We start from the raw sequence: 56,593 nt of genomic DNA, 5'->3' as shown, positions 1-56,593 counted from the left end.
AGGCTACTAAACACGAAGAAAGGTATTATTATGCAGCAATCACAAACTGACTGGAAAAAAATTGATGCAATGGAAGATAAAGATATTAATTTATCTGAATTATCTGAGGCGTCTCATGAACAATTTGCTAAAGCTATTGTTCGAAAAAATTTGAAACCAGTGCAAGGAAAAACTCAAATTACCTTAAGGCTTGATACAGATGTACTAAATTGGTTTAAAGCACAAGGTCAAGGTTATCAAACGAACATTAATGCTTTATTAAAGGTATATAAAGATGCAAACCAAAATCAAAGTCTCACAAAAAAATCCCGCTGACCTTTGGTCGCGCAGGTTGATTTTATATCATAATTAAGTGGTTTGTCAGGGTTCATCGAATATCTGCTAGCGGTGTCTGATTTTGGCGTTTAATTTGTATCTGACCCGAGTTATGAAGGCGGTGATTATAAGCTCTAAGACGTCGTCGGAGCTGAAGCTGTTTTTCAGGTAGGCGGTAAGGTAGAAATTCTTTATTTTGTTGATGGCAAGTCGACTACAACCACGATTGAGCGGATAAAAAACCAGTGTAACTACTCAGACAAGCTGAGTAGTTACAGCAAAATAAACACTGTAGGATCAGACATCTTGATTCGCTATCCTGAAAGAAATCCATTAAAACTTAAACTAGGCAATATAATTAAAGGGTTAGGGAATTATTGTCAAATGATTGATATTTTCAGCTAAAGAAATGAAAACGGTACTCATTTAGGTTAAACTAAGCCCTCATATCATACGAGGTATTCAATTAATGCAGCAACTCATGCTCCCAATAATTCCTCAGGGTACGACTATTATAAATGGTCAGGTCAGTGTTGATAACCGAAATGATGAGTGGTTTTATTTCCTCGGCGGTATCCCGATCTATTCTCACCAGGCTGACAATAAGAGATTATTTAGACTTCACACCTCTCAACTCATCAATACCGGCTCCTGTCGTTCAATCGATATTATTACAACCTTTGGTGTCTCTAAAAGTAGTGTTATGCGCTCATTAAGGCAACTACGAGAAAAAGGGGCTGATTCGTTTTTTGAACCTCGCCCGACTCGCAAGGGAGGACCACTCTTTACGCTTGAGGTTTTGCAGCAAGCTCAGGAATATCTGGATCAAGGTATGACGCCTAACGAAGCCGCTAAAGAATTAGGCATCCGGGCAGATACCTTTCGCAAGGCGATCAGTGATGGACGTTTAAAAAAAAGTCTGCCGTATCAATAGACCCCAATGATGGCAGTACCAAATCAGCCCGTGATATTATTGATGCCAGTGCAGCCGAGTCACTCGGTACGGCCTGCACTCGAGTAGAAGAGCGAATCCAGGCGGCTTTGGGTGAGCAGGAAAAGGGAGCCTCAATCGAATTCGAATCCTGTTTAGATGTTCCTAAAGGCGGTGTGTTATGTGCATTGCCCGCGTTACTTAGCAATGGCTTATTAAATGACATTGAGCACCACCTTGGCAAACTGACAGGTTATTATCAAACCTTTCATATCCTATTGCTACTCGCCTTTATGGGACTATGTCGCATCAAAAATGCCGAACAACTTCGCGAGCATGCACCGGGTGAATTCGGCAAACTACTTGGCCTGGATCGGGTTCCCGAAGTGCGCTGTTTAAGAACCAAAGTAAAAGGACTGTCTGATCCAGAATCAGTTGAAAGCTGGGCGGCCGACCTCAGTCGACAATGGATGGAAAATGAACCAGAGGCAGCAGGAACACTCTACATAGATGGTCATGTCCGTGTCTATCATGGACACTTGACTAAACTTCCCAAACGGCATGTTTCACGCGAAAAACTCTGCTTACGGGGTATCACCGACTACTGGGTTAATGATGGTACGGGGCGTCCCTTCTTTGTCGTTGAAAAAACGGTGGATCCGGGCTTACTAAAAACGCTGGAAGAAGATATCGTCCCCCGATTACTCAAAGACATTCCGAATCAACCGAGTGCACAAGCATTACAGCAAAACAAACAAGCCTGTCGTTTTATCCTGGTGTTTGATAGAGAAGGCTATAGCCCCGCATTCTTTAGAAAGATGTGGGACAAGCATCGTGTCGCTTGCATGACCTATCATAAATTTCCCACCGAAAATTGGCCACTGGACAATTTTTCCAGTCAGGAGATCACACTACCGAGTGGTGAAAAAGTCATCATGAAACTCGCCGAACGAGGCAGTCTGGTTGGAACCAAAAAACAGGCGATGTGGATGAGAGAAGTGCGCAAGTTGACTGATTCTGGTCACCAAACCAGTATTATTACCACAGCCTATGAACTAGAGTTGACGGCTGTTTCTGGGCGAATGTTTAGCCGGTGGTGCCAAGAGAACTTTTTTAGATATATGAAGCACCACTATGGGATAGATATGCTACAGGAGTATGGAATAGAGCCACTATCCGATACCCAAAAGGTGGTCAACCCTGATAGGCGCCAACAGGAAGGACAGCGTAATTCGATACAATCCAAACTCAATTACCGTCTATCTCGATTTGCAGCGATGGAACTTCATCCGGTGATTAAAAAAGATGAAACGGAAGATGTGAAATACAAGAAATGGGAAAGAAAACGAGCAGAATTACTCGAAGAAATAGAGCATTATGAAAATGAACTAAAAACCATCAAGGAAAAACTAAGCCAAACGCCCAAACACATTACCTGGCAAGAGTTGAGAGACGAAGATAAGTTCGAACAGCTTCTGCCAGGGAAAAAGCGGCTGATAGATACTGTCAACATGATCGCTTATCGGGCAGAAACAGCAATGGCCGCTTTGCTAACCTCACCGACAATCGACTTTCCGATGGCAAGGCAACTATTACAAACGCTGTTTGTGACAGAAGCAGATATATTACCCGATGAAGTAAAAAAACAACTTCGGATACGTGTGCATAGTACTTCCCGACCTGCAAGTAATAAAGCAATAGAAAAGTTATTTGAACAACTCAATCAAACGGAACTCAATTATCCAGGAACCGATCTGCGCTTAATTTATGAGCTGACTTCATCCGCAAAAAATTAGGAAATGGTCTCAAATTAGTTTCGTCTGAATCAAGATGTCTGAGGATGGGCAAAGAGCTTCATCCGTGCCCATCAACGAAAACCATTCAAATCGAAGGCTCAGGCTAGCTCCTCTAAATGCCTATATTTAAGGGTATTTTTTATTAAGATGAGCGTCGGAACGGACCGAAAAAAATAATTGGATATTAATTTCTGAATGTTATGTATACCCATTTATTTTTTTTCAGATATACGGGAAGCCGAAGGCTAGCGAAAGGACAGGGCAGTTAGAATTCGCAATTCGGGACATGTCCCACGTTTTTTTTCTTGAGCATAACCAGGATAAGAACGCTTATGAGAAACGGCAGAATGGTGAAATTCCAAGGGGTCGGCCAACTTGATCTTTTTTATGGATGTTAGTACTGATAATCGGTACCATTCATAAATTTAGCGAAAACACAAAAAAACTGGAACTTATTTTTCATCGTCCCGTTAGTGGAAATATAAAGTGGAATGATATTGAGTCTTTGTTTATTGAATTAGGTGCAGAAATTAGTGAACGTGAAAGTTCCCGTATTGGTGTTCGTTTGTTTAATACTCGGAAAGTATTTCATCGCCCACATCCATCACTAAATACAGATAAAGGAGCTGTAGCCAGTATTCGTGAATGGTTGAGAGAAAATAAGGTCGTACCAAAATGAACATAATGGAAATTAATAACTATCGTGCCTTAATTCAATATGATCCTGAAATTGAAATGTTTCGAGGGGAGTTTATGGGGCTAAATGGTAGTGCTGATTTTTATGCCAGTGATATTGAAGGATTAAAAGAAGAAGGGGCAATTTCCCTTAAGGTTTTTCTTCAAATGTGCAAAGAAGAAGGCGCATGATTACTAGAATTGCACTTAGCCCATCTTTCGATTTCAGTGACAACAAGTTGTTTAAAAACAACCAGATACGCACAATCTGTCCTTGGTGTTGGCACTACAGATTTTTTATTTTGAATTAAAGCTAAATCAATGTTTTGTTAACACCCCCTGGCTGCATTGAGATTTCCAGTGCTTTATAAATGACGGATTGTCGTGGCTCTGCATTCGTTGCTTTCCTTAGATGAATGGCTTTTCCATCTTCCCGCCGTAAAACAACGGTAATGCGTTGCTGGTTTTCCATTGTCCGCCGAATCGTCTGCCAGCTATCATTAATATGTTCAGCTTTGAGTTGATAACGAAGCGTCTGGACGAGATGATAGGCAATGAGAGTGATAAAGATATGCCCATTAACCCGTTCTTCTTTTCGATGGTAGATAGGGCGTAGCCCGAGTTCACTTTTTAGACTGCGAAAAACACTTTCTAGATCGGTTAGCATGGTGTAGGTGCGCCAGAGCGTTTCTTCATTCCAGTCGGTCAGGTTGGTGCGTAAGCAATAGACTCCAGGGTGGGTTGCCGCGAGTTGGCTTTTTCCATACGCTTCCAGCTGATTGAGTTGGCCTTGCCTCCATCATCATCAGGTACGACCGTTACTTCATAGTGCTGTGCTGCACGCGCGTATTTTTCCTTTATGCGTCCCAGCCGTTCTAACACTTTTTCATGTTTTTTTGTGGTTCCTTTCTTGCTCAATCCAGCATGCAGGCTGTTGAGTGCGGTTTCATATTTTTCTGAAAAACTATCCTGCATGGCTTGTTCTTTCTTTTCCCTGAGTTGCGAGTGGCAGTACAGTTCAACTTCTCCGGTCTCTTCTACAGTCACTTTTTGAACTTTTACGCGTTGCCCCGGAATATCTTTGATCAGAGTTGCCTTTTCTTCATCAAAATCCCGCTTGCGTTTGCGTGAGACAACAATATAGTGGTAGCCATGCTCAATGAGGTACTGGATGTTTTCTTCACTGGCAATACCTGCATCAAGTATCACAGTGGATCCTGTGCGCCCTTCCAGTCCTTCAAGCATAGTTTGCAGGGTTTGTGGTTCACTTGCATTACCTGGGAAGATCTGGCTTTTACGTGGAAAGCCACTGCCATCAAGCACCAGCCCTAATGTAACCAGGGGACAGTCACTGCGCTTTTCCTTGGAGCGGCCTCTTTTTGCTGTTGGGTTTGTTTTGGCTTCGCCTTCAAAGAAGGTATTTGTCAGATCATAAAGCGTGATAGTTTCACTGAAGCTGAACAGATCCCGTTCTTGCTGGTATAAATGGGTTTCAATGGCTTTCCGGTGTTTCCATAATTGGTCAGATACCTGATACAGACGATCCAGTCCCATGTCTTCGAAGTCATAGTCGATTAACTCACCGAGGCCGCTGGTTGTCTGCAGCCAGCCGTGTGTGGCTAACTCACTTGCAGGGCAGGCCATGCGAGCAATGATAGTACCGAGGGAGGCGGCAAGCTGGTGCTGGTTAAAACCCAGAGATTTCAATTTATCATCCAGGGTTAACTGCCTTACAGCGTGTAACGCTATTTGCTCGACTCCCACACGGCGCGGCCGTACAAGCTCTAAACTGCCGATATCCACGGTCTCAAATTGAACGCTATCGTCAAGGGTTGTACTTCGGGATGTGATGATTTGAGTGGCGTAATATTGTGCCCGTGTTTCGAGTGATTCCTCTAGGTCAATAGTGAGCCAGTCAGTCTGTGCTGTCAGTAATTGATTGATACGGCTTGATAGTGATTTCCACTGGGACTTGGGCACATCAAAGTAACGGCCAAGGTTAAGCAAAGTGTGTTGTTTGACTTTGCCATCAATTCGCTCGGATTCGACTAGCCGAAACGTTTTGTAGGTCTCGCCAGTTGCCTTGGTTCGGGTCGTTGTGCATCGGATATACATACTTGAATTTTTCCATAAAAATCAAGTGAATGCAACTCTTTTTATTGTATTATGGCACTACACTTTGCTTGAAAATGCAAATGTTTGTAATGCCTAGGTTTTTATTTTTTTATCCTATTAAAATTGACATTTTAGTGGCTTTTGAGCGAAAAAAGACTGAACATGGGCTAAGAGTTGAATCCGCAATGTATAACAAGCCACTTTACTCGGAAAATTTATTCGCTGCGCTCTAAAATTGTCGGTGAGCTTCGCGTTAGAAGGCAGTTAAGACAAAGCAGTGTAAACTATAATTGACATAAAATTTACTGTAACCTATAGTTCACACATGATAGAAATTCGCAAAACAGATGTATTTTCTAAAGGGTTCGATGGTTTAAAAGACCGTCTTGGTAAAGCTCGAATTCAGGCGCGCATTGATCGCTTAGAATTAGGCCACTTTGGTGATACATCAACTGTTGGAGAAGGTATTGGCGAATTACGTATTTTTTGTAGCCCTGGTTACAGGGTCTATTATGTAAAACGTGGCGAAGTATGTGTTGTTCTTTTATCTGGCGGTGATAAAGGCACCCAGAATTCAGATATTGTAAAGGCAAAAAAACTAGCCAGGCAACTAGAGGACTGAGTTATGAGCATTAAGACCACAAAATGGGACTCAGCAGAGTACCTAAAAACAGAAGAAGATATGAAACTGTACCTTGAAGCATGTATTGAAGAGGCAGGAGACGATCCTTCTTTTATCGTTCATGCATTGGGTGTAGTCGCACGAGCTAAAAACATGAGCCAGTTGGCGAGAGATACCGGTTTAACTAGAGAAGGGCTTTATAAAGCCCTATCTCCTGAAGGCAATCCAACCTTTGATACAGTGGCAAAAGTTGCAAAGGCTTTAGGCTTTAAACTTTCTATTGATATAGCCGCATAAACCTTCTAACAAAAAAATGCACTCGGAAAGTCAAAAAGCTACGCTCCTAGTAGCTCGTAGCTATACTTTTGCCGTCCGGTGATTTTGGCCGTTAGGCGGTATAAAAAAGGTAATTTATGTTAACAGTGTGTGAAGTATAACTAAAGGTTGATCAATCATGCTCTTTTTTGATAAAGTCTGTATTCCAGCAAGCTACTTCGAATAGCCTTAACAGTGCGAAGTATAGCGAACTGACGAAACTTATCTTTTAATGAATTTTAACTTTGAGAGAACCTTATGAAACCTGTACTATTTGTATCCTTAATAATGGCACTAGCCATTACTTTAACCGCCTGTGATAACAGCAGTAACACCGATAAAGTTGCTGAGATCTCAGCGGAGCTAAAAGAAGCTGGCACAAAGATTTCTGAATCAGCTGAAAATTTTAGCGCTTCTGTTGCAACTGAAGTAGAACAAGTGAGTCAGTCGGCAGAAGAAGCGACTTCAGATGCTGCTGAGGTAATCGAAGACAATTTGGAATCGATTCAAGAGAATGTCGAGAACAATCCATGAGGCTATTCAGATAGGTCGTTGTTTATTTCCTGATACTGACTACTTGATTTTAACAGTGGAAACTTAAAAAGGCTTTGGGTTCAAGGTTATAACACCAAAGGGTTTTTATCAAATATGGAGAAAAATGACCACGGGCATATCAACAAAAACAACTACATAGAAAATTTTAAATGCTATTGAAGAGTCTAGAAAAGACTAATAAAAAAATCCAGCTAACCGATATTGGCGTAATTCGGCTTTCAAATGTAATTTTATAGCAAAACTCTATGGTTTATCCTAGAAAAATCAGTTGAGTGCGAGTTTATAGTGCAAGATATTGAATTAATATAACACTTTCAAAAAATTTTAGCTTCACCCCTTAGGTTAAGCGGACATTTTTTGCAAGTGCGGTGGAATCAAGAGCTTGTGCTTGAAAACGTGAGCAACTGATTTTTCTAGGTTTATTAAAGTTCATCGTATATCTGCCAACGGTATCTGATTTTGGCGCTTCTAATGTAAAGTAAGCAATATATGAAAACTATTCTCTGTTACGGTGACTCAAATACATGGGGATATATTCCTGGTAATAATGGGCGTTATCCACGAGAAAAGCGCTGGCCTTCTGTGCTTCAAAGAATGATTGGAGCGGGTTTCTATGTTATTGAAGAAGGTTTGTGTGGACGATATACGGTTCACGATGAGCCATTTCGTGTTGGTAGAAATGGCGCGGCTCTGCTCCAGCCTATTCTCGAAACTCACGCTCCTGTTAATTTATTAATACTATTTCTGGGTACAAATGACCTACTGCATCATGTTGATATTACAGCTTTGGATGCTGCGCGCGGCATAGAGGTACTGGCAAAGATTGCACAGTCAAGCGAAACAGGGCCTTTAGGTAACCCTCCAAAAATACTGATTATATCTCCTCCGCGAATTCGAAAACTTTCTACTGAACTATCACAGCTATGCCATGGAGAGCCTTCGAAATCTGTAGACTTTACTCAATTTTTTCGAGAGATTGCAAATGAGCGAAGTCTATTTTTTCTGGATGCGGCTGAGATACTTGAACCAAGTCCTCTAGACGGGGTACATTTGGATGAAGATGCACATTTGGTATTAGGGAGATGGAAAGAAATAATCATCCAAACGAAGTAAGCTTGTGTCTCAATAATTTATAATAATGAATTCTGAATTTATTCTCACACTAGGCAGATAAGCTTGTTGATATTAACAGATAGCATTATAGGTTGGATTATAAATACAGCCCATCGTTTAAAAGGCTCGGTACGTCGTATATTCATGGCTGAAACGGTGGAGCTACTAGGCTCAGGTGGTGCAAGTATTGCTGAAGAAAAACTAGGATGGAATAGAGGCACTATCCGAAAAGGACAATATGAACTTGAAACTCAGCCCATAGAAGATAATTTTTCAGCGAGAGGGCGTAATAAAAGTGAAGAGCATTTTCCTCATCTACTTGATGACATAAAAAAAATTGCTGAACCGGAGTGTCAAACGGATCCCTCTTTTAATTCCTGTCGATTATATACCCGGCTAACGGCTAAAGAAGTTAGAAAACGTTTACTGGAGATTGATTATTACGATGAAAAAACATTACCTTGCTCAAAAACTATCAATACAAAATTAAATGACCTGAGTTACCATCCAAAAAAGGTACAAAAAACAAAGCCTCATAAGAAAATCAAGGAAACGGATGCAATTTTTGAACAAGTTCATTCAGTCAATGGAATGGCAGATATCAACCCAAAAGAGATTCGTATATCAATTGATGCCAAAGCAAGAATGAATATAGGAAATTTTTCACGGGGAGGACGAAATCGGGTTTTAACAAAAGCAGAGGATCATGATTTAGATGTTAAGGAAAAGTTAACTCCTTTTGGTTTTTATCTGCCTGAACATGATGATTTTTTCCTTTTCTTTACAGCAGGCTATGCCAGCAGTGATTTCATCGTTGACCGATTGGAAGAAATTTGGCCAGAAATTCAAGAAAAATATGGAGTAGATATTCTGACAATTAACGCTGACAATGGTATGGAGAACAGTAGCTCCAGAACTCAGTTTATAAAAAGGCTTGTGGAGTTTGCTGAAAAAAGCAACATAAAGATAAAACTGGCCTACTACCCTCCTTATCATAGTAAATATAACCCAATTGAACGAGTATGGGGAGCCTATGAAAATCATATTAGTGGCGACATAATGGATACAGTTGAAACAACTTTAAAATTTGCCAAAAGTATGACCTACAATGGCAAAGCACCTATTGTTAAATTAACAGAAAAAATATATGAAACAGGAGTAAAGGTAGGTAAAAAAGCAATGAAGACGTATTATCAGTTTGTTGACCGAATGCCATCGTTGGAGAAATGGTTTTTGACCATTTCTCCTGGTTGTTCTGGATGATTATTTCTTTCCATCTCCCTTAGGGAATGCAATTAGCCGTATAGTACTCAAGATTTTTGAATGAAAAATAACCCAACAAGGGAAGGTTGTGATCGCGAAGCGAAGCAAAGCACAATATCAACTGATTGTTGGACAAGCCCGGTGCTCTTACTGCCTGGAAGGAATTTATGGAACAATCAGCCAGGCACGCGGGTGGTTTTGGTGTGAGCTATATAATAAGGAACGCGCACGGAATAAGTTGAGCGTCTGGCGCAGGATTTTTATTCGTATTCAAAGCCTGCCCCGCGCTTGATACGGGGACGTAGAAGACGGATAAAAAGACAAGCGAGTTGCTTAAGACATTTCCAAAGTCCGAGTGTAAACCACCAGAGTTTAAAGAATCTAGATATTTAGAGATTATCGTATAGACGATGATAAAATATATACTTTACATTAGGTGTAGTGAAAGAAAGCTGCGTAAATACAATACCTACTTAATGCTAGAAAAAATAGTTGAACCTACCCTCCTTTTGCTTTCTATTTAAAGACTTACTGTTAGCGCTGGGTCGATAGTAGGCAATTAAAATATAATTCTAGAAAAATAAGTTGCTCACGGTTTCTAGCGCAACCTATTTATCCATAACCCTCAGCTATAATTCGTGATTCTTGCATGTTTTTAGCAGAAACCTAGTGGGTAAGCCACAAATTCCCGATTAAATATTTCGGGAATGACGAGGTTTAGCACTCCGTTATCTATGTTCAGTTGGATAAGCTAACCGAACACCTTACTCTCATATTTTTTACAACGAACACACCAAGGCTAATAGCTATGATTATTGTCACAGGCGGCGCTGGATTTATTGGCAGCAATATCGTTAAAACCCTCAATCAACAAGGGCGCACGGATATTATTATTGTTGATGACTTAACAGATGGTACCAAGTTTCGTAATATTGTTGATTGTGATATTGCTGATTACTGGGATAAAGACGACTTTCTTAACAGAGTACAAACGAATACTGGCTTACCCGATAAGATAGAGATTATTTTTCATGAAGGTGCCTGTTCCTCTACCACGGAGTGGGACGGGAAATATATGATGCAAAATAATTATGAGTTTTCCAAAAGCTTATTACATTTCTGCCTGGATCACACTATCGCGTTTATCTATGCTTCTTCGGCGGCAACTTATGGCGATACTAAACAGTTTACCGAAAGTCGTGAATTTGAGGGGCCGTTAAATGTTTATGGTTATTCAAAATGGCAGTTTGATCAATATGTGCGTAGCCTTAATCTGGATAACAATAGCCAGGTAGTGGGCTTGCGTTATTTTAATGTCTATGGTCCAAGAGAACAGCATAAAGGTAGCATGGCCAGCGTGGCCTTTCATTTACATAATCAACTTTTAAAAGGTGAAGACCCTAAGTTATTCGAAGGTTGTGATGGTTATGAGGATGGTGGGCAGTTGCGTGATTTTATCTATGTTGACGATGTTGTTGCAGTCAACCTCTGGTTATTTGCGCACCCTGACGTGAATGGTATTTATAATGTCGGCACCGGCAAAGCCCAGTCCTTTAAAGATGTCGCTGAAGCTGTGATTGATTTTCATCAGAAGGGTGAGATTGAATATATCCTTTTCCCTGAGCATTTAAAAGGTAGTTATCAGAGCTATACTCAAGCGGATATGAGTAAACTATTATCAGCGGGTTATGATGCGCCGTTCAAAACCGTACAGCAAGGTGTTGCCTTGTACCTAGCCTGGTTGAGTCAGTAGCGTAAAATTTCTGCAACGGCTTGTTACGTTTCTAATCCAGACATTTCGGCAAAGTTGATGACTTTCATTCTAATTGCCAGGTAGATCAGCTTTATATCACTGCTTATCTCTAGTTTATTTTTGATCAGGTAGTGACAGTTTGCTACCGTTTTAGGGCTGAGCTTGAGTATTTTTGCTATGTCTTCTTTTGAGTGTGATTCGGCTAACATACGAAAAATTTCAAATTCACGGGGCGATAAAGATTGTAGAGCTCGATGCTGATGTCCTGATTTTTCCAGGGCAAGTGCTTGTGCTATATCAGCGCTGAGAAAATGTCGTCCGGCATACACTTCGTAAATACCCTGCAGTAAACTCTCCGGTGTACTACTTTTGGTTACATAGCCCAGTGCACCGGATTTAAGAGCCTGTAAGGTAAAGAGAGGGTTTTGGTGCATACTGAAAACCAGGATTTTTGCCTGTGGGTCGCGTTGTTTAATGCGTGTGATGGTTTCCAGTCCGCCCTGCTCAGGCAAGGAAATATCCATAATAACGACAGCGGGGTTCACGGCTTTAAAACGTTGATAAGCTTCTGCGCCATCAGCTGCTTCGGCAATGACTTCCAGTCGTGGCTGTTTTCTTAGTAGTGAGCGGTAACCTTCACGAATCATCGCATGGTCATCAACCAGCATTAGGGTAATGGTTGTTTCTATCGGCATAATCATGACTTAGAATTATCAAGCAAGGGGAAACTAATCAGCATATTAAGGCCACCGGATGGGCTGTTATGCAGCTTAAATTGCCCACCCACGGCGTGAACCCGCTCACGAATACCTAGCAAACCAATGCCTGCTGTAGATGAAAATGGCAGTTCTACATCACGACCATTATCTTCTATGTTGAGTAGTAGAGATTCATTTTTGCTAGTCAGCTCAACTAGCGCGCTTGATGCACCTGAATGTTTAGCAATATTAGTCAGGCCTTCCTGAATAATACGAAACAGGGTAGTCGGCAATGGCTTAACAAGTTGTGAACAATCAGCATGAATGACAAGACGGTAATGAATTTTATTATTAGCGACTGAATTCCATTCACTTATCAGGCTGTTGAGACTGGCTTCCAGTCCCAATTCATCTATTTCAGCCGATCTTAAGTGGTGTAAAAGGTCGCGTACGGTCTGCATAACATGCCCATTAATACGGCTTATATTTTTAGCCTCCGCGACTAAAGCCGGGCATTCTATTGCAGCTGTTTGAGCAATCGAACTTGCCAGTGCATTGACTGCGGCTAGGCATTGTCCTAATTCATCATGTAGCTCTCTGGCTAAATATCGGCGTTCCTCATCTTGCAAACTTATTAGTTTATAACTTAGATGCTGGCGTTCAACTAATAACTGTTGCTGAGTATTCACTAATTCATTAATTGCCGTAGCCGTTTGTTGCCATTCAACAATGTCAAAATCCGGTAAACGAATATTTAAATCTCCCTGTTGCATTTTTGTTAAGCCGGAAACGATGTCTTCTGCAGGCCGTAAGGTTTGACGGATTGATAAATACACCAATAAACAGACCCCCACTATAGTAAACACTGAAAGCGTTAGTAAAACACGCAGGCTTTCCCATGCATGGCTTAATTCTTTTTCCACGCTAGGGTTCAGGCTAATGATGCCTTGCTCCTTAGATTTAAAAATTACTGGCCTACTTATTTCAAGGCCCGGGTGAAATAAGGTTTTGTAAAGTGTCTCAAATATATCCGGCCATTGCCTGTCTGACCAGGCTGGGCCGCGACAAATATTGCGCGTAACGCTATTGTCTGCAGAGCTAAAATGGATACATACGCCTACAACCTCCCGGGTTTCTTGCCATAAGGCTAAATCCGGGAATTTATCAGCATGCTCTAACCCTACATTAATCCGTAGTAATTGCATTTGTAACTGTTTGACAATAGAGTCTAGCGTGGATTGCGATTCTAGCTTTGTTTGCCGATCTGCCTGATAAAGCACATAAGCTGATGTGCTTAGCAAACAAAAGAATGCGACAAGTATAATACGCAACAGTAAATGAAATTTAAGGTTCATACGCCAACTATCGATGAATTTTTTTAGTTTATTTGTAACTACTCAGAGTATCTGAGTAGTTACAAAAGTAGATTGTACATGTCCAGCCAGCCACCAGAAAAGCAGGTATGTGATAAAAAATATCATGATAGAACAAGCGTTTTGTAGGATGGGCAAAGGAGGTACGACATGCCCATCGTGTTCTCGTTGATGGGCACGGATGAAGCCCTTTGCCCATCCTGCAGTGTTTATTTTGCTGTAACTACTCAGCATGTCTGAGTAGTTACGTTTATTTTATGCTGGGAGAAAATGGATTGAAAGCGTTCTTGCTACAGCGGGCAAATTGCCCGGTTATCATGGGCGTATTTCAGCTTACTGCTAAGCGTTGATAAGTTATACTTTGCGCGGTCACGGATGTGGAAAATATAGTGAGCTGATTTTTGTCGGTAGCAAGGCGCTGAAACTGGCGCATAGCCAGCTACGTAACGGTTTCATCAACGTAGCTAGCGGCAAAAACTCAGCCGCTAGAAATCCGCATCCGTAACCGCGCGAAGTATGTGCTAAGAAGCACAAATAATGACTTATTTGTCATATTGAAACTTAATTTTTATTAGAGGATAGCAGCTATGAGCCCATACGCTTTCAATGATCAAAATATTCATTGGCACAAACTTGGTGATTTCGAGAATTTTGTTTATTCAGTGCTTGATATTGATGTCGAAAACAAAATCGTTGATGTGATTTTTAAGTTTGAAGCACATAAAAAGATCATTTTACACCGACACAAAGCCCTTAATAAATCACTGGTGATACAGGGAGAACATCGTATATATGAAACAAATGGTGAACTAAAAGAGCGACGTCCAGTGGGGAGTTACACCTCGAGTCCAGCTAGTCCTGAACCGCATAGCGAATGCGGAGGAGATGAGGGCGCTGTGGTTTTTTTTAGTATACGCGGCGAAACGGGCGTTTTATACGAAGTACTCGATGCCGAAGAAAATCTTCTAGGCACACTAGGTTTTCAGGACTTTATTGATTTATTTGCGGCACAAAAATAAGCACAATCGCTGATGTATGGAGATGAATATGCATAAAATAAGCAAAACGGTTACCCTCAGCATTTGCCTGCTATTGGTATTACACGTTGGAACGGTAGATGCCGCCGAGCGCATTGCCGTGCTTTCTTTTGAACTGAACGATATAACTTCTTTGCCAAATACACCCGCAGAGCAGTTAAGAACAGCGACTTTCAAACCTCTGTTGGAGCAAGCCATTCAGCAAAAGGGTGGTTATCAAATTATGCATATCAATCTCGAACAACAGCGGGCCGAAAATGCAGGTTTTGGTTATTTGTTCCGCTTTCATGATGTAGCTGCCAGGCTGGGTAAAACTATAGGTGCTGACTGGTTAGTTGTTGGACAGCATAGCAAACCGAGTTTTTTGTTCTCTTACTTAATGGTCAATCTTATCCATGTGGAAACAGGACAATTATTGGCGAGATTTAATATAGAACCTAAATCCTGCAAGCCCATATTTTGACTCTCATTAACCTGTCTAGCTAAGTGGTTATTAGGTTTTTACTGCCGCTTTGCCAGCCCTCTTTGTCCAACCGATCAAAATATCCAGATTTAAATCATAAATAGAGGAAATTTTTTGTATCGTATGGATATCCCCCGAGCCCAAGGCAATAAACACCCTGCCAACGTGCCATGACCTTTTAATCAAAGTGACTTAACTTCGGTTAATGTTAAGCGAGTAACCCCACCTTAACCCAATCATCCCATTCCTGTGGATAGAGCGGACCTGCAGGTGTTCTGACTCTCAGCTGATTATTGCCTGTGAGTAATTTTCCAGCCACCCGAATCAGATAAGTACGAAGTGTATCCGGCTCCCATTGGCACAACGTTTTGTTGCCACTCAATTGAGCCATCCAGCGCACGGTATTGTAGGCAAGAACGGCGCAATGAAATAATGCGGCATTAGCCAGAAATTGATTCGTTCTGATTTTACCTAAACCCATTTGTGATTTTGCTTCTTCAATCCATGTTTCGCACGTCGCTCGTTCACCATACTTCTTATGTGTTTGCCAAGGCGATAGAGGTTCAGTTGTTACATAACAAAAATAGTCATATTCTGCCGTATCCCAAAGCTCGGACTGAGGTCCTGTCACTTGTTTAGGTTGCTTTATCCTGACCGCGACAAACTGACGAGAGCGAGACCAGCCACCACAACGATATTGAAACTCGCTCTGCTCCCAACCGGGTCGGCCTTGTATGGCTGTCCAGGCCTGTTTGGCCAGCAATGCGTTCAAATTCTTAAGTTTAACCTTTATTAGATACCCATGCCCTCTGGTATCGAGAAATTCAAGCAAATCACCGACAAAATAACCACTGTCACCGCGAAAAATAATGCGCATCCGATTGGGCAAGTGTGCAAGTAACTGTTTGGTAAATTCTACAACACCATTGCTTGTAAAGGCATTGCCTGTCCGGAACCAGGCTTGTAAAATTTCTTTTGTTTCCGCTAGAAAAGCGAGTTGTGGATGGTATGAACGGGCACCTTTCTTTTTGGGGTTGAAGCCTTTGGCACTTCCTTCTTGTCGACCACAAACGGTGTCCACAGTTGAATCGACATCGACCCACTGGACGGATTGTATGCCAGTTTTCGATTTTCCGGAACGAAGCAATCGCCGCCAGTGTTGACCACGCAAAGTATGCGTGAGCGTTTCAAACTGGCTTATCTGCCTATCACTTACTTCTTTAAAGATCCGTAAAATTGTGGTTTCAACAGGAATCTTTATCCAGCCAGCTACTTTGCGCAGTACGCTATCTGCCCATACGGTCGTCACCTTTGCCATTGATGTTGCTCCCCCCATCATGCCAACCAACGTCAATAGAACCACATCAGATAAGTGATGGTCTGCATTTTCACCCCGCCGATGTGGAACGCTTTGTTTTACGGTTTTTTCAAAACCTATCCTGTCTAAATATTTCACGACGGGAATCAGTCCCGCCTGGCTTGTCAATCCATGTGCTGTAGATGTCATTTTTACCGTTCGGGTACGGTTTCTTACGTGAGATGAGGATTTTGATACTTTAGAGGGCTTCATTAAAACAATGAGATAGTGAAATCAGGGAAATGATATTATATCATTGTTTAATAAGGAGTTTTGTGGATTATTATGTATAATGCTTGCAGGATTTAGGTGTTAATTTCAGCTCTGCTTCATGGTATTTCTGACTACTGATGGTAGCAATTTCATCAGGCAATTTTGGTCCTGGTGCCGTTTTATCCCAGTCCAGCGTTTCTAAATAATCGCGAATAAATTGTTTGTCAAAGCTAGGTGGGCTGATCCCCAGGCGATATTGATCTGCGGGCCAGAATCGTGAAGAGTCAGGTGTGAGGGCTTCATCTATTAAATAGAGCTTACCCGCATCATCCAGGCCAAATTCAAATTTTGTATCGGCGATAATAATGCCGCGTTGTTTAGCATACTCAGCAGCAGAGGTATAAAGCTGTATGCTTATATCTCTTACTTGTGCTGCCAGGTCGATACCTAGTAAAGCAACCGTGTCAGCAAAAGAAATATTTTCATCATGATCGCCAACAGCGGCTTTACTCGATGGCGTATAGATAGCTTCAGGTAATTGCTGGGCCTGTTGTAGCCCAGTTGCTAATTGTATACCACAGACACTACCGGTTTGCTGGTAGTCTTTCCAGCCGGAACCAATTAAATAGCCGCGCACAATGGCTTCGACAGGGAGTGGCTGGAGTTTTTTAACGATAATCGCGCGGCCTTCAATTTGTGCGCGTTCATTTGCATCGGGCACAACGTCTGCTAATTTAAGGTCTGCAAGATGATTGGGAATAATATGCTGCATTTTATTAAACCAGAAGTTCGATACCGAGGTCAGTACGCGGCCTTTGCCAGGAATAGGATCGGGCAAAACAACATCAAATGCCGATAGGCGGTCAGTCGTCACGATCAGTAAATGCTGGTCATCGATATCATAAATATCGCGTACCTTACCTCGGGCGCGTAATTTAAGATTCGAGATTGAAGATTCAAATAAAGCCGTGGGTGCGTTCATAGTATTTACTTGGAAGGAATAAAAGAATACGCACTATTTTATATGATTAATCGGCCGACTGACTAAAATATAGCTAGACTTTCTTTGATATTCAGACTTTCAAGCGGCAAGAGTGGATACGGTGTCATATATGCGTTTCTTTTTCCAGCCAGCAAATTGGCCATCATCAAAAGGCAAGTCATTGTCAATTGCATGTTCGTAATAACTTCTAAACAGGCGTGCTGTTCTGAATGCATGTAATTCATCATCGGCAGTAATTGATTCTACATTGCCCACTTGAAAGGTTTTATTTTTAGATTTGCCGTCACACACCCAAAAAACGGTATAGCAAAGATACTTCTTATCTTTCCTGCGGTCGAACTTAATTGTTCTGGATACTCCGGTTAAACCTGTTGTGGTTTTATTTTTTGGCGGCTTTAAAAAACGTGTTTTACTGCCTTTTAAAACGACTAACATTTGATCTCGCCAGGCAATAGCGGCTTTTATGGACTTATATTTGCTGCCCCATAGCTTATGCGAAAAATATCGGCTAGTCTCTTTACCACGGCGTACTATTCGTACCTGAAACCCGAAGGCATCTGGCTCTGTAATATGTTTATGCTTTATCATAGTAAATTACCTACTGTAATTTTGTACTTTTCGATAAATCAATTTGTAGTGTTTCCATGTTAAATTTAGTTATCTCTACGGTATTTATCGGTTAATAGACAGTAATCCATTACCGTCATAAAATTGTCACATGGCAATTATCTATTGATTTCAGGCAAAAATAAGAAAATGATTCGAGTTTTGTGAGCTATGCCCCGAATTTTTTTCTGTTTTGTGAAATACCTAGCATTATAGTGTAGAATTCCATAACCCCACGTATGAGTGGGAATAACTTTAGAGTAAATTCACTACATCAAACTTAGGAGAGATACATGAGTGTATTAGTAGGTAAGCAAGCACCAGATTTTACGGTTCCTGCCGTTTTAGGTAATGGCGAAATTGTTGACTCTTTCAGCTTTTCTGACGCGACAAAGGGTAAGTATGCGGTTTTGGTGTTTTATCCATTAGACTTCACTTTCGTTTGCCCTAGCGAATTAATCGCACTGGATCATAGAATGGATGAGTTCACTAGCCGTGGTGTTGAAGTGATTGCTGTTTCAATTGATTCACATTTCACACATAACGCATGGCGTAACACTCCGATCAATGATGGTGGTATTGGCCAGGTGCGTTATACAATGGCAGCTGATATGGCACATTCAATCGTTAAAGATTACGATGTGGAATGTGAAGCACCTGCCGTCGCTTATCGCGGCAGTTTTTTAATTGATACGGCAGGTCTGGTTCGTCATCAAGTGGTTAACGATTTACCTTTAGGTCGTAATATTGATGAAATGTTACGTATGATTGATGCTTTACAATTCCATGAAGAGCACGGCGAAGTTTGCCCTGCAGGCTGGAAAAAAGGTGATGCGGGTATGGATGCATCTCCAGCGGGTGTTGCTTCATACTTAAGCGAAAATTCTGACAAACTATAAGTCGGTCTATAGCAGGTAATAAAGCGGGCTATGCATATAGCCCGCTTTTTTTATGCCTATAAGATAGGCATAATAAGTTTTCAGCTGTCCTGCATTAAACCTAGAAAAATCAGTTGCTCACGTTTTCTAGCACAAGCTCTTGATTCCACCGGACTTGCAAAAAATGTCCGCTTAACCTATGGGTGAAGCTAAAATTTTTTGAAAGTATTATATTAATTCCATATCTTGCACTATAAATTCGCGCTCAACTGATTTTTCTAGGTTAAAAGCTATTCGTTTTAGATAGCATTTTTAATAACTGCAGGCGCGTAAAATAAACCCCGACACAGGCGATGAGGATAGAAATGAGTGTTTCACCTATCACTGTCATAGATAGGGCAAAGCCTAAAACAAATCCAATAAATCCTATTAAAGCCCATTTAAAACCATTTTCTCCATTGCGTTTGCCGGTTTGGTAAAAAATGATCACGGTAGCGATGGCAGCTAGCTTAATTAAAATTAACATTATCTATTCCTGTTTTGTTGGTCATAATATTTGCTGATTACCTGCAAGCTCCAGCCTCGCTATAAACCTAGAAAAATATCTAGATATTCATAGCATGCAAGCGTAGCCGGCATGAAATATACGCAATGTGGGACACGGCATCCGTGAGCACCCCTTATTCCGTATGCTCCATAACGGTCTACAAAGAATTTCTTGATTACCCACAACTCTCAGCTAGACTCCGTCATTTCAGTTACCATTTTAAAACGGGACAAAGCAATGTAGGCTGGGTTAGCTTATCTAGCGAAGCGCAGATAACGTAACCCAGCCTACGGTGTCCCGTCTTAAGTGCGTAGCCGTCATTCCTGGATGCTTTTAGCAGGGATCTCGTAGGTTAAGCATAGATTCCCGATAAAAGACTTCGGGAATGACGAGTTTTTTAATATACTGTTTTTAATATTTTATTCTCTTATGGCTGAGAGTTGTACGTAATCAGGAAGAATTTTAAAAACTGGTTGAATTTATACGTAAACAATTAACATTTTATTATGTATTACCTAATAAAGTGGGCCTGAATTGAAATCTCTAAGACTAATATCAGCTTGCTACACTTTATATTAAACAAGTAGTTTATAATGACATTCCGAACTTGCATAGCACTGTTTATCAAAAGTAACTAGTCTCGGTGCCAGCATAAACTAACCCGTAGGCTATATACAAATATTATACTTCGCGCGGTCACGGATGCGGTTGTATAGTGGGCTGATTTTTGTCGAAAACAAAGCCTGCCCCGTACTTGATACGGGGATGCTGAAACTGGTGCATAGCATAGCTAGCTACGTAACGGTCTCAGCAACGTAGCTATGGGCATAAACTCAGCCACTAGAAACCCGCATCCGTGACCGTGCGAAGTATATTAAGCCTTATCGTCATTTCAGGAGAAGAGATCAATGGGAAAGTTAATTAAAATTGTTTTAATACTTGTATCCTCAGTATTTGTTTTTATTATTGCCGCAGCAATAATCATTCCTCTTGTTGTGGATTTAAATGATTATAAAGCGGAAATGGAAGAAGCCGTACTGGACAAAACCGGACGCAGCTTAAAAATTGAAGGTGATTTGGACTTATCGGTTTTCCCCTGGCTAGGTGTTTCTACAGGGAAAATATCATTAAGTAATGCCCCTGGGTTTACTGAAAATCCTTTTGCCGTAATTGGTGAAGCAGATATTAAAGTTAAGTTAATGCCCTTGTTATCCAAGCAAGTGGAAGTTAGTACCATCGTTTTAAAAGGCCTTGAATTACATCTAGAAAAGAATAAGCAGGGCGTTAGTAACTGGGATGACCTAGCCGCAACAAATGAGCCAGATGAACCGCTACCCACTGAAAAATCAGCTCAGATTAATCAAGCGACCGAAAAACAAATTAGCGAACAGCAAGAAACAACCGAAACCGCACCTTTAGATCTAGCGGCTATAAAAATTAGCGGATTAGTTATAGAAGATTCAAGCGTCAGTTGGGACGATCAGCAATCAGCTCAGCATCTAAAGATTAAAGATTTTAACTTTACTTCTGGCGCAGTGGTCTTTAATAAGCCCATAGCCATCAAAGTAGCTTTTTTGCTGGAAAATACAGATCCGGCAGTGACAGCGCAGCTAACGTTATCTACCAGCCTGGTCATTGATGAAGCATTACAAAAAATTCAATTAGATAATCTTAAGCTGGATTCGGAAACCCGAGGAGAATCAGTTCCAGGCGGTATATTTGCAGCACAGATTTTATCTACCATTGCAGTCGATCTACAAGCACAGACTTTGGCTTTAACTAATCTGCAGTTGAATACTGACACCGTTAACTTAACAGGAAATATTAGCACTACACAGCTAAAGACTGATCCGCATTACACTGGCAAGATACAACTTGCACCTTTTAGCCCGAAAGCTCTAATGCAACAACTCGCCATAAACGTACCAGAAACGGCTGATAAAAACGTGTTACAAAAGCTTGTCATGAGCTTTGATGTACAGGGTACAAAAGACTCCGTAGCGCTAGAAGATTTAAATATTACTTTAGATGACACGAATATTACGGGTCATATACACATTAAACAATTTGCTCAGCCCGCCATCACTTTCCAGCTTGCGATAGATGATATTGATGTGGATCGTTATAGTTCAACCAAAAAGCAATCGCAACCGGAAAAATCGCCTGTAGCAACAGCAAAGGCTGTTGTAAACGAAGCCACTTTATTGCCTATGGATACCCTGCGAACGCTTAATATAAATGGCGATTTAAAAATTTCAAAGCTAAAAGTGGCGAAGTTAACAATGGCAGGTGTTAATTTAAATCTTCAGGCAAAGGATGGTGTTTTAAAAACCAGGCAGTCCATTAATCAACTATATAAAGGAAACTATAAGGGACAAATCAGCATTAATGCCCAAGGTAAGTCGCCTAGAATTTCATTAAATGAAAAAATTTCCAACGTTCAGATAGGGCCGCTATTGACTGACTTACAACCTGAAAGCAAAGCTAAACTCAAAGGCCAGGCGAATATTTCCGCGCGTTTAAACACCATAGGTAATACCCTGCCTGCCATTAAATCTGGTTTGGGCGGTACGCTAAATTTTTCATTGGTTGATGGTGCGGTTAGAGGTTTTAATCTGCAGAAAATAATAGATGTAGGCAGGCTTGCGATTAAGGGCAAGGAAATGCAACAAAATTATACGGATGAGCAAACGTTATTTAGCGTTATAAAGGGCTCGGCTACGATCAACAAAGGCTTAATTACTAACCCTGATTTTCTCGCAGAATCTTCAACAGTTGAAGTAAAAGGCGGTGGAACGGCAAACTTAGTTACTGAAGCACTGGATTACAACGTCGTGACTAAAGCCAAAAAAGGTGGCAAGGATATTACCGACCGCCCAGTTGCGATTAAAGTTCAGGGCACTTTTTCTGAACCAAACTATACCATTGATTTAAGCTCGATAGAATCAATGATGACCGATGAAGAAAAGCAAAAAGTGAATAAATTTATTGATAAGCGTGAAAAAGATATCGACAAAGCCCTGGGTGAAGGTACTGGTAAGGCCGTTAATAAATTATTAAAAAGTTTTTTCTAAAGTCAGAAGCTGCATTTGTAGAACACAGAGTCATATAATAAATGAGGCCAATTACATTTCAACAAAACTTACTCAACTGGTTTGACCAGTTCGGACGTAAAGATTTACCCTGGCAGCACCCTGTAACTGCTTATAGAGTCTGGATCTCTGAAATTATGTTACAGCAGACTCAAGTTGTCACTGTGATTCCTTATTATAACAATTTTATTCAGCAGTACCCTGATGTTAAGGCTTTAGCAAATGCACCGTTAGATGAAGTGCTTAGTCTATGGGCAGGTTTAGGTTATTATGCACGAGCTAGAAACCTGCATAAAACAGCTGTTATCATCAACAAGCTAAATCGCTTTCCAGATTCTTTAGAAGAATTAATTGCTTTGCCTGGCATAGGAGTATCAACAGCAGGTGCAATATTAAGTATCGCTTTTAACAACAGCCAGCCCATTCTTGATGGCAATGTGCGTCGGGTATTAGCCCGCTTTCACGTTATTCAAGGCTGGACTGGTAGCACAAAAGTTAATAAACAATTATGGAAAATAAGTAAGCAATATACCCCTGAAATACGCGTTGCAGATTATACTCAAGCGATCATGGATTTAGGCGCAACACTTTGTACGCGCGCTAAACCTAGGTGTAATGAATGCCCTTTGCAATCGGAGTGCATGGCTCTAGCGCAACAAAGAGTAGATGAATTACCCACTCCGAAGCCAAGAAAGAAAATACCGGTAAAACAACGTGTATTTATTATTGCAATCAATGCTGATCAGCAAATTTTACTAGAAAAAAGGGCGCCGACGGGTATTTGGGGAGGCTTATGGAGCGTGCCTGAAATTGAAAACCAGACAGAACTTGATGCATGGCTGCTAAAGCAAGCTATTGTGGTTACAAAGCAACAATCTTTACCAACAAGGCGACACACTTTTTCGCATTACCATCTGGATTATCAACCAATCGTATTGAATGTAGAAAACCTTATTAATAATGTGCTAGAAGCTGAAACAACACTCTGGTATAAACATCGGCACTGCAAAAATATAGCGCTACCTGCGCCTGTAAAACAATTATTTGACGAATTAAGCAAGGACTAAAATGACCAGATATGTAAACTGTGTGAAACTAGGTACATCGGAAGAAGGTTTGACTTCATTACCCTTTCCGGGGCCAAAAGGACAATACATCTATGATAATATTTCCCAGAAATCCTGGAAGGAATGGGTTGGTATGCAAACCATGCTTATTAATGAAAACCGCCTTGCCAGCTTTGAAGCTAAAGCGAAAAAAATGATTGAAGAAGAAAGAGAAAAATTTTTATTCGGTTCAGGTTTTGAGATGCCTGAAGGTTATGTGCCACCTAAAAGCTAGCTAACATTACTGCCGATAGCTACGTTGCTGAAACTGATACGTAGCTATCGACAAAAATCAGCTCACTATATAACCGCATCCGTGACCGCGCGAAGTATATCAAATAGGTTACTGTTATCTATTTGTGTTATTTATTGTATAACTACTCAGTGAAATTGATAGCCGAATGAAATTATAAAGCAAATTCAGGCAACTCTCCCTCAAACACAAGAGTCATTGCCAAAGTTGCACTGACACCTTGTTTACGGCACGTTGCTAACCTCTGACGCGACAAAATATTTTTGCACCATCGGTACTCCGAAAGCAGCCCGATATTTTCTGTTGAACTTTGGTCATCCGAATCGAATTTTCAGCAGCATTATTGGTAAATGGCACGCAGGTCTGTGTCATGAAGCGTAATACATCCTCTTCAAAATCAATAAGCCTTTCCAGTAAATTTCTCGCCTTACTGCGTTTTGTTCGTCCCCGTTTCACTTCTTTTGGCTTGTCGGGTGGCGGGCATTTTATTTCTGCTTTACCCAGTAACTCTCTATAGTGTACTTTCCATTGCTCCGCTTCTTTCAATAGCAGTACGTCTCCTGCTTCATTAACTGCAGTCAGCATTTAAATCTGAGCTCTATGGCGATGGTTGGCGGCGTTGATTCAGAGCCTCAAAGAGAGCGGCTGATAGACGGTGTCGATATTTTAGTTGCCACGCCAGGGTGGCCGATAAAATGCTCGATATGGGGTTTATCTACGATATCGAAAAAATCATCGACCGCCTGCCAAGTCAGCGCCAGAGTTTATTGTTTTCTGCCACACTAACTGAAGAAGTGCGTTATTTAGCCGATACCGTCAATGACGATGCTGTAGAAATTTCAGTTTCCCCCAGTTCTGCAACCACACCAAAAATTAACCAGTGGTTGATCGCAGTAGACAAAGACAAGAAATCTGCATTACTGAGTCATTTAATTAAAGAGCAGCAATGGGATATGGCGCTTATTTTTATCGACAAAAAACACGCCGCAGAAAAATTTGTTAGTCAACTTGAGAAACGCGGCATTATAGCTGAGGCCATTCATGGCGGTAGAAGTCAGGCTGTTCGTGAAAGAATAATGGCCGACTTTAAGTCAGGTAAACTCAAATTTTTAGTGGCGACAGGCATTGCCTCCCGCGGAATTGATATCGAAAATCTGACGCGCGTGGTTAATTACGACTTACCCTACGAGAGTGATGATTATATTCATCGAATTGGCCGTACGGGTCGTGCGGGTGCTTCAGGCGAAGCCATCTCTTTTGTTTCAAATGATAATTTTAAAAATTTATGCGCTATTGAAAGTTGACTAGGCCATATTATTACGCGTAAAGAAATTGAAGGTTTTGATGTTAAAAAGGGAGTGCCTATTTCTGTTTTGAATTACGTGCCAAAACACCCACAGAGTGTTTGTGTGTAAAATTTGCGTATAAAAAGATTAAATGTTATTCTCAATTCTGGCTTATATTTTTAAGTTTCAGGAGGCTTTGAGTGCAAAATCATTTCCTAATCGGCTTCGTTAACCCAAATACCAGGTTTGAATTTTTATGAAAAATTTATTTTTAATAAAACAAATCCTATTATATGTCTTTGTTAGTGTATTCTACGTACAAAATGCATATGCTGTTTTTAATCCTGGGGCAGTGCGCTCACTTCCTCCAGAAAGCTACGTTCCCGGACAAATAATAGTTAAGTTTAAACCTTCAACACCGGCTGGGTTAATAAATAATATTCATGCGGCACAAAGCGCAACTAAAATTACTGAATTTCCCTTTGCCAAACTCAAACTGAACCTGGTCCGATTAAAACAAGGACAATCAGTTGAAAGCGCTGTTCAGAACTATAGTCAAAACCCTAATGTTTTATATGCAGAACCCGATTATATATACCATCGATACAGTAACTCCCAATGACCCCCAATATAACAAGTTGTGGGGGCTTCATAATTCTGGGCAAATGGTAAACGGCAGTGTTGGTAGTAATGATGCGGATATTGATGCGCCAGAAGCCTGGGATATGACAACAGGTTCCTCAGATGTAGTAGTGGGGGTGTTGGATAGCGGTGCTGCCTGGAATCACGAAGACTTAGGGAGATGGAAAGAAATAATCATCCAGAACAACCAGGAGAAATGGTCAAAAACCATTTCTCCAACGATGGCATTCGGTCAACAAACTGATAATACGTCTTCATTGCTTTTTTACCTACCTTTACTCCTGTTTCATATATTTTTTCTGTTAATTTAACAAGAGGTGCTTTGCCATTGTAGGTCATACTTTTGGCAAATTTTAAAGTTGTTTCAACTGTATCCATTATGTCGCCACTAATATGATTTTCATAGGCTCCCCATACTCGTTCAATTGGGTTATATTTACTATGATAAGGAGGGTAGTAGGCCAGTTTTATCTTTATGTTGCTTTTTTCAGCAAACTCCACAAGCCTTTTTATAAACTGAGTTCTGGAGCTACTGTTCTCCATACCATTGTCAGCGTTAATTGTCAGAATATCTACTCCATATTTTTCTTGAATTTCTGGCCAAATTTCTTCCAATCGGTCAACGATGAAATCACTGCTGGCATAGCCTGCTGTAAAGAAAAGGAAAAAATCATCATGTTCAGGCAGATAAAAACCAAAAGGAGTTAACTTTTCCTTAACATCTAAATCATGATCCTCTGCTTTTGTTAAAACCCGATTTCGTCCTCCCCGTGAAAAATTTCCTATATTCATTCTTGCTTTGGCATCAATTGATATACGAATCTCTTTTGGGTTGATATCTGCCATTCCATTGACTGAATGAACTTGTTCAAAAATTGCATCCGTTTCCTTGATTTTCTTATGAGGCTTTGTTTTTTGTACCTTTTTTGGATGGTAACTCAGGTCATTTAATTTTGTATTGATAGTTTTTGAGCAAGGTAATGTTTTTTCATCGTAATAATCAATCTCCAGTAAACGTTTTCTAACTTCTTTAGCCGTTAGCCGGGTATATAATCGACAGGAATTAAAAGAGGGATCCGTTTGACACTCCGGTTCAGCAATTTTTTTTATGTCATCAAGTAGATGAGGAAAATGCTCTTCACTTTTATTACGCCCTCTCGCTGAAAAATTATCTTCTATGGGCTGAGTTTCAAGTTCATATTGTCCTTTTCGGATAGTGCCTCTATTCCATCCTAGTTTTTCTTCAGCAATACTTGCACCACCTGAGCCTAGTAGCTCCACCGTTTCAGCCATGAATATACGACGTACCGAGCCTTTTAAACGATGGGCTGTATTTATAATCCAACCTATAATGCTATCTGTTAATATCAACAAGCTTATCTGCCTAGTGTGAGAATAAATTCAGAATTCATTATTATAAATTATTGAGACACAAGCTTACTTCGTTTGGATGATTATTTCTTTCCATCTCCCTTAGCTGCCAATATCTGGGCAAACAACGATGAAACTGTAAACGGTATTGACTCTGACAGCAATGGTAAAGTGGATGATATTCGAGGCTGGGACTTTGTAGATAATGACAATGATCCGTATGACTTCAACAGTCATGGAACTCATGTATCAGGCACGATTGCCGCGGTTGGCAATAACTCGAAAGGAGTAGTGGGGGTTAACTGGAGAGCGCGCATTATGCCTTTACGGGTTTTAGATGCTAGTGGTTCGGGCTTTACCTCTAATATTGTCTCTGGAATCGAGTATGCGATAGCAAACGGTGCACATATTATCAATGCTAGCATAGGTGGGCCAGGTTATAGCCAAGCCATGAAAGATGTTATTGATGCAGCGGGCGATGCCGGGGTCTTGTTTGTTGCGGCAGCGGGTAATGAAAATACAAATAATGATGGAACTCACTCCTATCCTAGCGATTATAATTCAGCTAATATCGTTTCAGTGGCAGCAACAGATTCAAACGATGCTTTGGCTAGCTTTTCAAACTATGGCTCAACCTCTGTTGACATAGGCGCACCTGGAGTTAACACCTACAGCACTGTACCTAAATTTACCTCAGCCTGGAGTGATAACTTTGCCGATGGTAATGTTTCTGACTGGACTACTGGCGGAACAGGTACAACCTGGGGGTTAACGAACGCTGTTAGCCTTTTTGATCCCTTTAGTTTGACAGATAGTGTAGTTGGTAATTATCAAAATAATTCCAACAATTGGGCTAGAAGCCCTGCTTTCAATCTTAGCGGTTTATCAGGCTGTCAATTGAATTATTTTTTGGTTTCTTTGTTAGAAACGAACTTTGATTTTCTATTTGTTGAGGCTTCTACTAATGGGGTTAATTTTTCCACCATACAAAGTCTTAGTTTTTTTGATAATCAGTTTTGGTATCGTATAACCGCTCCAATGGGTAGCTTTGATGGGCAGTCCACGGTTTATGTCAGGTTCCGCTTGACAAGTGACGCCAACACTGTATTTGATGGCGTCTATATTGATCATGTCGATGTATCTTGTGTTGACTCCAATAACACGTCAACTTATGATTTTAAAAGTGGCACGTCGATGGCTGCCCCCCATGTAACGGGGCTAGCTGCATTAATCCTAGCAAAAAACAACACCTTAACTGTTGCGGAACTTAAGGCTTTAATTTTGGATCACGGTGATTCCCTTCCCACTTTATCAGGTAAAACAACGACCGGAAAACGCATAAATGCTTTTACTTCAATTAGCAACACTCCGGCAATCAAGCCTCCCACACAGCCCCCTCAGAATCAAGATACAGGAACGGGCTATGGGCATACCTGCTTCACAAATTCAGATAACAAAGTCATGTGCTGGGGAGCGTTATAATTAGACACCTGTTCCATTTACCCCTTGCCTTTGCCCTCTCGCTCAAGGCAAAGAAGAGATTAAAAAGTAGGTGTCTGATTACTCACTATGATTGGTGTATTTTAAATAGATGTCAATACTAAACCTGAAGGGCTTAAAACATGAAAATTAAGCATTTATACATTTTAATTATATTATTCTGTGTATTGTATGCTTTTACTTTTGTTTTATCCCGAGATGATAATGACTTATCAAATCAGGTAATAAAGCCTAAAACAGCTTTGGTTGCAAATAAACCACTTAAGCAAGCAGACAGCAATGAGAATAAGCCATTTATAAAAGCTAAGTTAAAGGATAATAAACCGGCTATAGTTCGTGACCTAGATATTGATAATGACCCTCTGCCACTGGTAGAAAGTGAAGAAGATAAGCAACAAGAAGTCATTGATGTAGGTGAATTTATAGATATTGATGCAGAGCCAATATCCCAGGATGACGCAGAAGAAATAGATATAGGGGAGTTTGTAGATGTTGATGCAGAACCGATATCCGAGGATGGCGCTGAAGAAATAGATATAGGGGAGTTTATTGATGTTGACGCAGAGCCAATATCCCAGGATAACGCAGAAGAAATAGATATAGGGGAATTTATAGATGTTGATGCAGAGCCAATATCTCAGGATGATGCAGTGATAGAGATAGGTGACTTTATTGATGTTGACGCAGAACCAATATCTCAGGATGACGCAGAAGAAATAGATATAGGGGAGTTTGTAGATGTTGAACTGTCAGGATAGATGATTTTTGAAACAAGCCCATGTCTTTTAACTCTATTCTAAGGTATGGAAAGAGTTAAGTAATATATGGTTTTTATTTGATATTTTTACTTTTAGTGTAGGAGAACAAAAATGAAGAAATTAATTTTAGTAGTGACTGGTCTTTTTATGATGGGGCTTTCTTTAAATACTCTTGCTGCCAAGGCAGGTATTGGTAATACAACAATTATGAGCATTGTAGTTGATAGTCACAACTACGGTGGGTGCATGGTTCGTGTAGACAAGGTTTTAGCTAATCATGGCATAAGTTGTTCAAAAAACTGGGTCAGTTTTAGTTGTGATGGTACTTTTAATTCTCAAGCTTTAGCTTTCAGAAAACTGGACCAGGCACAAATGTCCATAGCATTAAATAAAAAAGTTTATTTAATCGTTGATGACAGTAAAAAACATAATGGTTATTGTTTTGCTCAACGCATTGACATAAACAAATAATTATTGACGGCTTCTAGTACAGAAAACCCTGAAACCAAGACTTTGAGAGTATTCAAAATTCTGTATCTGGGGTTATTCAATTTACATATAGTCTTCTATCGCTGTCAGCCCTGGTTCATCCCGTAAGTTAAGGCACCATGTAAGTGCAAAGTCCCACTTACATGGTGCCTGAATCCGAAACTTCATTTTTAATACTCGTGCTTCCCGTTTAAATTATAGTGGTTTTTTCATCATAACTCTTGTTCTTATAATGAGCTATCAAAGTTCAGTACCTCCTTTATGATACTATCTAGTTGCCCAGCATCTTTTAAGAACTTTGCAATATTATGAGATTCACTATCAATTTCGTGCAAAAAGACTTTTTCAAAATTAGTAAGATTAGCAGCATGTGCCATATCTTTATGATTATACTTCCCCACATAAATATTATGGGTTGTATTGGCTTCACCAATTACCCTTTTTAAATCCAAAAATTTAGATTCTTGGATTTCTGTCCACCTAGAATCAATACTTCTGAACACCATAAACTCTTTTTTATTCAAGAACGTTTGAGGTGCAAATGAAACGCTCTTCTGGGCACCCAATAAACAACCAAATAATATAGCAGCAAAACCACCAGCACTCGTACCAATTGTCACAAGTCTTTCCGTGGAATCAGGAATGATTTTTTTCAGAAAATGAGTAGTTTCCGTTATATTTTCTGTTAATCCTAATAAACCACACTGGTACCACGCTTGCTTAAAGTCTTTAACAAAAATTATATTAACATTTTTGTTACCAGATAAACTTTTAAAAAACTCTGCCTTAGGCATAGCTAGTGTTGTTAGCATTCCTGAAAATGCTAGTATAGTTACTCTACCTCCACGATCTTCAATTTCAACAGGACTAAGGCTGTCAGGGATCTGGGTTATGTCATTTCCATTTTGAAAAATAATTGCCTCTTGTAGGGAAAAGAACTTATTTCTTAATAATTCAATTTGATTTTGTTGTCTTTTTATTGTTTTTTCTAAGTCACTTAATTTATTCATCAATTCAGACCGTTTTACTTAAAAATACTTTAGCGCATTGAACAAGCACCTAAATTATGCATGTTTGAGCTACTCAGCTGAACAATAAAGCTTATAATCATCTTCATAAAATTTACTTAAGGATGATCTAGCTGAATGAGTTACATATTGGGAATAATCGTTGATTTTTTCTATAGAATATTCATTGGGCAGCAATTCTGCTAGCTCTCCGGTGTATTGATCTGGCGAATATTTAACTCCCACTGAACGATTTGCTTTATTTTTAGAAACCTCCTCAGCAAAAAGGTGATTTTGTAACAAATAATCTTCCATACTTGACTGTTTAATTATGATGTCTACCCCATGGCTTGGTAAAAATTTGGACTGTGGTTTCCAATGTTCATTTTGTGAAAAAGGTGACTCTTGTAAAACAAACATCATAAATTCAGAAAAGCTAATTGACCGCTTCCTAGGATCTGCTTTTATTTGATAAAGAGAATATATGTTCAAAATTATATCTACTATAAATGGTTCAAAGTTTTTTCCAATAAGTATAGGCTTCGCAAATTTATCAACATAACAGCTTACAAACCGTTCAATTGGCTCTCTCACTACAACTAAAGATTTGAATTGCTTTTCTTGATTTGAAAGGTACTGTTTCATTGTGAGACCATACTTAGCTTGTATGGTCTCATGAAACTGGTGCATCTTTATTGTCTTTGTAAAACCCTTATCACATAAATATGAAAAATTTCTTTTTAAATAAGTACAGGCATTCTTTGGAATCCAATAATAATCCAATTCAATTTCATCAAACCTACATATATAGTTGATTCCATTCACAGTTGACCCGAATTTATTCAAGTAACCCTGCTTATAATATTCAAGAAGTATATTTTTTAAACCATCTTTAAAAAACATACCTATCAAATCTGAGTATTTTTTTCCACTTATAAGTGAGTAGTAACTAAGAAAATAATCAATTCTTGGAACTGCTACTCCTAGACTCATGTTTAAGTCTGCTAAATTAGATTTATGCCCAGAGGTTTTATAAAAACTGCGTAACAACGTTATTGCAACTTCTTTCATAACTAAATTATATTTAATTTATTTAAAAAGGGGGGGGGGGGGGGCTTGTTTGACCTATTATCAGCACAACTTATGCACTAATAGCTTAGGATTTAGATACTTGTTAATTACCCCAAAATGAAGGGGGGGGGGGGGAGTAAACTATTCAAGCTAGTACGTGAAAAATTAGTTTTATTATAAATCTAATTTTCTCAAGCCCTCCTCATATATTTTTAGTACATCTTTAGGTTTTCCAGTAGCATAACGAATAAGGTTAGATTGTGATCGCGAAGCGAGCCACAATCTGAACCGTTTGTTGGACAAGCCCGGCACGATAGTAGGAATTCATTTAATGCGCTCTATGAAAATAGCTTTTTGTTGATCAGCCCGACTGATGAATCGAACCTCTGTTTTTACCTGTTTAACTGAACTTTGAGCGTTGTCCATTGCAGTCAACTCTCAAAGTCCAAGTATCGGAGCAAAATTCTGCCTTAATCTCCGATTTTAGCCCAAGCAACTCCCTCAGCATTTAATCCGCTGATAGCCTGGGTCGAAGTGTTTAAATTTACATAAGCGCTAGTGATTCCAATTGTTAAGTTGGCAAAGGCTGAAACATTATTTCCACCCTGGGTATTTGCCGACGCCCAACAACCATCGCCCCGCCACAACATTTGCAACTGAATGCCGGCCGTACTTTGAGTGCACGCAATATCTTCGTCGGGTCAAACTTTAGCAGGGAGTGAATCAACTTAATAACACCCTTGCTATTCGGATGTAAAAAGCCATAATTGCGCGCACGACGAAAGCCTTTAGGCAAAACATGTTGCAGCACCAGCCACAGAAATTTAGCCCCCGATACCGTTTTGGTTTGATAGCGTTTGGTTTTGCTGTCTTGATAACGGTAGGTTACTTTGCCATTTTGGCAGGATAAGATATCCTGTTCACGAATCACACCACGATACAGGTATCGACCCAGATATATCAATGCTTTATCGCCTGCACCGACAAACTTACAATCGACCACCCATTTTTCCGGAATAGCTGTGGGAAATGGCAACTTTTCTTCGTTCATACGCGCTAGCATCTTTGCACGAAATACTTTTGCTAGTGCTTTATGATGAAACAGGTATTTGCCTTCCTTAGTGCGCCAGAGCTTCTTGATTTTATCCACGATTGCCGCAGGCATAATGACATGAATATGCGGATGATAATTTAATTCGCGTGAGTGTGTATGTAAGACAGCAATCGCCCCGGCATCGCCTTGCAACTGCTTATCATTTTTACTAAAACTCTGTAAAGTCGCCCAGGCACAGTCAAACATCATACTGTAAAGTAACCGCGGATGCTGCCTGGCTAACGACCTTAACTGCGCAGGTAAGGTAAAGGTATTCATAAAATAATCAGCAGGGACTTGTTTTTGTACCTGTCGTTCAATCCATTGTTGACTCTCATGATGTTGACAATGCGGGCAGTTACGCTGGCCACAGGAATGAGGCACAAAGGTTTGATAGTCACAGTCTGCACAGTTAACCTGCATCACAGGACTCAGCTGTGTCCGACAGCTCTTCATGGCATGTAATGCACTGATCTGATTGGAGCGTAAACGAGATTGATACTCGCTTAAAAAGTCAGACTGAAATTGATCAATCACTGCAGCTAGGGTTATCATGAAATCTGCCCCCAGTGAATAGAAAAGTCATTGACTAACTGATTAATGTGCAGCTCTGCATTCTCATCGGTAATATCGGTCAAATGCGTATAGCGAGCCGTGGTTACTAAACTGGTATGGCCCAGAATCTTCTGCAACTCAACTAAATCAACCCCGGCTTCTAACAGGTGAGTGGCGTAACTGTGGCGCAGCGAGTGGCAGGAAATCTTTTTTTTAGTCCCATTTCTTGCGTCACAAGACGGATTGTCTTCTGGATGCCACCGCGATCAAGGGGGGATTCAGCAAGATGTGCACCTTTTAGACCCCGGGCACGGTTGGGAAATACCAGCACTGGATTTTTATGCACAGCCCAAAACTTACGCAACACCTTCAAGGTATTCACAGGCAAAGGCACAAGCCGATCCTTATTGCCTTTGGCATTGCGAATATGTACCCGCATGCGTGTCGCATCAATATCACCTACTTTCAGGCTTAAGCCCTCGCCCAAACGTAAACCTAGACTGTAAATCGTAAAATAAAAAACTCGATAGCTTAGATTACGGGTCGACATAAACAGTTGTTGTGCTTCAACCACAGTGACAATATCGGGTATACGCGTACATCGTGGTGGTTTAATCATTAGCACATCAACCCACGGCTTTTGTAGCACATGTGTATAGAAAAACTTGAGACCATAGAGATCTAGTTTCACGGCACTCCAGGAAAGGCGGCTTAAAAGAGCATGAAAATAATCCACCAGTTGATCTTGCGTTAAGTTATCCAGATGCCCCTGAAAGTGTTCCCCGATACGGCGAATAGCGCGTGAATAAGCGTCAATGGTTTTGGGTTGCAGTCCCTTAAGCTTTAAATGCTTACAGTGCTGGATATAATAATGGTTGAATTTAAGCTCTATCGATGGTGTCATAACAGTGTAACCTCATTATTGTTAGTTGGATGAGCTTACAAGTTACCTGTTATGCATATAACAGGCAATGAGGTTACACTTTAAATTTAAGGGATGCGCTGTTTTTCTCCGCGATAGCGGCTTCGTCCAACTAATCCCATTATCTATTAACACGGCCCTATCACACAATCGCGCAACCTGATGGTGGGAATGTGACACTAATACGACGGTTTGCTCTGACTGAATCATCGACATCATGGTGCGTTCCGCTTTTTGTTTAAAGTGCTGATCCCCTACGCTTAAAACTTCATCTAAAAGTATGACATCAGGGCTATTAATAATAGAAATTGAGAACCCAAGACGAGCACTCATTCCGCTAGAGTAGGTTCTTACAGGTTCGAAAAAAAAGTCTCCTAATTCAGAATATTCCTGGATTTCGTCTAAACATGCTACCGCGTCACGGCGAGAGTAGCCTAGTAGCATTCCCCCAAAAATCGCGTTATCTCTACCGCTAAGATTTTGATCAAATCCTGCTTGAAGCGCTAACAGAGAAACATTAACCCCTCGATTGATGATTTTTCCTTTGTCTGGACGAAGGACGCCAGTAATTACGCGTAGCAGGGTTGATTTACCTGAGCCATTACGACCAAGAACCCCTAGCGTTTCGCCAGGATAAATATCCAGACTAACTGACTTTAAAGCATCAAAATATTTTTTAGGCCTGAATAATCCGCTATGAAGCTTATAGCGGATAGCAACATTTTGTAATGAAATGATAGGTTCCATATTTATTCCATCACTATACGTGGGTATATATACTGAAGCCGACTATAAATTTTGACTATAATCAGGCAGGCGATCAGGCTGCCTAATCCCCAATAGCCAAGCATTATATAATCAGGTAACACCCCATCAATTAATATATCCCGGTAGCTTTTGAGCAGGAAAGCAACAGGATTGAGCAAAAAAACATCTTGAAACTCAATAGGGAGTGTTCTGTAATCATAGAAAATACCAGAGCCAAACATAAGTAGCATTAAGCCTGTTTGTACCAGGTAATTTAGGTCGCGAGCAAATGGAATAACGGCTGCTACTGCACAAGTAGCAGCTATTATTAATAATAATTGAACTAGCATAACGGGAAAAAACCACCACCAGAGGACGTTTGGATAGTATCCTTGCCACCAGAGAAATCCAAATAATAATAAAAACATGAGAACTTGCTGGATGCTTATCTTCAATAGATTGATAAGCGGAAATACGATGGCAGGTAATCCAGTTTGTAGCATAAGGTTTTGCCCTGCCAGAATACTGCCACTGCTGCCGCTTACCGATTTTGATATCCACAACCAGGGTATCTGACCCGCAAAAAGGAACACGAGAAAATTTTCTCCCCCGCGCTGCAGTAATAAGCCAAAGACTATGTAAAAGACAAGTATATGTAACATGGGTTCAAGCACTAACCAGGCATTGCTAAGGTGGTTACGTTGATTTTCAGAGCGCAGATTAAAAATAGCTTTGGCCCATATAAGTCCAAACAGGTTTCTTGATCGGCGTTTTTTTGTAACTGCAATTTTAGGGCTTTTATCGCTAATTATACTGTCGCCATATTCCAGGCTAAGCGTTAGTTCACGTGCCAGACGATTATTGCCTGATTTTCTTGCTGCTTCGGCTGCACGTTGATAGCCGATTGGATGCTTTGGGAAATGTGTGCGCAGTAGCTCCCAGCGTTCAAGCGCATCGTTCCAGTGCTGTGCGCGCATGGCAAGCTCAGCATACTGTATAAAAGGCGCAATCTGTTCAGGTGCGCATTTTCTGGCTTGCCCATTATATTCAATTGCTTTGTCCTGCTTGCCTCTATGTTCACTATATTCCGCCGATAGTATCCAGGTTTGTGCAAAATGAGGAAAGTTTTCTCGGCATTGTTGCAAATATGCTTCAGTTTCCTTCCAGCGCTCAAGCTTTATGGCTAGTTCGGCAGAAATTAAGAAGGAATTTACATTATCAGGAAAGTGCTGTCTAGCATACTCTAAAAGCTGCGCGGCTTGGTCTAACGCATCCGCTTCAATATGGGCTTTGGCACCTTGCAGCCAGACCATGGCATGCTCTGGATAAGCCTTACGTAACACGCTCCAGCGTTGCGCTGCTTCAGTCCATTGTTGTTGACGTGCCGCCTGTAGTGCCCATTCTGCGGCTTTGTTTATAGGCAGGAGTTTATTTGTTTCAGGTTTCAAATGGTTAGCAACACAGGTTTCTTAAACGGGACATTTTAACAACAATGAGCTAATTTACAAAACTCATTCCATTTGATTCAGAACTTTCACTCGTTTGCGCAGAGCCTCAGACCACCTGAACTCTAGGATAATAACTTGATGCCAATGATTGATATGTAGGTTGGCGCTGAGTATACGAAGCCCAACAATCACTGTGTAATATCATGTTGGGCTTCGTATACTCAGCGCCAACCTACACACCTTAGTATCATCTAATTATCTTGTGAAAACGGTAAGCTTTTGATTTCTTTATGTCGAGATCAGGAGCTCTGAGCCTGGGGTAACTTCTCAATAATTCGGGGCAAACAGAGTAGCACGTTCAGCGATTATATTCTGAAGAGGAGGAATGATTTGCTCACCCATACCATGGCGATCTATTAAATATTGCCAAAATGACACCCCCAATTTTCGGCATGTTTTCTTAAGACTGATAAAAGTATCGCGACATTTTCCAGCCAAAAGGATATGCGGCCGAGCAAGGTCGATAATTCCAGCGGGTGAAAGTCCCGCTCTGGCAAGGTAGGTCAACCACCAGGTAGTAAGCATCGGGCAGGCGGAGGTAACTCTAAATGTTAAGCACGATCAATTATATCCATAAACTTGTTTACATTTTGATTTGTTAGTTTTCTTAAAGAAGCTCAATAGATTTATAAAAATCCTATTATACTCATTTGTATCAATTGATTTTGTTCTGGTATATCGGCCAGATGAATTTGGTAAGACTATATCTTATGACTAGAAACCAAAAGGGCCTCGGAACAAATTTCTTTCTTAATTCCTATGCCTTTTAAGATAGATCAGCGTATTAGCAATTCGGGACTTAGCCTTATTCACTGTGCTCAGTTCTTATAACCAATTGCTCCACCCATCGAGTGACCGAACGGGTTGTTGGACGAAGCCGCTATCGCGGAGAAAAACAGCGCATCCCTTAAATTTAAAGTGTAACCTCATTGCCTGTTATATGCATAACAGGTAACTTGTAAGCTCATCCAACTAACAATAATGAGGTTACACTGTTATGACACCATCGATAGAGCTTAAATTCAACCATTATTATATCCAGCACTGTAAGCATTTAAAGCTTAAGGGACTGCAACCCAAAACCATTGACGCTTATTCACGCGCTATTCGCCGTATCGGGGAACACTTTCAGGGGCATCTGGATAACTTAACGCAAGATCAACTGGTGGATTATTTTCATGCTCTTTTAAGCCGCCTTTCCTGGAGTGCCGTGAAACTAGATCTCTATGGTCTCAAGTTTTTCTATACACATGTGCTACAAAAGCCGTGGGTTGATGTGCTAATGATTAAACCACCACGATGTACGCGTATACCCGATATTGTCACTGTGGTTGAAGCACAACAACTGTTTATGTCGACCCGTAATCTAAGCTATCGAGTTTTTTATTTTACGATTTACAGTCTAGGTTTACGTTTGGGCGAGGGCTTAAGCCTGAAAGTAGGTGATATTGATGCGACACGCATGCGGGTACATATTCGCAATGCCAAAGGCAATAAGGATCGGCTTGTGCCTTTGCCTGTGAATACCTTGAAGGTGTTGCGTAAGTTTTGGGCTGTGCATAAAAATCCAGTGCTGGTATTTCCCAACCGTGCCCGGGGTCTAAAAGGTGCACATCTTGCTGAATCCCCCCTTGATCGCGGTGGCATCCAGAAGACAATCCGTCTTGTGACGCAAGAAATGGGACTAAAAAAAAGATTTCCTGCCACTCGCTGCGCCACAGTTACGCCACTCACCTGTTAGAAGCCGGGGTTGATTTAGTTGAGTTGCAGAAGATTCTGGGCCATACCAGTTTAGTAACCACGGCTCGCTATACGCATTTGACCGATATTACCGATGAGAATGCAGAGCTGCACATTAATCAGTTAGTCAATGACTTTTCTATTCACTGGGGGCAGATTTCATGATAACCCTAGCTGCAGTGATTGATCAATTTCAGTCTGACTTTTTAAGCGAGTATCAATCTCGTTTACGCTCCAATCAGATCAGTGCATTACATGCCATGAAGAGCTGTCGGACACAGCTGAGTCCTGTGATGCAGGTTAACTGTGCAGACTGTGACTATCAAACCTTTGTGCCTCATTCCTGTGGCCAGCGTAACTGCCCGCATTGTCAACATCATGAGAGTCAACAATGGATTGAACGACAGGTACAAAAACAAGTCCCTGCTGATTATTTTATGAATACCTTTACCTTACCTGCGCAGTTAAGGTCGTTAGCCAGGCAGCATCCGCGGTTACTTTACAGTATGATGTTTGACTGTGCCTGGGCGACTTTACAGAGTTTTAGTAAAAATGATAAGCAGTTGCAAGGCGATGCCGGGGCGATTGCTGTCTTACATACACACTCACGCGAATTAAATTATCATCCGCATATTCATGTCATTATGCCTGCGGCAATCGTGGATAAAATCAAGAAGCTCTGGCGCACTAAGGAAGGCAAATACCTGTTTCATCATAAAGCACTAGCAAAAGTATTTCGTGCAAAGATGCTAGCGCGTATGAACGAAGAAAAGTTGCCATTTCCCACAGCTATTCCGGAAAAATGGGTGGTCGATTGTAAGTTTGTCGGTGCAGGCGATAAAGCATTGATATATCTGGGTCGATACCTGTATCGTGGTGTGATTCGTGAACAGGATATCTTATCCTGCCAAAATGGCAAAGTAACCTACCGTTATCAAGACAGCAAAACCAAACGCTATCAAACCAAAACGGTATCGGGGGCTAAATTTCTGTGGCTGGTGCTGCAACATGTTTTGCCTAAAGGCTTTCGTCGTGCGCGCAATTATGGCTTTTTACATCCGAATAGCAAGGGTGTTATTAAGTTGATTCACTCCCTGCTAAAGTTTGACCCGACGAAGATATTGCGTGCACTCAAAGTACGGCCGGCATTCAGTTGCAAATGTTGTGGCGGGGCGATGGTTGTTGGGCGTCGGCAAATACCCAGGGTGGAAATAATGTTTCAGCCTTTGCCAACTTAACAATTGGAATCACTAGCGCTTATGTAAATTTAAACACTTCGACCCAGGCTATCAGCGGATTAAATGCTGAGGGAGTTGCTTGGGCTAAAATCGGAGATTAAGGCAGAATTTTGCTCCGATACTTGGACTTTGAGAGTTGACTGCAATGGACAACGCTCAAAGTTCAGTTAAACAGGTAAAAACAGAGGTTCGATTCATCAGTCGGGCTGATCAACAAAAAGCTATTTTCATAGAGCGCATTAAATGAATTCCTACTATCGTGCCGGGCTTGTCCAACAAACGGTTCAGATTGTGGCTCGCTTCGCGATCACAATCTAACCTTATTCGTTAGCCATAAAAAACGATTTATCGTTTATGCTTTAAGCGAAATAAGGCTGAAATATCTTCCTCGCCAAAACCTTTATTGATGAGCTGCTCATAGTCGCTAATAGTTTTCTTGACTAAAGCTAGGTCTGCGGAATTCTGTTCTGCCATGGATTGACAGATGTTTAGATCTTTATGGTGTAAAGCCAGTTTAAACCCTGGCTGGTAATGGTGCTGTGTCATGCTCAAACCACGGTGCTCTAAGAACCAGTTACCGGCAGCACCGCCGGAGACAACTTCAATTACTTTTTCTAAAGGTAAGCCTTCTGCCTGTGCAAAAGCCAGTGCTTCGGTAACCGCCTGATTTATACCTGCTGCCATAATTTGATTGACGGCTTTCGTTCCTTGCCCCGTGCCAGTTTTACCCATATGGATTATGCGCGAACACATGCAGTTTAATACTGGCATGGCTCTTTCTAGCACTGCAGCATCGCCGCCAACCATCATGGCTAGAGTGCCATTCTTAGCTCCTTCTACACCCCCCGAAACAGGGGCATCCAAAAAACAGGCTTGCTTACCGGCTAATAAATCTGCAGCTATATTGGCTGTTTCGCTGCTTACTGTAGAGGTATCAACGATGATGCTTCCGGGTTTTATACTTTTAAGTATTGCATTAATGACTTCCAATAGGTCCTTATCGGCAGAAACACAGATGACAATAATATCCACACCGGCTGCAAGTTGCTGAATAGATGTCGATGGCTTAATGCCCAGTTCTACGGCCAGTTTCTCGGCTTTATCTGGGGTTCGGTTCCATAGCGTTGTTAAGTAATCTGAACAGGCCATATTGCGTGCCATACCTGAGCCCATTGCGCCTAGGCCGATGATTCCTGCTTGCATGTTAGTTTAAACTCCTGTTTATGCTATTAGCTTATATTCAAACACAATTGTAGGGCGCGGCTTTAGCCCGCTTTTTGATGATTTTTTCGATGGTTTGGCGGGCTAAAGCCACGCCCTACATGAGTATAATTTTAGGCTCTACCACTGCTGTCCGCTGTTTTGTTGCTGTTTTTGTTTACCATACTGGTATTTGAACTTGCGTTTTAATAGCCCGGACGGATCATCTGGAATACGCTTTAGCCATTGCTCATTTGCTTGCTGCTGCTCAGTATCCTGGGCGTCTTGCTCTTTGGCTTGTGCAGCTTCAGCTTCAGCTTCCTGCTGTTGTTTTTCTTGCTCTTTAGCCTCAGCATTTTGCGGTTGCTCATTTTCCTTTTCTTGCTCTTGATCAGCTTCATTAGTAGCATCTTGTTGCGGCTTCTGGTCGGAGTCTTGCCCATCCTGTGATTCTTGCTGCTCCGATTGTTGTTCTGACTGTTCGCTTTGTTGATCTTGCTGTTCCTGTTGATCGCCTGATTGATCTTCTTGTTGTTCTTTTTGATCCTTATTTTGTTGCTCCAGTGCTTTTTCTACCAGCTCTTTATTGTACTGAGCATCTTGATTATCCGGGTTGAGCTTTAAAGCTTGGTCATACGCACCAATGGATTTTTCTAGTTGCCCTGATTTTGCCAGCACATTACCCTGATTATAAAATCCAGTATCTGTTGTTGCGGGAAGCATTTGTTCATCTTCGCGGAGTTTTTTATCCGCTTTATATCTTGCAGCGGCTTGCCAGGCTGGGTCGGTAAATTGCTCTGCCGCTTGCTGGTAGTCGCCATTTAGGTACTCTTGCTGTGCTTGCTGTTGGCTGGTTTGCCATAAGTCCTGCCACTCGAAGGCATAACTGTTTTCAGGTATAGGTAGCAAAAAAACAAATAAACAAACTGCTAGAATGCTGATTTTACGTAATGTCATTAAGTTCACCATGAAGGGCATGAAGGACTTGAAGGTCTTTCATTTTTAGCTTTGTGCTATATATTCGATTAAGTTTATAAAACAAAGCTTTTCAACCCTTGTTTTAATAGCTTTACATTAAAATTAATTAGAAATCCCTGTTTAATATTAGCTAATTTCATGTATGTCAAAAGCTGAGCCTCGTGGATTCCTTTTAACTGTTCGATACTTTTTAATTCTAAAATAATTTTATCTTCAATTAAAAAATCTAATCTATAACCACAATCTAAATATATTTCTTTGTATTTTACTGATAAAGGGTGCTCAAGCTTGAATTCAAGCTGGTTAATTGTAAACTCATGAGCAAGACATTGCTGATATGAAGACTCCAGCAAACCAGGGCCTAATACTTTATGAACTTCAATGGCACAACCAATCACTCTGTTAGATAAATCACTAAATTCTCTTCCCTTCATTGTCTTCAGGTCCTTCATGGTCAAACCATTGTTTAAATTGACACTAGAAATTTCAGCTATTAGCTAAACAAGCCACGTCTAAATGAAAAAGCGGATAGCAATAATATCGGCAGTAATAACCAGACCCCGGCTTCCACCCAGTTTTCCAGCAGTAAATCATGATTTACTGCTTCAGCGTGTTTTGCTGATTGATCAAAGTAATGGCTTAGGCGGTCTATATCGGCATCCGTATCAGTGATTTTCTGATAAATGCCGCCACTCTCCTGAGCCGCTTTGCGCAAGGCGTGGCTGTTTAATTTAGCCAGCACGATATTTCCACTCGCATCTTTTAAAAAGTCGCCTTGCGCTAGTTTGATAGGCGCGCCATCGGCTGTACCCACTCCCAGAATAGACAGCTGAAATGCGCTGGGTAAATCGGCCTTGTCAATCGCTTGCTGGATCTTATCATCATCTGTAATTAGTAAAATCTGGCCTTTTTGCAAGCCGGTATTTTTAAATAATTGCACTGCGTGTTGCAGGGCCAGCGCGCTATTGCTTCCTTGTGCCGGCATAATATTGCTGTTTAAGGCAGATAACTGGCTGTTAATTGTTTCAGTATCATCCGTTAAGGGTGTTACGGTAAAGGCTGATGCAGCATAGACCACCAGGGCGGTTTGTCCATCTTTGCGTTGCTTTAATAGGTCAGCAATTTTGTAGCGCGCGCGTGCTAAACGCGAGGGTTTAATGTCACTGGCATCCATTGAACGTGATAAATCCAGAACGATCACCAGTGCCGCCGCATTTCTAAAAACCGGAGTGGGTATGCGCTGCCAGGTAGGTCCGGCCATCGCGATAATTGCCAAAATAGCGGCTATGCTAGTCGTATACAGAGGAACTCGACTTTGCGTGCTTTGTTTTTCCTGCAATACAAAAGGTAATAAATCGGCATCACAAACGGCCTGCCAACTTCCTTGCTGGAGTTTATTTTTAACGCTAAAAATAATAAACATCAGTAAAGGCATCAGGGCTAGTAGCCAAAAGGGTCTAATAAAATGAAATTCGCTCAGTGTCATGTCCATCGTATGCGTATCAAACTAAGTAGTGCGACTAATATTAAAGCTGCGCCCAGAGGCCAGAAAAATAATTCATTGCGTGGGCGAAAGAATTGCTTATCTTTTTCGACAGGTTCTAATTCATCCAGTAGCTGGTAGATTTTTTTCAGTTCATCTGTATTTCTGGCACGGAAATACCGCCCGCCGGTTTTCTCGGCAATGATTGTTAAGGTTTTTTCGTCCAGATCTCGTGAAGGATTAACTCGCTGGTTGCCAAAAAAACTGCGCACTATCATTTCATCTGCGCCTATGCCGATAGTATAGATTTTCAGTTGATGCTGCGCGGCAATTTCAGCCGCTTTAATCGGCGATACTTCACCCGCCGTATTTGCACCGTCGGTGAGCAGGATTAATACCCGGCTGTTGGCTTGTTGATTTTGTAAACGTTTGACTGCCAGCCCTATGGCATCGCCAATAGCCGTACTCTCTCCCGCCAAACCTAAAGCGGATTCATTTAATAGGATTTGTACCGTTTTTCGATCAAAGCTGAGAGGCGTCTGTAAATAGGCGTTGGTACCAAATAAAATCAAGCCTAAACGATCGCCTACACGTCTTTCAATAAATTCATTCGCCACAGTTTTTGTAGCGGTTAAACGGTCTACTGCCTGGTTATTCACAATAAAATCGTGCTCTTTCATACTGCCTGATAAATCCACCGCCAGCATTAAATCACGTCCACTTACTCCCTGTTCTATCGGTTCACCTAGCCACTGTGGGCGCGTACTGGCTAAAACTAATAGACACCAGGCCGCGACAGCCAGCCATAATGCCCAGGGTTTATTAGACTGGCTTGCTTGCTGGCTTTGCGCGACACTAAAGTCTTCCAGAAAAGGGACTTTAAGTGCTGCTTGCTCGCTAGTTTTAGCGGCAGGAAAAAAGCGTCTGATGAGCCAGGGCAAAGGAAGAATTAGCCATAACCACGGCCATGCAAAATGTATCATGTTTTAGGCTCTTTCTGGGCGTTCAACCAGGTTTCGCATAAATTAATTAAAGGCGCGAGATATTGTGTGTCCGCGTTTTGACTGTATAGGGCATCAGTGAGTAACCAGCCGGTATCACTATTGAAACCGCGATTTTGGATACTGTTATCCAGAAAATTTAGCCAGTTTTCTCCGCTCAGGCTGGCAACAGCCGTGCGCGGGTAAAGGCTGATCGCTGTGCGGCGCATTAAACTGGATAAAGCCACTAATTTTTCCTGCTTGCTGAGGGATTGATTTTCTCTAAGTAATTTTAAGTGATTTTTGGCTGATTTTAGAGCCGTCTTGCGCGTGATATGTTTGTAGACTCTATAACATAGATAGATAACCAGCGGAATTAGCACAGCGAGTATCCACCAGCCTATAGCAGGCGGCCACCAGCTAATCGCCTGAGGCAAATGTATATCGCGTAAAGGAAGTTCAGTTGTTTGCATTTTGCGAATGAAGTTAAAAAATTTCTGGTAATTTTGAAGTGCTAATTTTATAACATCCGAAACTAGCTTGTCTTGTTATCCTGTTTTTAATTCCACTAATACTCTTTAGGAACGCGCACGGAATAAGTTGAGCATCTGGCGCAGGATTTTTATTCGTATTCAAAGCCTGCCCCGTGCTTGATACGGGGACGTAGAAACAGGCGCATAGCCAGCTACGTAACAGTTTCTACAACGCAGAAGACGGATAAAAAGACAAGTCAGTTGCTTAAGTTATTTCGTGCGCGTTCCTTAGTAAGCAGGATACGTAAGCGAGGAGTAACAAAGCTTTAGTTTTTATACTTCACTCGGTCACGGATGCGCAAAGTATACATAGTCAGCAATAGCGTCTATTATGTTGAGACAGTGTGAGTAATTCATTCAATCACAGGGTAATGTAATGTCAAAGAGTGCCTCTAAAAGATCCTATATGGATCTTGTAATTACTTTTGGTCCCGCAATACTATTGGTTATTGCGGGATTCTGGTTTGCCTATCAATTCGTTGCGCCACCGCCGCCGAAAAAAATTGTGATTAGCACGGGTTCAAAGACCGGCACTTACTACAAAATCGCACATCAATACCGTGAGGAACTCGCTAAAGAAGGTGTCGAGCTGGAAATTGTCACTTCCTCAGGATCAGGAGAGAATATCAGTCGTTTAGTTAATAAACAGGCAGACCTTGCTTTTGTTCAAGGAGGAGCAGGAAATGATGAGCCAGGGCTTTATTCTCTGGGCAGTCTATATTATGAACCTTTGTGGATTTTTCTGAATAAGCGCAAAAATATCGAACAAATTGCAGACCTTTCTGGATTAAGCATTGCTATAGGCAAGGAAGGTAGTGGTACGCGGTTTCTGGCTAAGCAGATTTTAGAACTCAATCATATCGAAAATGATAGCGCTAAATTGCTGGGCTTGTCTTCGAAAGAGGCAGCCGAAGCGTTGCAGAAATCAGCAATAGATGTTGATATTATGGTTGCTTCTAGTGAGTCGGACACTGTGCAACAATTATTGCGTAATGAGCAATTTAAGTTGCTTGATTTGCGTCGTGCTGATGCCTATACACGTCTAGTTCCTTATCTTTCTAAAATCACTTTGCCGGAAGGGGTGATTGATCTGCAAAAAAACATACCGGAGCAACCGGTGACTTTGCTTTCTCCAACAGCGAATTTAGTGATTACGGAAGATTTTAACCCTGCCTTGATCGTTTTATTGTTACGCGCAGCTGATGCAATTCATAACAAAGCAAGTGTCTTTTCGGCAGCAGGTACATTCCCTTCTAATGAGTTTACGGCATACCCGATTAATGACGTCGCCGAACGGTTTTATAAAGTTGGCCCGCCTTTTTTGATGCGTTACCTACCTTTCTGGCCCGCAGTATTTATCGATAGAATGATTGTTATGTTAGTGCCTTTATTAGCGTTACTTCTACCTTTAGGTAAAATTATGCCACCGTTATATCGCTGGCGAATTCGATCTAAAATATATCGCTGGTATAAAGAATTACAGGATGTGGACGATACCGTACACGGCAAAGAAATTTCCATTGCAGAATTTGTGGTCATTAGTCGAGAGTTGACGCAGATTGAAGACCAGGTCAATAAGGTAAAAACGCCGCTGTCTTATGCCGACCAGGTCTACAATTTGCTATTGCATATTGATCTGGTACGCAAGAAATTAAATGCCAAAAAACCTGCAGCTTAAACTCTATTCTTGGATTTATTTTAAGGTTTTTTTACCAGCCAAATTCAGTAATAATCAAATTGATCGATTAACTTATAAAAATAATAAGGAGTTTACATGTTAGAACAAAACCAGATGGCCCCGGAGTTCAGTTCAGTCAATCAGAATAGTGAAGTCGTAGAGCTCTCTTCGTTTAAAGACAGTAAAAATGTTGTGTTGTATTTCTACCCTAAGGATGACACCCCAGGTTGTACAATCGAGGCCAATGATTTCACCGCACTGGCAAAGGAATTTTCTGCGCTGGACACTGTTGTTATAGGTGTGAGTAAAGATTCCTGTGCAAGCCATACTGATTTTATTGCTAAATTTGATTTAAAACTGGACTTGCTAGCTGATGAGGAAGGTGAGCTATGTGTTGCTTATGATGTGTGGCGGGAAAAAGTAAAGAATGGTGTGACTAAGATGGCGATTCTAAGATCTACTTTTATTATTGATAAGCAGGGTAAGTTAGTTGAAGCCTTGTATGGCGTTAATCATGAAGGTCATGCACAGGCAATGCTGACTAGAATCCAGCAATTGCAGTATCGAGGTGGATAGGTGATCAGCTTAGGAACGCGCACGGAATAAGTTGAGCATCTGGCGCAGAATTTTTATTCGTATTCAAAGCCTGCCCCGTGCTTGATACGGGGACGTAGAAACAGGCGCATAGCCAGCTACGTAACAGTTTCTACAACGCAGAAGACGGACAAAAAGACCAGCCAGTTTTTTATTTCGTGCGCGTTCCGTTAGTATGCTAAGCAATGCGTCAATGTGGAGTTGGATATGAATGATAAAGAATTAGTTGCACAACACGCAGCCAGGTTGGTTGAAAATGGAATGACTGTTGGTCTGGGGACGGGCTCAACAGCAGATCTTTTCATTGCTGAACTGGCGCGTCGCCAGGCAGACGAAGGTCTTGAAATTCGTTGCGTATCCAGCTCTATAGTGAGTATGCTTAAAGCGCAGGAACTCGGTTTGCCTTTGCTAGCAATTGAACATTTAAGCCGGCTGGATTTATATGTGGATGGGGCTGATGAAGTGACCCCGGATAATACGTTATTAAAAGGTCAGGGTGCAGATCTAGTCAGGGAAAAGTTATTGGCTAGAGCGAGTGAGCAATTTATTGTGCTGGTTGATCAAAGTAAAATGGTTGACCATATAGGTGCGAAGTTTCCTATCCCCATCGAAGTGATGCCATTCGCCTGGCAGTTAGTGCAGCAAAGCCTAAAGCAATTAGGCGGGCAAGGCAGCTTACGACAAAATAGCAAGGGAAACGGGCTGGCGGTAACGTCTTATGGTAGTTTAGTATTAGATATGCACTTTGATGTAAAATTGGATATTGCTGAATTAAACAGCTTGTTAAATGCTCTGCCGGGTGTGGTTGAACACGGCATCTTTCATAAATTAGCGAGCACGGTATTGCTGGCGAATAAAGGGGCAGTGCAGGAAATTCAATCCAGCAATTCAAACCCGTCAGATAGATAGAAGGTGAAACAATGTTGCATATATCAAGACAAATGTTAAACGCTGTGCTTATTTGTAGTTTGCTGGGGCTAACGGGCTGTGCGGGTGAAATGATAGAAGAGGGCTACTATGACCCAGACTCTCGTGCTGCTGAAGCCTGGCGAGATGAGCATACCGGTAATGGAGAGAATCTGGGGCCAAATTCGCCTGGTTATACAGGCCCGGATGGTCAATACTCCTTATATCCGGATGATGATCCGCATTAGACGAGAATTATTTATCGATCTGCTTGTTTGTAGACAATGAGGTTGCCGGATACTGAGTAGTGTTCTTGATAGAATATATAAAATAGAATGATCTTCAAAAACATTCACTATTTGTCCTGACTTGCCATATTTGTGTCAACTAACTGAGAATTTGGGATGAAGCAGAAAGTTAAAAAAACAAGAAGGTATTGATGAGGGTATTACTCGACTTTAAAATTTAACGAGGTAAAGCCTGGATTATAAGGCTTTGTTAGTAAAATTATTGCGCAGGTAGTTTCTTTAAACTCTAAAAAAGGCTTCCGGGTTTATATAAACCGGGAAGCCTTTAGTTTTCTGGGTACGCCGCTTGCTAACGGACGTTATCGTCATGCGATCTTTCCGGTTTTGCTCCTTTTACTATTCATATTAACGTTACTAGCAATAGCTGCCGTAGCGAATAATGCTGATGAAATAATAAATTCACCCGAAACAAAACCAAACAGGCCAACAAAAAACACTATTGCGGTTAAAGCATCTTTGTAAAAATCATTCATAAATATATCCTCTATATAAAAAGTTAAGTGGGCTTTTTTAACCCACGGCTTTATTATATATATTTGAAATATATTTACAATAGGGCTAAATATTCATTAATTGTTTCCTATATGGATACAATGTGTCATATACTATTCATATTAATAGTGTAGTGGCTATGTTTTTGTATCATGTGTTTACTGTATATTTCTAGGCTAAAGTATATATGGATTTACTAGTCGTATATCGTCTACTAAACTCAGAACACCTGACCTAATAAAATCAAAAGCATAGCAATTCATCAAGGATAATAAGGTGAGACTAAAATAGGTAGGATGTTGCTGAGGAACGAAGCGCATCTATCGCGAATGATGCGCTTCGTTCCTCAGCAGCATCCTACGAACCGTAATAAATATCCTATTGTTTTCAGAGAGATCAGGTTATCTGAAACTGCTCTATTTGATTTGCAGAAAAAGTGCCTCAAATTTTTGCCTAGCCCAGGGAGTTTTGTTCAAGAATTTCAGGCTAGAAGAGATACTAGGGTCATTGGTAAAGCACTTGATATCAGTGACTGAAGTTGCGCGACTAGATGTCTGGTTGCGCCGATACGATAGGAATGGCGATTTTTATGCTTTAGGATATAGGGCATTCTTTGCGGCTATCAATAAGCCAAGTGCTAAGAAAGCTCCTGGAGGCAGCAGGGCTAATAACATCCCGGAATAGTCTGAAAATACATTAATTTGCCAGTTTATTGCGGGTTCACCAAAGAGTAAATCAGCTTGAGAAAATAAGGTGCCAGCTCCTAATATTTCTCTAAAGGCTCCCAGTAAGAGCAATGCAATACTAAAGCCTAGCCCCATAGCCAGGCCATCTAATAAGCTGGGTAAAATACGGTTTTTTGAGGCAAAGACTTCGGCTCGGCCGATAATGGCACAGTTAGTGACGATCAGTGGGATAAAGATACCCAGAGTTCTATAAAGTTCATAAAACCAGGCATTCATAAGTAATTCTATAATGGTTACGATTCCGGCAATCATCAGTACAAAGAGAGGCAATCTGATTTCGGGTAGGATATAGCCGCGTAAAGACGAGACCAGGCCATTTGATAGCACTAAGGTTAGCGTGGTTGCGATGCCAAGGCCCAAGCTATTCACTACGGTATTGCTCACAGCAAGTAAGGGGCATAGCCCCAGTAAGGCAACAAGTGCCTGATTATTCTTCCATAAACCGTTGCTAAAAATTGCTTGTGTGCTTGCTGTCATTATTGAAAAATAATTTGCTGATTTTGTTGAAAAAATAGCCCACTTTTCTTTACTTCATTCACTATAGCCCGAGGGGTAATGGTTGCTCCGGTGAATTGATCAAACAAACCACCATCCTGTTTGACAGCCCAAAGATGGCTATACATATCATTTATGGATTTATGCTCAAAACTTGTAATCCATGTAGATTTTTTAATTTCGATTTTATCGCCTAAGCCTGGGGTTTCTTTATGTTTCAGTACGCGCACACCGGTTATTTCACTCTTTGTGTCAATGGCTACAAGTAAAGCTATATCACCATTATAACCGTGAGGTGTTGTGCTAGCGAGAATCGCCGCAATAGGCATCGCTGATTTTCTAGCCCGATAAATAGTATAGTTTTGTAATTGTATAACATCATCTGCCAGGTCATTATCATAGCTACCTGGAGGTAAAATGGCCTGTAAGCTATTAAGCAAAGCCTGGTGCTCATTGGCGGCAATTTTATCTTTTGTTGCATGAAAAACCAGCGATACCAGTCCTACGATAATAAATGAAAACAGGCCAACGCGGAGAGCGGCATTGATAGGTGAAGTGGCTTTCATTGGATTCGGTTCACTACTTTAGGGCGGGTATACACATCAATAGCGGGAGCGGCAAGGTTTGCTAATAATACCGCAAAGGCAATCGCATCAGGGTAACCACCCCAGACACGAATAATATAGATTAGTAGGCCGATCAACATGCCATAGATTAATCGGCCTGAGTTACTGGTTGCCGCACTGACAGGATCAGTCGCAATAAAGAATGCCCCGCATAGGCTTGCTCCCGCGAACAGGTGAAACAAGGGCGAAACTGCTGAAGATGCGTCGAAAAGGCTGCTAATACCGGCAGGAATAGTTAAGCCAGACAAAACAGCAACCGGAATATGCCAGCTGATGACTTTGCGATATATCAGCCATAGCCCGCTGACTAGATAAGCCAGTGAAATCAATTCCCAGCTTTTGCCGGCGATAAAGCCAAAGATAGGGGCAATCGATAGTTCTGAAGACAACAATCCTGAAGCTTTAGCCGTCTTTATACTATCCAGCACAGTAGCAGAGCTTAGACCGTCAAATAGGATGGGTCCTGAAAAAATAAGCTGCAGTGAATCATTGTATGACAAGAAGGTATCAGGCGTTTGCCAGGCGGTCATTTGCTGCGGAAATGAAATGAGTAAAAACACATAACCGGCCATTGCGGGATTAAAGGGGTTAAAGCCAAGCCCGCCATAAATTTGTTTGGCGATAATTATGGCAAACAGCGTGCCACTAACGCCAATCCACCAGGGGGCGATTGTAGGAATGGCAAGCGCTAAAAGTGCAGCTGTAATTAAGGCACTTAAGTCTAGTAAGTGGGCTTTGATAGGACGCTTTCTTAGCCACAGGCAGCCTGCTTCAGCGAGCAGTGCCGTGCTACTCGCAAGTAATAATTGCAGTAAAATGCTGAAACCAAATAGCCAGAACATCGTTGCTAACGCCGGAATTAAAGCAATTAATACCTGGCGCATAATTTGGTGTACGCTAGTATTAGCAGGAATAAAAGGCGAGCAGCTAGTTGAAAATTGCATTAAGGACTGGGTTTGATTACGGGCTTTTCTAGAAAAACATATCAATTACGAGTATATTATGGCATGTTTGTTCTGCTGGTGAGGTGCTGAATCATTCTTCTAGGATAATTCTCCATTTCACATATCAGTGCCTTATAAGTACAGTTTTATCAATAATAATTAGGAGTACAGAATGCCTTTATTACATATGTTGTGGTTGATGTTTTTATTTTTCCTGATGCTCGCCTGGATCTGGGTGATTATCGGGGTTATCAGTGATATTTTTCGCAGCAAAGACCTGGGTGGTTGGGGCAAAGGCTTCTGGGCACTGTTTATTATTATCATTCCCTGGTTAGGTGTGTTGTGTTATTTGATTGTCAGAGGTTCTGGAATGCAAGAACGTTCACTACATATGATGGTTGAATCTGAAAAGATCCAGCGTGCTTTTATCAAGGAAGCAGCGGGGACAACTTCTGTTGCTGATGAGCTTGCCAAACTAGCTGAGCTTAGAGATAAAGGTGTCGTGACTGAAGAGGAATTCAACGCGCATAAAGCTAAATTGCTGGCTTGATTTGCAATAAACCAGGGCTTCTTACAGGCTGGTAAAAAATGCCTGAAATGTCAAAGCAATTTGGCATTTCAGCTTTTTTAGTAATGCTGCTGAACTTTACCAGCATTCGCAATTCAGAACCTGGCCCTAATTTTTTCTTAGGTTTGTGATAACCACTGCATTTGTAATTTTCGGTGATGAACAGCACAATCGCGTAAATATAGATTAATAAGCGTTTGGTAAGGAATACCTGTTTCTTGTGTTAATGATTTAAAGTATTCAACAGAATCACAGTCAATACGCATTGTAACGGGCTGCTTAAGATATTTAAGATAAGGGTTTTTCTTGCCTTTCATTTTAGAAAAGTCATAATGCTCTTTCATTCTCTTTCACTCCAATATGCTTTCGTTTCATCTTTATCTGCTTTTCTAGCAGAGATGATTCTAACGACGGTTTCTTCTTCCCTAAAGCAATGACAAACAACAAGCGTTTTTAATTTAAAGCTTGTGCCTAGTAGAAGAAAACGGTCTTCGTTTTCCGAATGCTCAGGATCAAAGAATTGAATAGCATATTCATCATAAAAAGCTGTTTGAGCCTCATCAAACGAAACACCATGCTTTGAAGTCTTTACTCTATCTTTGTCATTACCCCATTCAAATTCAAGTTTCTTCATAAGTACATTGTACTTATAGGATTATCTATGTCAAGAATGATATTTAGTTGAAAACCTAACCATAAATTAACCAGCTTGCATCATATCCGAAACTTGGCAAACCACCGGCTTATTTTCTCCACAACAGACTACTCATAAGAAGAACCTAGCTGATTGAATGCCAAGTTATAAAAGCTTGGTGATTTTCATACTTTTTATCTACTGTTGAATGCAAAATTCAAGACCTAATACTTTTCTTCTCCTTATGCCGAAAGAGTTGATTAATCAACAATGTGGTATTGCAAGACCTGAACATCCCTCTGGAATTTTCAAGTTTTATTTAAGAATTAGCCACTATATTTGACGTAATTCTCTCCCTCTCTAGTCAAACCCGCGCTACGGCTTCTATTCTCGGACAGCCTCCTAGGCTTATTTGAAGTGAATACTAAGATGCTTTTCATAAGCCGATTCAATCCAGGTAGTATCGCCAGCAACTACATTATCAGCATGAAATGTTGGGATTTGGGTGCGTATATTGAGGTAGTTATTGGTCATTATTAATGGCTGAAGAACATCATCAATATGAAGAGCATTTTTCAAAACAAACCCCTTACCAAGATCACTGCTCTTCATATTAGATGTAGTGACAACCATAAAATTATCTGCTGGAACTTGTCCGCCTTCACCATATTCTTCTGTGATAATAAATGTCTTTTCATAGAGCAAAACTTCATCGAGCCACCTCACCATAGGGGCCGGCATGTTAAACCACATAATAGGCATGATATAAATGACAGTTTCCGCCCATAATAGCTTAGCTACTTCTCTTTCCACATCCCATGTGTCTTTTGTTACATCAGAAAATTTTACCTTATGTCCTTTTTCAGTAAGATTTTTTTCAGTTAAATATGCAAGGTAACTATTTAACTGTCCTTTAGCATCGAAAAGTGAGTACCCAGCAGTGACGACTAATGTTTTCATTATCTCTCCAATCTATTTATTTGCACATAAGGCTACGTATCACCGGCGCATTTTGTTTTCCGAGTGCATGTGGGGTTGTTATGCGGCATTATTTCCATTCGATCCTGCCCTGATGCCTGGTTAGCCACCGGATATCACTGCATCCGGAATCTGGTAGTGTTCGTAGTCGTTGACCTCTATCAGCCATAGATCACCGCTCTTACTGGACTTCACTGTGGCACTTCCTTCTGATACCACCTTTTTAGCTTCAAACGTCAATACGCGCTCTAAGCCGCCGGGAGGTGTCACATGAACTTGCGCATTACCTGACTTGCCACGAATCACACCGAAGTCACATTGCACTGTACCTCGGGGCGCATCTCCCATTGAGCACGATACCTGCCCGGTGGCGTGGTAAGGCGTTCCCTTTACTTTAGTGTCGGTGCTTGCTGGCGCGGACTCCAGGGCCTTTGCGGCAGCAGGGGCGCCTGTGATACCAAAGGTCAGTGCGTACTTAGCCGTTTCGTTGCGTCGTGCTGCGTTGCGCATCAGGTAGACGCGAATTGTGTAGTCGCCATCGGAGACAAGCGTCCCTGTCCAATCGTTACCAGACATGGAGCCAACGAATATTGCGCCCCCCTTGGAGCCGGGTGGCAGGACATTGAAGTAACTGCTTGGGTTGCTCGTCTTTAGCATGACACTCATGTTCTGGCCAGCCTTGGCGCGCAGCGTGTAGTTAATAGTTTGGTCACCCTTGAGCAAGCCCTCCAACGTGGCCGATGAAGCGCCTTTTGCAAAGTGAACCGGCTTGGGTTCACTGGCATTGGCTGGTAATGTCCACAAACTGGTTGCGAAAAGCGTACACGCCAGCGCAAAGTAACCTTTAGTAATTCTCATCATATTTTCTCCTTTGTCGAGCCACCAGCAGCCACGATCTGAGCCGGCGTCTGACTGATTTTTTACAATACGACATAACATCGCAAATAATTGGGCGTTAGGTTGCTATACCTTTTTAATAATACCGACAATGAATAGCAACAAGGCCGCACCAGCCGTTGCGGTAACGATTGAACCAATTAATCCCCCTGCCGAAATACCAAGTAACCCAAACACAAAGCCACCTAAGACTGCACCAATTACACCAACAACGATGTTACCGAGCAGACCAAAGCCGCCACCTTTCATCAAAGCTCCAGCCAACCAACCTGCTATAGCGCCAATGGCTAAAAATATTATTAATCCTGTTATGTCCATAATTTCACCTCTGTTATAAATATTATTAAAATCTACTACAACCTGACCAGTTATTGTCTCGCTCTGATTATCTTACGCTTCAGCAGTCGTTATCAATCAAGAAACAGGGTTAAGCCCAGTAACTCTAAATGAGATAACGTGTGTTAAATACAAGATAAACAGATACGAATAAAATTCAGTATTTGGATTTCCAATCCTTCAATTTGATCTTCAACAAAGTTGATCATAACAAAAATTACTTTCCTTTAGAGATATAAGTTTAACGCTAGCAAATTTTTCATACCGGCTCAAAGCTGTATACAGGTGACTATTTAAACTAAAAAAACAGGCTTTCGGAAAGATTTGGCATTAAATAAGTTTCTTTCTTTTGGCCGCTGCTGCTTTCATTTTTTCAATCGCGGCCAGGCGTTTTTCTGCTTTGGCTTGTTTTTCTTGCGCCTCTTTTACTCTGCGTTGTTGCTGATTTTGATAGCGCATTTTGGCTAACTTAGCCTGGGCTGCCTGTTTTTGCTTAATGACTAATTCACCTTTTGCGGCGCGAAAGCTCTGTACTAAAGGAATATGACTGGGGCAAACGACATCGCAACAACCGCATTCGATACAATCAAAGAGTTGGAAGTCCTGACATTGCTCGTACTGTTTGCTGCGGCTATGCCAGTATAGTTGCTGCGGAAGTAATTCGGCAGGACAGACGCTGGCACAATCACCACAGCGTATGCAAGGCATAGCAGATTGGTTATTTGCAAGCTCGCTAGTGGTCATTGCTACTAGGCAGTTTGTGGCTTTAATGACGGAAATATCATCAGAACTCAGCGCAACCCCCATCATTGATCCACCCATGATCAGGCGTTGTACATCCGGGCTGTACCCTCCACATTGCTCAATTAAATGTTTAATAGGCGTGCCTATTTTTGCACGTATATTTTTAGCTTGATTTACACCTTTGCCAGTCACGGTAATAATACGTTCGGTTAGAGGTATTCCCAAGCATATAGCCTGATAAACGGCATAAGCAGTGCCTACATTCTGGCATACAAGGCCAAAATCGCCAGGCAATGAATGGGCAGGTATTTTTATGCCAGTTAGCACTGCAATTAATTGTTTTTCACCACCCGTTGGATAAATAGCGGGAACAGTTGCTATCTGAATATCTGCCTGCCTAGCAGCTTCTTGTATCGTTTGTTGGGCGATAGGCAGTCTATTTTCTAGGGCAATAATGCAGCAACTTG

The 56,593-nt window shown here is 41.2% G+C and carries 60 protein-coding genes and 3 pseudogenes (1 of these 63 only partly in view); 29 read left to right on the top strand and 34 right to left on the bottom strand.

Annotated features, from left to right (window positions below):
* The first annotated feature begins 30 nt into the window (after nt 1-30).
* The 5 genes from ACQY3F_RS20910 to ACQY3F_RS20890 all read left to right on the top strand — a co-directional run bounded on the left by ACQY3F_RS20910 (nt 31) and on the right by ACQY3F_RS20890 (nt 3,909).
* The gene (locus tag ACQY3F_RS20910; protein ID WP_428357025.1) at nt 31-315 is read left to right on the top strand and encodes a BrnA antitoxin family protein; all 285 of its coding nucleotides are present in this window, start codon (nt 31-33) and stop codon (nt 313-315) included.
* 469 nt (nt 316-784) lie between these two features.
* Nucleotides 785-1,249, top strand: coding sequence for a hypothetical protein (locus ACQY3F_RS20905; protein WP_428353676.1), 465 nt, complete (start codon nt 785-787; stop codon nt 1,247-1,249).
* Complete coding sequence (locus ACQY3F_RS20900) at nt 1,246-3,042, top strand: putative transposase (protein WP_428357764.1); 1,797 nt, start codon at nt 1,246-1,248, stop codon at nt 3,040-3,042. The genes ACQY3F_RS20905 and ACQY3F_RS20900 overlap by 4 nt, the downstream gene beginning before the upstream one ends.
* Before the next feature lie 391 nt (nt 3,043-3,433).
* Complete coding sequence (locus ACQY3F_RS20895) at nt 3,434-3,721, top strand: type II toxin-antitoxin system HicA family toxin (RefSeq protein ID WP_428357024.1); 288 nt, start codon at nt 3,434-3,436, stop codon at nt 3,719-3,721.
* A gap of 5 nt (nt 3,722-3,726) precedes the next feature.
* The gene (locus tag ACQY3F_RS20890; protein ID WP_428357023.1) at nt 3,727-3,909 is read left to right on the top strand and encodes a hypothetical protein; all 183 of its coding nucleotides are present in this window, start codon (nt 3,727-3,729) and stop codon (nt 3,907-3,909) included.
* Nucleotides 3,910-4,030: 121 nt separating this feature from the next.
* On the opposite strand, the gene ACQY3F_RS20885 is transcribed toward ACQY3F_RS20890, so the two are convergent.
* Together ACQY3F_RS20885 and ACQY3F_RS20880 are read right to left on the bottom strand one after the other, a co-directional pair.
* The gene (locus ACQY3F_RS20885) at nt 4,031-4,426 is read right to left on the bottom strand and encodes a hypothetical protein (protein WP_428357763.1); all 396 of its coding nucleotides are present in this window, start codon (nt 4,424-4,426) and stop codon (nt 4,031-4,033) included.
* On the bottom strand, nt 4,423-5,832 hold the full coding sequence (locus tag ACQY3F_RS20880; RefSeq protein WP_428357021.1) for an IS1634 family transposase: 1,410 nt from the start codon (nt 5,830-5,832) through the stop codon (nt 4,423-4,425). Before ACQY3F_RS20880 ends, ACQY3F_RS20885 begins: the two co-directional genes overlap by 4 nt.
* Nucleotides 5,833-6,157: 325 nt before the next feature.
* Here ACQY3F_RS20880 and ACQY3F_RS20875 point away from each other — a divergent pair, with 325 nt between their 5' ends.
* The 6 genes from ACQY3F_RS20875 (at nt 6,158) to rfaD (ending at nt 11,453) form a co-directional block, all read left to right on the top strand.
* Complete coding sequence (locus ACQY3F_RS20875; RefSeq protein WP_428357019.1) at nt 6,158-6,454, top strand: type II toxin-antitoxin system RelE/ParE family toxin; 297 nt, start codon at nt 6,158-6,160, stop codon at nt 6,452-6,454.
* 3 nt (nt 6,455-6,457) lie between these two features.
* On the top strand, nt 6,458-6,751 hold the full coding sequence (locus ACQY3F_RS20870; RefSeq protein ID WP_428357017.1) for an addiction module antidote protein: 294 nt from the start codon (nt 6,458-6,460) through the stop codon (nt 6,749-6,751).
* Nucleotides 6,752-7,027: 276 nt separating this feature from the next.
* A complete protein-coding gene (locus ACQY3F_RS20865) occupies nt 7,028-7,303 on the top strand; it encodes a hypothetical protein (RefSeq protein WP_428357016.1) in 276 nt (91 codons plus the stop codon).
* A 510-nt stretch (nt 7,304-7,813) separates the two neighbouring features.
* Nucleotides 7,814-8,437, top strand: coding sequence for an SGNH/GDSL hydrolase family protein (locus tag ACQY3F_RS20860; RefSeq protein ID WP_428357015.1), 624 nt, complete (start codon nt 7,814-7,816; stop codon nt 8,435-8,437).
* 66 nt (nt 8,438-8,503) lie between these two features.
* The gene (locus ACQY3F_RS20855) at nt 8,504-9,700 is read left to right on the top strand and encodes an ISAzo13 family transposase (RefSeq protein ID WP_428352931.1); all 1,197 of its coding nucleotides are present in this window, start codon (nt 8,504-8,506) and stop codon (nt 9,698-9,700) included.
* Between the two features lie 808 nt (nt 9,701-10,508).
* On the top strand, nt 10,509-11,453 hold the full coding sequence (gene rfaD, locus ACQY3F_RS20850) for an ADP-glyceromanno-heptose 6-epimerase (RefSeq protein WP_428357014.1): 945 nt from the start codon (nt 10,509-10,511) through the stop codon (nt 11,451-11,453).
* A gap of 23 nt (nt 11,454-11,476) precedes the next feature.
* On the opposite strand, the gene ACQY3F_RS20845 is transcribed toward rfaD, so the two are convergent.
* Nucleotides 11,477-12,154 carry a response regulator gene (locus ACQY3F_RS20845; RefSeq protein ID WP_428357012.1) on the bottom strand — a complete coding sequence of 226 codons (678 nt, stop codon included), beginning with the start codon at nt 12,152-12,154 and terminating at the stop codon, nt 11,477-11,479.
* Nucleotides 12,151-13,452: a histidine kinase gene (locus tag ACQY3F_RS20840; RefSeq protein WP_428357011.1), complete on the bottom strand. Its 1,302-nt coding sequence runs from the start codon at nt 13,450-13,452 to the stop codon at nt 12,151-12,153. Before ACQY3F_RS20840 ends, ACQY3F_RS20845 begins: the two co-directional genes overlap by 4 nt.
* A 659-nt stretch (nt 13,453-14,111) precedes the next feature.
* Between ACQY3F_RS20840 and ACQY3F_RS20835 the strand changes: the two genes are divergently transcribed.
* A complete protein-coding gene (locus ACQY3F_RS20835; protein WP_428357009.1) occupies nt 14,112-14,543 on the top strand; it encodes a regulator in 432 nt (143 codons plus the stop codon).
* A gap of 22 nt (nt 14,544-14,565) precedes the next feature.
* Entirely contained in the window at nt 14,566-15,024 is a 459-nt protein-coding gene (locus ACQY3F_RS20830; RefSeq protein WP_428357007.1) for a DUF2380 domain-containing protein, read from the top strand.
* Nucleotides 15,025-15,232: 208 nt separating this feature from the next.
* Here ACQY3F_RS20830 and ACQY3F_RS20825 read toward each other — a convergent pair whose 3' ends face one another.
* From ACQY3F_RS20825 to ACQY3F_RS20815, 3 genes are all read right to left on the bottom strand, one after another.
* Entirely contained in the window at nt 15,233-16,594 is a 1,362-nt protein-coding gene (locus tag ACQY3F_RS20825; protein ID WP_428352976.1) for an IS1380 family transposase, read from the bottom strand.
* A 70-nt stretch (nt 16,595-16,664) separates the two neighbouring features.
* Nucleotides 16,665-17,576 carry a phosphoribosylaminoimidazolesuccinocarboxamide synthase gene (locus ACQY3F_RS20820; protein WP_428357006.1) on the bottom strand — a complete coding sequence of 304 codons (912 nt, stop codon included), beginning with the start codon at nt 17,574-17,576 and terminating at the stop codon, nt 16,665-16,667.
* A 99-nt stretch (nt 17,577-17,675) separates the two neighbouring features.
* Entirely contained in the window at nt 17,676-18,185 is a 510-nt protein-coding gene (locus tag ACQY3F_RS20815) for a hypothetical protein (RefSeq protein WP_428357004.1), read from the bottom strand.
* A 311-nt stretch (nt 18,186-18,496) separates the two neighbouring features.
* Between ACQY3F_RS20815 and ACQY3F_RS20810 the strand changes: the two genes are divergently transcribed.
* Nucleotides 18,497-19,102 (top strand): peroxiredoxin, encoded by a 606-nt coding sequence (locus tag ACQY3F_RS20810; protein WP_428357003.1) that lies wholly within the window; start codon nt 18,497-18,499, stop codon nt 19,100-19,102.
* Between the two features lie 262 nt (nt 19,103-19,364).
* Here the strand turns inward: ACQY3F_RS20810 and ACQY3F_RS20805 are convergent, their stop codons facing one another.
* Nucleotides 19,365-19,607, bottom strand: coding sequence for a hypothetical protein (locus ACQY3F_RS20805; protein WP_428357002.1), 243 nt, complete (start codon nt 19,605-19,607; stop codon nt 19,365-19,367).
* A 929-nt stretch (nt 19,608-20,536) separates the two neighbouring features.
* Between ACQY3F_RS20805 and ACQY3F_RS20800 the strand changes: the two genes are divergently transcribed.
* The 3 genes from ACQY3F_RS20800 to ACQY3F_RS20790 are packed head-to-tail and all read left to right on the top strand — an operon-like array spanning nt 20,537 to nt 24,061.
* A complete protein-coding gene (locus ACQY3F_RS20800; protein ID WP_428357001.1) occupies nt 20,537-22,702 on the top strand; it encodes an AsmA family protein in 2,166 nt (721 codons plus the stop codon).
* A gap of 41 nt (nt 22,703-22,743) precedes the next feature.
* Nucleotides 22,744-23,787 (top strand): A/G-specific adenine glycosylase, encoded by a 1,044-nt coding sequence (gene mutY, locus ACQY3F_RS20795; protein ID WP_428357000.1) that lies wholly within the window; start codon nt 22,744-22,746, stop codon nt 23,785-23,787.
* Between the two features lies 1 nt (nt 23,788).
* Nucleotides 23,789-24,061: an oxidative damage protection protein gene (locus tag ACQY3F_RS20790; RefSeq protein WP_428356998.1), complete on the top strand. Its 273-nt coding sequence runs from the start codon at nt 23,789-23,791 to the stop codon at nt 24,059-24,061.
* 172 nt (nt 24,062-24,233) lie between these two features.
* Here the strand turns inward: ACQY3F_RS20790 and ACQY3F_RS20785 are convergent.
* Nucleotides 24,234-24,664, bottom strand: a pseudogene (locus ACQY3F_RS20785) (IS66 family transposase); the annotation flags it as partial.
* A gap of 98 nt (nt 24,665-24,762) precedes the next feature.
* Here ACQY3F_RS20785 and ACQY3F_RS20780 point away from each other — a divergent pair.
* Nucleotides 24,763-25,383, top strand: a complete 621-nt coding sequence (locus ACQY3F_RS20780) for a DEAD/DEAH box helicase (RefSeq protein ID WP_428356997.1) — start codon at nt 24,763-24,765, stop codon at nt 25,381-25,383.
* Between the two features lie 238 nt (nt 25,384-25,621).
* On the top strand, nt 25,622-25,987 hold the full coding sequence (locus tag ACQY3F_RS20775; RefSeq protein WP_428356995.1) for a S8 family serine peptidase: 366 nt from the start codon (nt 25,622-25,624) through the stop codon (nt 25,985-25,987).
* Nucleotides 25,988-26,181: 194 nt separating this feature from the next.
* On the opposite strand, the gene ACQY3F_RS20770 is transcribed toward ACQY3F_RS20775, so the two are convergent.
* Nucleotides 26,182-27,378, bottom strand: a complete 1,197-nt coding sequence (locus tag ACQY3F_RS20770; RefSeq protein ID WP_428353685.1) for an ISAzo13 family transposase — start codon at nt 27,376-27,378, stop codon at nt 26,182-26,184.
* A 75-nt stretch (nt 27,379-27,453) separates the two neighbouring features.
* Between ACQY3F_RS20770 and ACQY3F_RS20765 the strand changes: the two genes are divergently transcribed.
* The 3 genes from ACQY3F_RS20765 (at nt 27,454) to ACQY3F_RS20755 (ending at nt 30,107) form a co-directional block, all read left to right on the top strand.
* Nucleotides 27,454-28,860 carry a S8 family serine peptidase gene (locus ACQY3F_RS20765; protein WP_428356993.1) on the top strand — a complete coding sequence of 469 codons (1,407 nt, stop codon included), beginning with the start codon at nt 27,454-27,456 and terminating at the stop codon, nt 28,858-28,860.
* A 140-nt stretch (nt 28,861-29,000) separates the two neighbouring features.
* Nucleotides 29,001-29,636, top strand: coding sequence for a hypothetical protein (locus tag ACQY3F_RS20760; RefSeq protein WP_428356991.1), 636 nt, complete (start codon nt 29,001-29,003; stop codon nt 29,634-29,636).
* A gap of 111 nt (nt 29,637-29,747) precedes the next feature.
* A complete protein-coding gene (locus tag ACQY3F_RS20755; protein WP_428356989.1) occupies nt 29,748-30,107 on the top strand; it encodes a hypothetical protein in 360 nt (119 codons plus the stop codon).
* 245 nt (nt 30,108-30,352) lie between these two features.
* On the opposite strand, the gene ACQY3F_RS20750 is transcribed toward ACQY3F_RS20755, so the two are convergent.
* The 7 genes and pseudogenes from ACQY3F_RS20750 to ACQY3F_RS20720 all read right to left on the bottom strand — a co-directional run bounded on the left by ACQY3F_RS20750 (nt 30,353) and on the right by ACQY3F_RS20720 (nt 37,553).
* Nucleotides 30,353-31,135: a hypothetical protein gene (locus ACQY3F_RS20750; RefSeq protein ID WP_428356987.1), complete on the bottom strand. Its 783-nt coding sequence runs from the start codon at nt 31,133-31,135 to the stop codon at nt 30,353-30,355.
* A gap of 69 nt (nt 31,136-31,204) precedes the next feature.
* A complete protein-coding gene (locus tag ACQY3F_RS20745; protein ID WP_428356986.1) occupies nt 31,205-32,203 on the bottom strand; it encodes a sulfotransferase family 2 domain-containing protein in 999 nt (332 codons plus the stop codon).
* Between the two features lie 571 nt (nt 32,204-32,774).
* Nucleotides 32,775-33,851 (bottom strand): IS91 family transposase, encoded by a 1,077-nt coding sequence (locus tag ACQY3F_RS20740; RefSeq protein WP_428352924.1) that lies wholly within the window; start codon nt 33,849-33,851, stop codon nt 32,775-32,777.
* A pseudogene (locus ACQY3F_RS20735) lies at nt 33,848-34,755 on the bottom strand (tyrosine-type recombinase/integrase). The gene ACQY3F_RS20740 and the pseudogene ACQY3F_RS20735 overlap by 4 nt, the downstream one beginning before the upstream one ends.
* A gap of 42 nt (nt 34,756-34,797) precedes the next feature.
* Nucleotides 34,798-35,520 (bottom strand): ABC transporter ATP-binding protein, encoded by a 723-nt coding sequence (locus tag ACQY3F_RS20730; protein WP_428356985.1) that lies wholly within the window; start codon nt 35,518-35,520, stop codon nt 34,798-34,800.
* Between the two features lie 2 nt (nt 35,521-35,522).
* Nucleotides 35,523-36,968 (bottom strand): ABC transporter permease, encoded by a 1,446-nt coding sequence (locus ACQY3F_RS20725; protein WP_428356983.1) that lies wholly within the window; start codon nt 36,966-36,968, stop codon nt 35,523-35,525.
* A 327-nt stretch (nt 36,969-37,295) separates the two neighbouring features.
* Nucleotides 37,296-37,553, bottom strand: a complete 258-nt coding sequence (locus ACQY3F_RS20720; RefSeq protein ID WP_428356981.1) for a hypothetical protein — start codon at nt 37,551-37,553, stop codon at nt 37,296-37,298.
* 472 nt (nt 37,554-38,025) lie between these two features.
* Here ACQY3F_RS20720 and ACQY3F_RS20715 point away from each other — a divergent pair.
* Both ACQY3F_RS20715 and ACQY3F_RS20710 read left to right on the top strand, forming a co-directional pair.
* Nucleotides 38,026-38,933 (top strand): annotated as a pseudogene (locus ACQY3F_RS20715) (tyrosine-type recombinase/integrase).
* Nucleotides 38,930-40,006, top strand: coding sequence for an IS91 family transposase (locus ACQY3F_RS20710; RefSeq protein WP_428352924.1), 1,077 nt, complete (start codon nt 38,930-38,932; stop codon nt 40,004-40,006). Before ACQY3F_RS20715 ends, ACQY3F_RS20710 begins: the two are co-directional and overlap by 4 nt.
* A 345-nt stretch (nt 40,007-40,351) precedes the next feature.
* Here ACQY3F_RS20710 and ACQY3F_RS20705 read toward each other — a convergent pair whose 3' ends face one another.
* From ACQY3F_RS20705 to ACQY3F_RS20680, 6 genes are all read right to left on the bottom strand, one after another.
* Complete coding sequence (locus tag ACQY3F_RS20705; RefSeq protein WP_428356980.1) at nt 40,352-41,209, bottom strand: NAD(P)-dependent oxidoreductase; 858 nt, start codon at nt 41,207-41,209, stop codon at nt 40,352-40,354.
* A 138-nt stretch (nt 41,210-41,347) separates the two neighbouring features.
* Nucleotides 41,348-42,163 carry a tetratricopeptide repeat protein gene (locus tag ACQY3F_RS20700; RefSeq protein ID WP_428356979.1) on the bottom strand — a complete coding sequence of 272 codons (816 nt, stop codon included), beginning with the start codon at nt 42,161-42,163 and terminating at the stop codon, nt 41,348-41,350.
* 74 nt (nt 42,164-42,237) lie between these two features.
* On the bottom strand, nt 42,238-42,618 hold the full coding sequence (locus tag ACQY3F_RS20695; protein ID WP_428356978.1) for a GxxExxY protein: 381 nt from the start codon (nt 42,616-42,618) through the stop codon (nt 42,238-42,240).
* Between the two features lie 59 nt (nt 42,619-42,677).
* A complete protein-coding gene (locus ACQY3F_RS20690) occupies nt 42,678-43,619 on the bottom strand; it encodes a VWA domain-containing protein (protein ID WP_428356976.1) in 942 nt (313 codons plus the stop codon).
* 47 nt (nt 43,620-43,666) lie between these two features.
* Complete coding sequence (locus ACQY3F_RS20685) at nt 43,667-44,650, bottom strand: vWA domain-containing protein (protein WP_428356974.1); 984 nt, start codon at nt 44,648-44,650, stop codon at nt 43,667-43,669.
* Entirely contained in the window at nt 44,647-45,120 is a 474-nt protein-coding gene (locus tag ACQY3F_RS20680) for a DUF4381 domain-containing protein (RefSeq protein ID WP_428356972.1), read from the bottom strand. The genes ACQY3F_RS20685 and ACQY3F_RS20680 overlap by 4 nt, the downstream gene beginning before the upstream one ends.
* A 466-nt stretch (nt 45,121-45,586) precedes the next feature.
* Here ACQY3F_RS20680 and ACQY3F_RS20675 point away from each other — a divergent pair, with 466 nt between their 5' ends.
* The 4 genes from ACQY3F_RS20675 (at nt 45,587) to ACQY3F_RS20660 (ending at nt 48,606) form a co-directional block, all read left to right on the top strand.
* The gene (locus ACQY3F_RS20675) at nt 45,587-46,858 is read left to right on the top strand and encodes a TAXI family TRAP transporter solute-binding subunit (RefSeq protein WP_428356970.1); all 1,272 of its coding nucleotides are present in this window, start codon (nt 45,587-45,589) and stop codon (nt 46,856-46,858) included.
* Nucleotides 46,859-46,954: 96 nt separating this feature from the next.
* Complete coding sequence (locus ACQY3F_RS20670; protein ID WP_428356969.1) at nt 46,955-47,434, top strand: peroxiredoxin; 480 nt, start codon at nt 46,955-46,957, stop codon at nt 47,432-47,434.
* Nucleotides 47,435-47,659: 225 nt separating this feature from the next.
* On the top strand, nt 47,660-48,361 hold the full coding sequence (gene rpiA / locus ACQY3F_RS20665; protein WP_428356968.1) for a ribose-5-phosphate isomerase RpiA: 702 nt from the start codon (nt 47,660-47,662) through the stop codon (nt 48,359-48,361).
* An 11-nt stretch (nt 48,362-48,372) separates the two neighbouring features.
* Nucleotides 48,373-48,606: a hypothetical protein gene (locus ACQY3F_RS20660; RefSeq protein WP_428356967.1), complete on the top strand. Its 234-nt coding sequence runs from the start codon at nt 48,373-48,375 to the stop codon at nt 48,604-48,606.
* Nucleotides 48,607-48,971: 365 nt separating this feature from the next.
* On the opposite strand, the gene ACQY3F_RS20655 is transcribed toward ACQY3F_RS20660, so the two are convergent.
* From ACQY3F_RS20655 to ACQY3F_RS20635, 5 genes are all read right to left on the bottom strand, one after another.
* Entirely contained in the window at nt 48,972-49,139 is a 168-nt protein-coding gene (locus tag ACQY3F_RS20655; RefSeq protein WP_428356965.1) for a hypothetical protein, read from the bottom strand.
* Nucleotides 49,140-49,574: 435 nt separating this feature from the next.
* Nucleotides 49,575-49,682 carry a VF530 family DNA-binding protein gene (locus ACQY3F_RS20650; protein ID WP_428357761.1) on the bottom strand — a complete coding sequence of 36 codons (108 nt, stop codon included), beginning with the start codon at nt 49,680-49,682 and terminating at the stop codon, nt 49,575-49,577.
* A gap of 63 nt (nt 49,683-49,745) precedes the next feature.
* Nucleotides 49,746-50,381 (bottom strand): electron transport complex subunit E, encoded by a 636-nt coding sequence (locus ACQY3F_RS20645; RefSeq protein WP_428356964.1) that lies wholly within the window; start codon nt 50,379-50,381, stop codon nt 49,746-49,748.
* Entirely contained in the window at nt 50,381-50,965 is a 585-nt protein-coding gene (gene rsxG, locus ACQY3F_RS20640; RefSeq protein WP_428356963.1) for an electron transport complex subunit RsxG, read from the bottom strand. Before rsxG ends, ACQY3F_RS20645 begins: the two co-directional genes overlap by 1 nt.
* Nucleotides 50,962-51,969, bottom strand: a complete 1,008-nt coding sequence (locus ACQY3F_RS20635) for an RnfABCDGE type electron transport complex subunit D (RefSeq protein WP_428356961.1) — start codon at nt 51,967-51,969, stop codon at nt 50,962-50,964. Before ACQY3F_RS20635 ends, rsxG begins: the two co-directional genes overlap by 4 nt.
* A 172-nt stretch (nt 51,970-52,141) precedes the next feature.
* On the opposite strand from ACQY3F_RS20635, the gene ACQY3F_RS20630 reads away from it, so the two are divergent.
* Nucleotides 52,142-52,519, top strand: coding sequence for an SHOCT domain-containing protein (locus ACQY3F_RS20630; protein ID WP_428356959.1), 378 nt, complete (start codon nt 52,142-52,144; stop codon nt 52,517-52,519).
* Nucleotides 52,520-52,656: 137 nt separating this feature from the next.
* Here ACQY3F_RS20630 and ACQY3F_RS20625 read toward each other — a convergent pair whose 3' ends face one another.
* The 6 genes from ACQY3F_RS20625 to rsxC all read right to left on the bottom strand — a co-directional run.
* Entirely contained in the window at nt 52,657-52,881 is a 225-nt protein-coding gene (locus tag ACQY3F_RS20625) for a BrnA antitoxin family protein (RefSeq protein ID WP_428356958.1), read from the bottom strand.
* Complete coding sequence (locus ACQY3F_RS20620) at nt 52,878-53,171, bottom strand: BrnT family toxin (protein WP_428356957.1); 294 nt, start codon at nt 53,169-53,171, stop codon at nt 52,878-52,880. Before ACQY3F_RS20620 ends, ACQY3F_RS20625 begins: the two co-directional genes overlap by 4 nt.
* 408 nt (nt 53,172-53,579) lie before the next feature.
* A complete protein-coding gene (locus ACQY3F_RS20615) occupies nt 53,580-54,131 on the bottom strand; it encodes an NAD(P)H-dependent oxidoreductase (protein ID WP_428356955.1) in 552 nt (183 codons plus the stop codon).
* 120 nt (nt 54,132-54,251) lie between these two features.
* Nucleotides 54,252-55,010, bottom strand: a complete 759-nt coding sequence (locus ACQY3F_RS20610; RefSeq protein WP_428356953.1) for a hypothetical protein — start codon at nt 55,008-55,010, stop codon at nt 54,252-54,254.
* Between the two features lie 102 nt (nt 55,011-55,112).
* Nucleotides 55,113-55,364 (bottom strand): GlsB/YeaQ/YmgE family stress response membrane protein, encoded by a 252-nt coding sequence (locus ACQY3F_RS20605; RefSeq protein ID WP_428356951.1) that lies wholly within the window; start codon nt 55,362-55,364, stop codon nt 55,113-55,115.
* Nucleotides 55,365-55,712: 348 nt separating this feature from the next.
* On the bottom strand, nt 55,713-56,593 hold the 3' portion of the coding sequence (gene rsxC, locus ACQY3F_RS20600) for an electron transport complex subunit RsxC (protein WP_428356950.1). The gene runs 643 nt beyond the window's last position; the window shows 881 of its 1,524 coding nt (coding positions 644-1,524); its start codon lies beyond the right edge, outside the window; its stop codon occupies nt 55,713-55,715.

The sequence above is a fragment of the Methyloprofundus sp. genome (assembly GCF_965251085.1).
Lineage (GTDB): Bacteria > Pseudomonadota > Gammaproteobacteria > Methylococcales > Methylomonadaceae > Methyloprofundus.
This window is presented reverse-complemented; position numbering and strand designations above follow the sequence as displayed.

Excerpts from the sequence above, each read along its gene's own strand:
- ACQY3F_RS20910 (WP_428357025.1), top strand. The coding sequence starts at position 31 with ATGCAGCAATCACAAACTGACTGGAAAAAAATTGATGCAATGGAAGAT.
- ACQY3F_RS20905 (WP_428353676.1), top strand. The coding sequence starts at position 785 with ATGCAGCAACTCATGCTCCCAATAATTCCTCAGGGTACGACTATTATA.
- ACQY3F_RS20895 (WP_428357024.1), top strand. The coding sequence starts at position 3,434 with ATGTTAGTACTGATAATCGGTACCATTCATAAATTTAGCGAAAACACA.
- ACQY3F_RS20890 (WP_428357023.1), top strand. The coding sequence starts at position 3,727 with ATGGAAATTAATAACTATCGTGCCTTAATTCAATATGATCCTGAAATT.
- ACQY3F_RS20880 (WP_428357021.1), bottom strand. The coding sequence starts at position 5,832 with ATGTATATCCGATGCACAACGACCCGAACCAAGGCAACTGGCGAGACC.
- ACQY3F_RS20875 (WP_428357019.1), top strand. The coding sequence starts at position 6,158 with ATGATAGAAATTCGCAAAACAGATGTATTTTCTAAAGGGTTCGATGGT.
- ACQY3F_RS20870 (WP_428357017.1), top strand. The coding sequence starts at position 6,458 with ATGAGCATTAAGACCACAAAATGGGACTCAGCAGAGTACCTAAAAACA.
- ACQY3F_RS20865 (WP_428357016.1), top strand. The coding sequence starts at position 7,028 with ATGAAACCTGTACTATTTGTATCCTTAATAATGGCACTAGCCATTACT.
- ACQY3F_RS20860 (WP_428357015.1), top strand. The coding sequence starts at position 7,814 with ATGAAAACTATTCTCTGTTACGGTGACTCAAATACATGGGGATATATT.
- rfaD (WP_428357014.1), top strand. The coding sequence starts at position 10,509 with ATGATTATTGTCACAGGCGGCGCTGGATTTATTGGCAGCAATATCGTT.
- ACQY3F_RS20845 (WP_428357012.1), bottom strand. The coding sequence starts at position 12,154 with ATGATTATGCCGATAGAAACAACCATTACCCTAATGCTGGTTGATGAC.
- ACQY3F_RS20835 (WP_428357009.1), top strand. The coding sequence starts at position 14,112 with ATGAGCCCATACGCTTTCAATGATCAAAATATTCATTGGCACAAACTT.
- ACQY3F_RS20830 (WP_428357007.1), top strand. The coding sequence starts at position 14,566 with ATGAATATGCATAAAATAAGCAAAACGGTTACCCTCAGCATTTGCCTG.
- ACQY3F_RS20825 (WP_428352976.1), bottom strand. The coding sequence starts at position 16,594 with ATGAAGCCCTCTAAAGTATCAAAATCCTCATCTCACGTAAGAAACCGT.
- ACQY3F_RS20820 (WP_428357006.1), bottom strand. The coding sequence starts at position 17,576 with ATGAACGCACCCACGGCTTTATTTGAATCTTCAATCTCGAATCTTAAA.
- ACQY3F_RS20815 (WP_428357004.1), bottom strand. The coding sequence starts at position 18,185 with ATGATAAAGCATAAACATATTACAGAGCCAGATGCCTTCGGGTTTCAG.
- ACQY3F_RS20810 (WP_428357003.1), top strand. The coding sequence starts at position 18,497 with ATGAGTGTATTAGTAGGTAAGCAAGCACCAGATTTTACGGTTCCTGCC.
- ACQY3F_RS20805 (WP_428357002.1), bottom strand. The coding sequence starts at position 19,607 with ATGTTAATTTTAATTAAGCTAGCTGCCATCGCTACCGTGATCATTTTT.
- ACQY3F_RS20800 (WP_428357001.1), top strand. The coding sequence starts at position 20,537 with ATGGGAAAGTTAATTAAAATTGTTTTAATACTTGTATCCTCAGTATTT.
- mutY (WP_428357000.1), top strand. The coding sequence starts at position 22,744 with ATGAGGCCAATTACATTTCAACAAAACTTACTCAACTGGTTTGACCAG.
- ACQY3F_RS20790 (WP_428356998.1), top strand. The coding sequence starts at position 23,789 with ATGACCAGATATGTAAACTGTGTGAAACTAGGTACATCGGAAGAAGGT.
- ACQY3F_RS20775 (WP_428356995.1), top strand. The coding sequence starts at position 25,622 with ATGAAAAATTTATTTTTAATAAAACAAATCCTATTATATGTCTTTGTT.
- ACQY3F_RS20760 (WP_428356991.1), top strand. The coding sequence starts at position 29,001 with ATGAAAATTAAGCATTTATACATTTTAATTATATTATTCTGTGTATTG.
- ACQY3F_RS20755 (WP_428356989.1), top strand. The coding sequence starts at position 29,748 with ATGAAGAAATTAATTTTAGTAGTGACTGGTCTTTTTATGATGGGGCTT.
- ACQY3F_RS20750 (WP_428356987.1), bottom strand. The coding sequence starts at position 31,135 with ATGAATAAATTAAGTGACTTAGAAAAAACAATAAAAAGACAACAAAAT.
- ACQY3F_RS20745 (WP_428356986.1), bottom strand. The coding sequence starts at position 32,203 with ATGAAAGAAGTTGCAATAACGTTGTTACGCAGTTTTTATAAAACCTCT.
- ACQY3F_RS20740 (WP_428352924.1), bottom strand. The coding sequence starts at position 33,851 with ATGATAACCCTAGCTGCAGTGATTGATCAATTTCAGTCTGACTTTTTA.
- ACQY3F_RS20730 (WP_428356985.1), bottom strand. The coding sequence starts at position 35,520 with ATGGAACCTATCATTTCATTACAAAATGTTGCTATCCGCTATAAGCTT.
- ACQY3F_RS20720 (WP_428356981.1), bottom strand. The coding sequence starts at position 37,553 with ATGCTTACTACCTGGTGGTTGACCTACCTTGCCAGAGCGGGACTTTCA.
- ACQY3F_RS20710 (WP_428352924.1), top strand. The coding sequence starts at position 38,930 with ATGATAACCCTAGCTGCAGTGATTGATCAATTTCAGTCTGACTTTTTA.
- ACQY3F_RS20705 (WP_428356980.1), bottom strand. The coding sequence starts at position 41,209 with ATGCAAGCAGGAATCATCGGCCTAGGCGCAATGGGCTCAGGTATGGCA.
- ACQY3F_RS20700 (WP_428356979.1), bottom strand. The coding sequence starts at position 42,163 with ATGACATTACGTAAAATCAGCATTCTAGCAGTTTGTTTATTTGTTTTT.
- ACQY3F_RS20695 (WP_428356978.1), bottom strand. The coding sequence starts at position 42,618 with ATGAAGGGAAGAGAATTTAGTGATTTATCTAACAGAGTGATTGGTTGT.
- ACQY3F_RS20690 (WP_428356976.1), bottom strand. The coding sequence starts at position 43,619 with ATGCCTTTACTGATGTTTATTATTTTTAGCGTTAAAAATAAACTCCAG.
- ACQY3F_RS20685 (WP_428356974.1), bottom strand. The coding sequence starts at position 44,650 with ATGATACATTTTGCATGGCCGTGGTTATGGCTAATTCTTCCTTTGCCC.
- ACQY3F_RS20680 (WP_428356972.1), bottom strand. The coding sequence starts at position 45,120 with ATGCAAACAACTGAACTTCCTTTACGCGATATACATTTGCCTCAGGCG.
- ACQY3F_RS20675 (WP_428356970.1), top strand. The coding sequence starts at position 45,587 with ATGGATCTTGTAATTACTTTTGGTCCCGCAATACTATTGGTTATTGCG.
- ACQY3F_RS20670 (WP_428356969.1), top strand. The coding sequence starts at position 46,955 with ATGTTAGAACAAAACCAGATGGCCCCGGAGTTCAGTTCAGTCAATCAG.
- rpiA (WP_428356968.1), top strand. The coding sequence starts at position 47,660 with ATGAATGATAAAGAATTAGTTGCACAACACGCAGCCAGGTTGGTTGAA.
- ACQY3F_RS20660 (WP_428356967.1), top strand. The coding sequence starts at position 48,373 with ATGTTGCATATATCAAGACAAATGTTAAACGCTGTGCTTATTTGTAGT.
- ACQY3F_RS20655 (WP_428356965.1), bottom strand. The coding sequence starts at position 49,139 with ATGAATGATTTTTACAAAGATGCTTTAACCGCAATAGTGTTTTTTGTT.
- ACQY3F_RS20645 (WP_428356964.1), bottom strand. The coding sequence starts at position 50,381 with ATGACAGCAAGCACACAAGCAATTTTTAGCAACGGTTTATGGAAGAAT.
- rsxG (WP_428356963.1), bottom strand. The coding sequence starts at position 50,965 with ATGAAAGCCACTTCACCTATCAATGCCGCTCTCCGCGTTGGCCTGTTT.
- ACQY3F_RS20635 (WP_428356961.1), bottom strand. The coding sequence starts at position 51,969 with ATGCAATTTTCAACTAGCTGCTCGCCTTTTATTCCTGCTAATACTAGC.
- ACQY3F_RS20630 (WP_428356959.1), top strand. The coding sequence starts at position 52,142 with ATGCCTTTATTACATATGTTGTGGTTGATGTTTTTATTTTTCCTGATG.
- ACQY3F_RS20625 (WP_428356958.1), bottom strand. The coding sequence starts at position 52,881 with ATGAAAGAGCATTATGACTTTTCTAAAATGAAAGGCAAGAAAAACCCT.
- ACQY3F_RS20620 (WP_428356957.1), bottom strand. The coding sequence starts at position 53,171 with ATGAAGAAACTTGAATTTGAATGGGGTAATGACAAAGATAGAGTAAAG.
- ACQY3F_RS20615 (WP_428356955.1), bottom strand. The coding sequence starts at position 54,131 with ATGAAAACATTAGTCGTCACTGCTGGGTACTCACTTTTCGATGCTAAA.
- ACQY3F_RS20610 (WP_428356953.1), bottom strand. The coding sequence starts at position 55,010 with ATGATGAGAATTACTAAAGGTTACTTTGCGCTGGCGTGTACGCTTTTC.
- ACQY3F_RS20605 (WP_428356951.1), bottom strand. The coding sequence starts at position 55,364 with ATGGACATAACAGGATTAATAATATTTTTAGCCATTGGCGCTATAGCA.